The organism is Methanoregula sp. (assembly GCF_049686655.1).
Classification (GTDB): Archaea; Halobacteriota; Methanomicrobia; order Methanomicrobiales; family Methanospirillaceae; genus Methanoregula.
This window is the reverse complement of sequence record NZ_JBAVIG010000065.1, coordinates 1-56,582: the sequence shown is the minus strand read 5'-3', so window position 1 is coordinate 56,582 and position 56,582 is coordinate 1. Positions and strand designations below refer to the sequence as shown.

General features: G+C 57.6%; 56 protein-coding genes, 3 tRNA genes, 1 other RNA gene and 1 pseudogene (1 of these 61 running past the window's edge). 33 read left to right on the top strand and 28 right to left on the bottom strand.

Features of this window, described 5'->3' with window-relative positions; translation table 11 throughout:
• From WBL42_RS08755 to WBL42_RS08725, 7 genes are all read left to right on the top strand, one after another.
• Window positions 1-55, top strand: the 3' portion of a protein-coding gene (locus WBL42_RS08755) for a hypothetical protein (RefSeq protein ID WP_424720893.1). The gene continues 569 nt to the left of window position 1, outside the view; 55 of the gene's 624 nt are visible here — the last part of the coding sequence; its start codon lies beyond the left edge, outside the window; its stop codon occupies window positions 53-55.
• Between the two features lie 767 nt (window positions 56-822).
• Entirely contained in the window at window positions 823-1,326 is a 504-nt protein-coding gene (locus tag WBL42_RS08750; protein WP_424720892.1) for a hypothetical protein, read from the top strand.
• Between the two features lie 249 nt (window positions 1,327-1,575).
• A complete protein-coding gene (locus WBL42_RS08745) occupies window positions 1,576-1,740 on the top strand; it encodes a hypothetical protein (protein WP_424720891.1) in 165 nt (54 codons plus the stop codon).
• The gene (locus tag WBL42_RS08740; RefSeq protein WP_424720890.1) at window positions 1,730-2,200 is read left to right on the top strand and encodes a hypothetical protein; all 471 of its coding nucleotides are present in this window, start codon (window positions 1,730-1,732) and stop codon (window positions 2,198-2,200) included. The genes WBL42_RS08745 and WBL42_RS08740 overlap by 11 nt, the downstream gene beginning before the upstream one ends.
• Window positions 2,197-2,823 carry a hypothetical protein gene (locus WBL42_RS08735; protein WP_424720889.1) on the top strand — a complete coding sequence of 209 codons (627 nt, stop codon included), beginning with the start codon at window positions 2,197-2,199 and terminating at the stop codon, window positions 2,821-2,823. Before WBL42_RS08740 ends, WBL42_RS08735 begins: the two co-directional genes overlap by 4 nt.
• Before the next feature lie 1,271 nt (window positions 2,824-4,094).
• Window positions 4,095-5,474, top strand: coding sequence for a hypothetical protein (locus WBL42_RS08730; RefSeq protein WP_424720888.1), 1,380 nt, complete (start codon window positions 4,095-4,097; stop codon window positions 5,472-5,474).
• Window positions 5,475-5,733: 259 nt separating this feature from the next.
• Entirely contained in the window at window positions 5,734-6,954 is a 1,221-nt protein-coding gene (locus tag WBL42_RS08725; RefSeq protein WP_424720887.1) for an ABC transporter permease, read from the top strand.
• Window positions 6,955-7,242: 288 nt separating this feature from the next.
• Here WBL42_RS08725 and WBL42_RS08720 read toward each other — a convergent pair whose 3' ends face one another.
• A complete protein-coding gene (locus WBL42_RS08720) occupies window positions 7,243-8,127 on the bottom strand; it encodes a hypothetical protein (RefSeq protein ID WP_424720886.1) in 885 nt (294 codons plus the stop codon).
• 218 nt (window positions 8,128-8,345) lie between these two features.
• On the opposite strand from WBL42_RS08720, the gene WBL42_RS08715 reads away from it, so the two are divergent.
• The gene (locus WBL42_RS08715; RefSeq protein WP_424720885.1) at window positions 8,346-8,558 is read left to right on the top strand and encodes a hypothetical protein; all 213 of its coding nucleotides are present in this window, start codon (window positions 8,346-8,348) and stop codon (window positions 8,556-8,558) included.
• 42 nt (window positions 8,559-8,600) lie between these two features.
• Here WBL42_RS08715 and WBL42_RS08710 read toward each other — a convergent pair whose 3' ends face one another.
• Window positions 8,601-9,530, bottom strand: coding sequence for an MBL fold metallo-hydrolase (locus WBL42_RS08710; protein WP_424720884.1), 930 nt, complete (start codon window positions 9,528-9,530; stop codon window positions 8,601-8,603).
• A 15-nt stretch (window positions 9,531-9,545) separates the two neighbouring features.
• Window positions 9,546-10,184 carry a DUF2284 domain-containing protein gene (locus WBL42_RS08705; RefSeq protein WP_424720883.1) on the bottom strand — a complete coding sequence of 213 codons (639 nt, stop codon included), beginning with the start codon at window positions 10,182-10,184 and terminating at the stop codon, window positions 9,546-9,548.
• Window positions 10,185-10,550: 366 nt separating this feature from the next.
• On the opposite strand from WBL42_RS08705, the gene WBL42_RS08700 reads away from it, so the two are divergent.
• Window positions 10,551-12,044 carry an RNB domain-containing ribonuclease gene (locus tag WBL42_RS08700; RefSeq protein WP_424720882.1) on the top strand — a complete coding sequence of 498 codons (1,494 nt, stop codon included), beginning with the start codon at window positions 10,551-10,553 and terminating at the stop codon, window positions 12,042-12,044.
• A gap of 119 nt (window positions 12,045-12,163) precedes the next feature.
• Here the strand turns inward: WBL42_RS08700 and WBL42_RS08695 are convergent, their stop codons facing one another.
• The 6 genes and pseudogenes from WBL42_RS08695 to WBL42_RS08670 all read right to left on the bottom strand — a co-directional run.
• Window positions 12,164-14,191, bottom strand: coding sequence for a helix-hairpin-helix domain-containing protein (locus WBL42_RS08695; RefSeq protein WP_424720881.1), 2,028 nt, complete (start codon window positions 14,189-14,191; stop codon window positions 12,164-12,166).
• 2 nt (window positions 14,192-14,193) lie between these two features.
• Window positions 14,194-14,964, bottom strand: a complete 771-nt coding sequence (locus tag WBL42_RS08690) for a PP2C family serine/threonine-protein phosphatase (protein ID WP_424720880.1) — start codon at window positions 14,962-14,964, stop codon at window positions 14,194-14,196.
• A complete protein-coding gene (locus WBL42_RS08685) occupies window positions 14,961-15,635 on the bottom strand; it encodes a vWA domain-containing protein (RefSeq protein ID WP_424720879.1) in 675 nt (224 codons plus the stop codon). The genes WBL42_RS08690 and WBL42_RS08685 overlap by 4 nt, the downstream gene beginning before the upstream one ends.
• Before the next feature lie 279 nt (window positions 15,636-15,914).
• Complete coding sequence (locus WBL42_RS08680) at window positions 15,915-17,147, bottom strand: response regulator (RefSeq protein WP_424720878.1); 1,233 nt, start codon at window positions 17,145-17,147, stop codon at window positions 15,915-15,917.
• A gap of 422 nt (window positions 17,148-17,569) precedes the next feature.
• On the bottom strand, window positions 17,570-18,226 hold the full coding sequence (locus WBL42_RS08675) for an NAD(P)/FAD-dependent oxidoreductase (protein ID WP_424720877.1): 657 nt from the start codon (window positions 18,224-18,226) through the stop codon (window positions 17,570-17,572).
• A gap of 122 nt (window positions 18,227-18,348) precedes the next feature.
• Window positions 18,349-18,447: pseudogene (locus WBL42_RS08670) on the bottom strand (hypothetical protein); the annotation flags it as partial.
• Window positions 18,448-18,710: 263 nt separating this feature from the next.
• On the opposite strand from WBL42_RS08670, the gene cooS reads away from it, so the two are divergent.
• From cooS to WBL42_RS08655, 3 genes are all read left to right on the top strand, one after another.
• Window positions 18,711-20,669, top strand: coding sequence for an anaerobic carbon-monoxide dehydrogenase catalytic subunit (gene cooS / locus WBL42_RS08665; protein ID WP_424720876.1), 1,959 nt, complete (start codon window positions 18,711-18,713; stop codon window positions 20,667-20,669).
• A 269-nt stretch (window positions 20,670-20,938) separates the two neighbouring features.
• Window positions 20,939-22,201 carry an APC family permease gene (locus tag WBL42_RS08660; protein WP_424720875.1) on the top strand — a complete coding sequence of 421 codons (1,263 nt, stop codon included), beginning with the start codon at window positions 20,939-20,941 and terminating at the stop codon, window positions 22,199-22,201.
• Window positions 22,202-22,302: 101 nt separating this feature from the next.
• Complete coding sequence (locus tag WBL42_RS08655) at window positions 22,303-24,471, top strand: PAS domain S-box protein (RefSeq protein ID WP_424720874.1); 2,169 nt, start codon at window positions 22,303-22,305, stop codon at window positions 24,469-24,471.
• Between the two features lie 293 nt (window positions 24,472-24,764).
• Here WBL42_RS08655 and frhB read toward each other — a convergent pair whose 3' ends face one another.
• The 5 genes from frhB to mptA all read right to left on the bottom strand — a co-directional run bounded on the left by frhB (window position 24,765) and on the right by mptA (window position 29,685).
• The gene (gene frhB, locus WBL42_RS08650; protein ID WP_424720873.1) at window positions 24,765-25,691 is read right to left on the bottom strand and encodes a coenzyme F420 hydrogenase subunit beta; all 927 of its coding nucleotides are present in this window, start codon (window positions 25,689-25,691) and stop codon (window positions 24,765-24,767) included.
• Between the two features lie 11 nt (window positions 25,692-25,702).
• Window positions 25,703-26,479, bottom strand: a complete 777-nt coding sequence (frhG, locus tag WBL42_RS08645) for a coenzyme F420 hydrogenase subunit gamma (protein ID WP_424720872.1) — start codon at window positions 26,477-26,479, stop codon at window positions 25,703-25,705.
• Between the two features lie 43 nt (window positions 26,480-26,522).
• Window positions 26,523-27,062, bottom strand: a complete 540-nt coding sequence (frhD, locus tag WBL42_RS08640; protein ID WP_424720871.1) for a coenzyme F420-reducing hydrogenase, FrhD protein — start codon at window positions 27,060-27,062, stop codon at window positions 26,523-26,525.
• A gap of 10 nt (window positions 27,063-27,072) precedes the next feature.
• Entirely contained in the window at window positions 27,073-28,440 is a 1,368-nt protein-coding gene (frhA, locus tag WBL42_RS08635) for a coenzyme F420 hydrogenase subunit alpha (RefSeq protein ID WP_424720870.1), read from the bottom strand.
• A 300-nt stretch (window positions 28,441-28,740) separates the two neighbouring features.
• The gene (mptA, locus tag WBL42_RS08630) at window positions 28,741-29,685 is read right to left on the bottom strand and encodes a GTP cyclohydrolase MptA (RefSeq protein WP_424721003.1); all 945 of its coding nucleotides are present in this window, start codon (window positions 29,683-29,685) and stop codon (window positions 28,741-28,743) included.
• A gap of 143 nt (window positions 29,686-29,828) precedes the next feature.
• On the opposite strand from mptA, the gene ilvC reads away from it, so the two are divergent.
• The 3 genes from ilvC (at window position 29,829) to WBL42_RS08615 (ending at window position 32,319) form a co-directional block, all read left to right on the top strand.
• The gene (gene ilvC / locus WBL42_RS08625; protein ID WP_424720869.1) at window positions 29,829-30,818 is read left to right on the top strand and encodes a ketol-acid reductoisomerase; all 990 of its coding nucleotides are present in this window, start codon (window positions 29,829-29,831) and stop codon (window positions 30,816-30,818) included.
• 171 nt (window positions 30,819-30,989) lie between these two features.
• The gene (locus WBL42_RS08620; protein ID WP_424720868.1) at window positions 30,990-31,475 is read left to right on the top strand and encodes a flavodoxin family protein; all 486 of its coding nucleotides are present in this window, start codon (window positions 30,990-30,992) and stop codon (window positions 31,473-31,475) included.
• A 226-nt stretch (window positions 31,476-31,701) separates the two neighbouring features.
• Window positions 31,702-32,319 (top strand): translation initiation factor IF-2 subunit beta, encoded by a 618-nt coding sequence (locus WBL42_RS08615; protein WP_424720867.1) that lies wholly within the window; start codon window positions 31,702-31,704, stop codon window positions 32,317-32,319.
• Window positions 32,320-32,937: 618 nt separating this feature from the next.
• On the opposite strand, the gene WBL42_RS08610 is transcribed toward WBL42_RS08615, so the two are convergent.
• The 5 genes from WBL42_RS08610 to WBL42_RS08590 form a co-directional block, all read right to left on the bottom strand.
• Window positions 32,938-33,213: a DNA-directed RNA polymerase subunit L gene (locus WBL42_RS08610; RefSeq protein ID WP_424720866.1), complete on the bottom strand. Its 276-nt coding sequence runs from the start codon at window positions 33,211-33,213 to the stop codon at window positions 32,938-32,940.
• An 86-nt stretch (window positions 33,214-33,299) separates the two neighbouring features.
• Window positions 33,300-34,022 carry an MBL fold metallo-hydrolase gene (locus WBL42_RS08605; RefSeq protein ID WP_424720865.1) on the bottom strand — a complete coding sequence of 241 codons (723 nt, stop codon included), beginning with the start codon at window positions 34,020-34,022 and terminating at the stop codon, window positions 33,300-33,302.
• A 1-nt stretch (window position 34,023) separates the two neighbouring features.
• Window positions 34,024-35,295 carry an ATP-binding protein gene (locus WBL42_RS08600; protein WP_424720864.1) on the bottom strand — a complete coding sequence of 424 codons (1,272 nt, stop codon included), beginning with the start codon at window positions 35,293-35,295 and terminating at the stop codon, window positions 34,024-34,026.
• Between the two features lie 44 nt (window positions 35,296-35,339).
• Complete coding sequence (gene map / locus WBL42_RS08595) at window positions 35,340-36,215, bottom strand: type II methionyl aminopeptidase (RefSeq protein ID WP_424720863.1); 876 nt, start codon at window positions 36,213-36,215, stop codon at window positions 35,340-35,342.
• Entirely contained in the window at window positions 36,212-37,339 is a 1,128-nt protein-coding gene (locus WBL42_RS08590) for a M24 family metallopeptidase (RefSeq protein WP_424720862.1), read from the bottom strand. The genes map and WBL42_RS08590 overlap by 4 nt, the downstream gene beginning before the upstream one ends.
• 62 nt (window positions 37,340-37,401) lie before the next feature.
• Between WBL42_RS08590 and WBL42_RS08585 the strand changes: the two genes are divergently transcribed.
• From WBL42_RS08585 to WBL42_RS08555, 7 genes are all read left to right on the top strand, one after another.
• Window positions 37,402-37,653 (top strand): hypothetical protein, encoded by a 252-nt coding sequence (locus WBL42_RS08585; protein ID WP_424720861.1) that lies wholly within the window; start codon window positions 37,402-37,404, stop codon window positions 37,651-37,653.
• A 34-nt stretch (window positions 37,654-37,687) separates the two neighbouring features.
• The gene (locus WBL42_RS08580) at window positions 37,688-37,975 is read left to right on the top strand and encodes a hypothetical protein (RefSeq protein ID WP_424720860.1); all 288 of its coding nucleotides are present in this window, start codon (window positions 37,688-37,690) and stop codon (window positions 37,973-37,975) included.
• Between the two features lie 98 nt (window positions 37,976-38,073).
• Window positions 38,074-38,146, top strand: a tRNA-Asn gene (locus tag WBL42_RS08575).
• A 5-nt stretch (window positions 38,147-38,151) separates the two neighbouring features.
• Window positions 38,152-38,226 (top strand) — tRNA-Ile (locus WBL42_RS08570).
• Window positions 38,227-38,330: 104 nt separating this feature from the next.
• Window positions 38,331-39,362 (top strand): hypothetical protein, encoded by a 1,032-nt coding sequence (locus tag WBL42_RS08565; protein WP_424720859.1) that lies wholly within the window; start codon window positions 38,331-38,333, stop codon window positions 39,360-39,362.
• 60 nt (window positions 39,363-39,422) lie between these two features.
• Window positions 39,423-39,733: signal recognition particle sRNA (gene ffs / locus WBL42_RS08560), an RNA gene on the top strand.
• 11 nt (window positions 39,734-39,744) lie between these two features.
• Window positions 39,745-40,704, top strand: coding sequence for a malate dehydrogenase (locus WBL42_RS08555; RefSeq protein ID WP_424720858.1), 960 nt, complete (start codon window positions 39,745-39,747; stop codon window positions 40,702-40,704).
• A gap of 41 nt (window positions 40,705-40,745) precedes the next feature.
• Here WBL42_RS08555 and WBL42_RS08550 read toward each other — a convergent pair whose 3' ends face one another.
• Genes WBL42_RS08550 through WBL42_RS08540 form a run of 3 tightly spaced genes read right to left on the bottom strand, consistent with a single transcriptional unit; the run spans window position 40,746 to window position 41,835 of the window.
• On the bottom strand, window positions 40,746-41,003 hold the full coding sequence (locus WBL42_RS08550; protein WP_424720857.1) for an elongation factor 1-beta: 258 nt from the start codon (window positions 41,001-41,003) through the stop codon (window positions 40,746-40,748).
• A 3-nt stretch (window positions 41,004-41,006) separates the two neighbouring features.
• The gene (locus tag WBL42_RS08545; protein WP_424720856.1) at window positions 41,007-41,168 is read right to left on the bottom strand and encodes a zinc finger domain-containing protein; all 162 of its coding nucleotides are present in this window, start codon (window positions 41,166-41,168) and stop codon (window positions 41,007-41,009) included.
• Between the two features lie 43 nt (window positions 41,169-41,211).
• The gene (locus tag WBL42_RS08540) at window positions 41,212-41,835 is read right to left on the bottom strand and encodes a uridylate kinase (RefSeq protein WP_424720855.1); all 624 of its coding nucleotides are present in this window, start codon (window positions 41,833-41,835) and stop codon (window positions 41,212-41,214) included.
• A gap of 56 nt (window positions 41,836-41,891) precedes the next feature.
• On the opposite strand from WBL42_RS08540, the gene WBL42_RS08535 reads away from it, so the two are divergent.
• Entirely contained in the window at window positions 41,892-43,556 is a 1,665-nt protein-coding gene (locus tag WBL42_RS08535) for a phospholipase D-like domain-containing protein (RefSeq protein WP_424720854.1), read from the top strand.
• 61 nt (window positions 43,557-43,617) lie between these two features.
• Here the strand turns inward: WBL42_RS08535 and WBL42_RS08530 are convergent, their stop codons facing one another.
• The gene (locus WBL42_RS08530; protein WP_424720853.1) at window positions 43,618-43,926 is read right to left on the bottom strand and encodes a transcriptional regulator; all 309 of its coding nucleotides are present in this window, start codon (window positions 43,924-43,926) and stop codon (window positions 43,618-43,620) included.
• Window positions 43,923-44,168, bottom strand: coding sequence for a MarR family transcriptional regulator (locus tag WBL42_RS08525; protein WP_424028436.1), 246 nt, complete (start codon window positions 44,166-44,168; stop codon window positions 43,923-43,925). The genes WBL42_RS08530 and WBL42_RS08525 overlap by 4 nt, the downstream gene beginning before the upstream one ends.
• A gap of 70 nt (window positions 44,169-44,238) precedes the next feature.
• Between WBL42_RS08525 and WBL42_RS08520 the strand changes: the two genes are divergently transcribed.
• Window positions 44,239-44,610, top strand: coding sequence for a hypothetical protein (locus WBL42_RS08520; protein ID WP_424720852.1), 372 nt, complete (start codon window positions 44,239-44,241; stop codon window positions 44,608-44,610).
• A gap of 72 nt (window positions 44,611-44,682) precedes the next feature.
• On the opposite strand, the gene WBL42_RS08515 is transcribed toward WBL42_RS08520, so the two are convergent.
• The 3 genes from WBL42_RS08515 to nadX all read right to left on the bottom strand — a co-directional run bounded on the left by WBL42_RS08515 (window position 44,683) and on the right by nadX (window position 47,039).
• A complete protein-coding gene (locus WBL42_RS08515; RefSeq protein ID WP_424720851.1) occupies window positions 44,683-45,276 on the bottom strand; it encodes a HEAT repeat domain-containing protein in 594 nt (197 codons plus the stop codon).
• 147 nt (window positions 45,277-45,423) lie between these two features.
• The gene (nadC, locus tag WBL42_RS08510; protein ID WP_424720850.1) at window positions 45,424-46,266 is read right to left on the bottom strand and encodes a carboxylating nicotinate-nucleotide diphosphorylase; all 843 of its coding nucleotides are present in this window, start codon (window positions 46,264-46,266) and stop codon (window positions 45,424-45,426) included.
• A 14-nt stretch (window positions 46,267-46,280) separates the two neighbouring features.
• Complete coding sequence (gene nadX / locus WBL42_RS08505; RefSeq protein WP_424720849.1) at window positions 46,281-47,039, bottom strand: aspartate dehydrogenase; 759 nt, start codon at window positions 47,037-47,039, stop codon at window positions 46,281-46,283.
• Between the two features lie 104 nt (window positions 47,040-47,143).
• Here nadX and WBL42_RS08500 point away from each other — a divergent pair, with 104 nt between their 5' ends.
• From WBL42_RS08500 to WBL42_RS08475, 6 genes are all read left to right on the top strand, one after another.
• A complete protein-coding gene (locus tag WBL42_RS08500; RefSeq protein WP_424720848.1) occupies window positions 47,144-48,424 on the top strand; it encodes a MiaB/RimO family radical SAM methylthiotransferase in 1,281 nt (426 codons plus the stop codon).
• 38 nt (window positions 48,425-48,462) lie between these two features.
• Window positions 48,463-49,071, top strand: a complete 609-nt coding sequence (locus tag WBL42_RS08495) for a hypothetical protein (RefSeq protein WP_424720847.1) — start codon at window positions 48,463-48,465, stop codon at window positions 49,069-49,071.
• A 286-nt stretch (window positions 49,072-49,357) separates the two neighbouring features.
• Complete coding sequence (locus tag WBL42_RS08490) at window positions 49,358-49,783, top strand: metal-dependent transcriptional regulator (protein WP_424720846.1); 426 nt, start codon at window positions 49,358-49,360, stop codon at window positions 49,781-49,783.
• A gap of 234 nt (window positions 49,784-50,017) precedes the next feature.
• A complete protein-coding gene (locus WBL42_RS08485) occupies window positions 50,018-51,037 on the top strand; it encodes a metal ABC transporter substrate-binding protein (RefSeq protein ID WP_424720845.1) in 1,020 nt (339 codons plus the stop codon).
• A complete protein-coding gene (locus WBL42_RS08480; RefSeq protein ID WP_424720844.1) occupies window positions 51,028-51,792 on the top strand; it encodes a metal ABC transporter ATP-binding protein in 765 nt (254 codons plus the stop codon). The genes WBL42_RS08485 and WBL42_RS08480 overlap by 10 nt, the downstream gene beginning before the upstream one ends.
• A gap of 9 nt (window positions 51,793-51,801) precedes the next feature.
• Complete coding sequence (locus WBL42_RS08475) at window positions 51,802-52,674, top strand: metal ABC transporter permease (RefSeq protein WP_424720843.1); 873 nt, start codon at window positions 51,802-51,804, stop codon at window positions 52,672-52,674.
• 192 nt (window positions 52,675-52,866) lie between these two features.
• Here WBL42_RS08475 and WBL42_RS08470 read toward each other — a convergent pair.
• Window positions 52,867-52,940, bottom strand: a tRNA-Ile gene (locus tag WBL42_RS08470).
• A gap of 153 nt (window positions 52,941-53,093) precedes the next feature.
• Between WBL42_RS08470 and iorA the strand changes: the two genes are divergently transcribed.
• Genes iorA through WBL42_RS08455 form a run of 3 tightly spaced genes read left to right on the top strand, consistent with a single transcriptional unit; the run spans window position 53,094 to window position 56,161 of the window.
• Window positions 53,094-54,863 carry an indolepyruvate ferredoxin oxidoreductase subunit alpha gene (gene iorA / locus WBL42_RS08465; protein WP_424720842.1) on the top strand — a complete coding sequence of 590 codons (1,770 nt, stop codon included), beginning with the start codon at window positions 53,094-53,096 and terminating at the stop codon, window positions 54,861-54,863.
• Window positions 54,860-55,444, top strand: coding sequence for an indolepyruvate oxidoreductase subunit beta (locus tag WBL42_RS08460; RefSeq protein ID WP_424720841.1), 585 nt, complete (start codon window positions 54,860-54,862; stop codon window positions 55,442-55,444). The genes iorA and WBL42_RS08460 overlap by 4 nt, the downstream gene beginning before the upstream one ends.
• Window positions 55,445-56,161, top strand: coding sequence for a DNA-methyltransferase (locus WBL42_RS08455; protein ID WP_424720840.1), 717 nt, complete (start codon window positions 55,445-55,447; stop codon window positions 56,159-56,161).
• Window positions 56,162-56,582 lie beyond the last annotated feature (421 nt).

Sequence of the window (56,582 nt, the reverse complement as noted above, 5' to 3'; positions counted from 1 at the left end):
ACGGGAGAAGGGCCAGGCGGGAAATCCGGCCGGCGGAACGGGACCGACAGCCTGAAGGGAGTAAAGTTCCCCCGGGGATATCCCTGGCGGGAGGAATAATCCCGTTGGTACCGGCGGTGCCCGGAGGGGTATGGCCATCGGAGGCTATTTCAGCCTCCGATTACCTCTCCCGGTACACGTTTTCGGCCGATGTGGCAAAAATATCGGTCGCTGATTTTGAGGGAGGCTGTTTTGGGCTTGTATTGGTGTAATTCGTCAGATATCCCTGCCGAAAATCTGCCGCTGTAGATCGCTGTCAGGTGGAAAAACGGGGGTGGGACGTGGTTTGGGACGGGTGTCCGGGGGAAGGGGGATTTAGGGGACCGGGGTTTTTTGCGAGAATGTACGCCGGAAATATTGCCGGACTTTTTGCCAGGATCTTTCAGACCTTTTTCGAAATGAACCATAAAAACTCCAGGAGAGCCGGCTGCTCAACGGGCTTCGCCCACGCGGCTGATCTGGAGCTCCAGTGAATGCCAGACCCCCGCGGATTTCCTGCACGCAAATCTCACCCCGGAGGAACCTCCCAGGTACCTTCCATCCGGCAAAATAAATCGCACTTCAACCCGATCCGGCTGCGTATCCCCGCCCGTTCCTCCGGAAAATCTGCCAATAATCAAAGCCCATCTCCCTTCCCGTCCTATACTGGTATGTCAAAGGGGCCCCGGCGACAGGGGAAAAATCTCTCCTCCGGGAAAGTCTGCGCAGGCCTTCCCGGAAAAACCCGCAGGAGATCCGCGGAGCGGATCCCCGGCAAAACAAAAAACAAGGAGGAAACCAAACATGGCAGATTTCGTACAGAAAACCAATGTAAAGACCGCGGTCCGCACCCTTGCGAACCCGATTGCAGACGTGACGGCGTTCAACACGATCGTCGAGTCGGTCCTGGCCGGCAACCCGTTTGCCTGCGTATCGTATGTGAGCGCCGGGAAGACCCACCAGCCCGTGGAGAAGACCCGGGAAGACTATGTGGCAAAGCTCGTCTACCAGGACACTGACGCGAAGAAGACCGGCACGGCTTCGCACTCGTTCGATTCAATGGCCGGTTACACCGCCGGCATCCCGGCCCTTGCCGGTCTTGCCACGCTGAACACCGCCCACAACGGCACCCCGGTCCACGATGCGGCGAATGATACGTTCTCGGCAACCGTGAAGTGCCACGACCCGAACGGGGAGATCTACAATGTCACGTTCGGCCGTGACCGCGTGAGCCTCACCTCGTACTCGGACGACAACATCCGGACAAAGGTCGATACCTGGGCCGACACCGTACCGGCTCTGGCCTGAGGAGGAAAAAAGATCTGAAAAAATCCGGGGGATTATTTGATTGCCCCCATTGCGCCACCAGTCCCCACAGGGGGACGGGGCGCTTTTTAGCGATGAGGACGCATACCGGATTCCCGTGAACGGGAAATCCAAAATTTTTCCCGTACCGGTAATACGTCGTCATCGTTATATGGGGGTGCCCACGCGGCGGGGCGAAGCCCCGGGAGCGTCAGATCTCCTCCGGACTATTCTCACAGGAGGCACTACACAATGGAAACAGAAGTTTTGGGAATCCTGCTCGGGACCGTCCTCCCGCTCTACCCCATCCTCTTCGCGATCTACCGGAAGACCGGCAGGTACGACGAGATCGTCAGGGAGTTCCGCAGGCTCCGGCACGAGCACGAACAGATGAAGGGAGCATACCATGGCAGCTGATCCCGGGCCGGTCGCGACCGTCACCGGCCTGTACCGGGGCACCTTCTCCGGCCTCGAACCGCTGACAAAGGACACCCCGCTCACGCCGGACGAAGTCCGGCGGAACCCGGTCTTCTATGAGCTGGAACTGCAGCCCGGGCAGGAAGATGCGAACCTGATCATCGATGTGATCTATGACAACCTCGCGCCCACCCGGCTCCAGGACCTCATGCGGGGCACCGACATCCCGCGTGGCATCCGGTTCTGGCCGGACTGGTTCGAGATTCCGCCGTACCGGGAGATACGGGACACAGACGGCCTACGGGTGTACCCTCGCTCGCCGGGGATCCATACTGTCAGGATCCGTACCGCGAGGAGGAACCGGACCGGCCTTGGCCTGCCCCGGGACTTCAGCCCGGCAAACGGCGGCTCCACGAGCCCGGTCTTCGAACTGTCAATCGCCCCGGAGGAGCCGCGATGACAGGGAATGATGAGGGTCATGAGACCCGGGTCACGGGAAGAACCCGCGGAGGATACTTCGCTGCAGCGATCGCGGGGATGGCAGGCAATGCCCTACCTGAGGTTTCAGGCTCCGGGGCCGGGCTCCCGCCTGCCCCCGGTCTTTCCCCGGGACTACCCATGGCAGCCGAAATCCCCGGTCCGGTACAGGGGGCCCTCACCGCATTCCGGTGCGGGCTGCTCCATGCCACCGGCGCTTTCGATCCCGCCGACCTCTCCGGCGAGGAGCGGGCCGGCGTTGCAGACCGGAAGAGCTGGTTCTGGCTCGGGGAGTCGGTCATGTCCGCGTTCCTCGCCGGGATCCTCGCGGTCCCGGCCGGCGCATGGTTTGCGACACGGACCGAGCTCCCGCTCGCCGTGATCGGTGCAGCGGTCCTGTTCCTGCCGCTCTTTGTCTTCCTGCCAAAACTCATCCGGTGGATGATGCAGGTCGACACAGCGGCTGCGATCGATGCGTTCGGCAAAAACGAGCATGTCCGGAAGCTCTTCTGGACGCTCTTCCTTGCGCTCGCCGGCCTCGTGCTGGCCCGGATCGTGGACCCGGCAACGGCACGGAATGTGCTCGGTGTATTGACCGGGAGCTGAACGAAGCAGGGGAGACCATCCCCTGGGATTTTTTTATGAATTAAAGAAAAAAAGCGATTCCTGAATATCCACGGGATTCGTGTGAGATCGGGTGTGTCAAGACACACCGGTGTGGTAATGGCCTTAATAGCTGTTTGTTCCGGCCGGTTGAGAAGGAATTATGTGGGGGCAATCCTCCGGATCACCCCCTGACATTAAAAGCGTGATGGTGCAATGTGTGATGAAGCGATTGTAGATTTTTTCCACACGTTCAATTTAGCGGTGTGAACATGCCGTCATACTCTGGTAATCTTAATCTGGTTAAGTATCTTCGTCCAGTTTGCATTTTTTATTTCGAAGAAAAATAGGTCCCCGGAACCGCAGAAATAGTGAGAATGAACGAAGTTTTTTTAGTTTTATCGGTTTTTTAACATACCGTACTGCTGAGGGTGAAGAAATAAAAATCTACATGAATCCCGGACCAGGTGCGGTATCATAAAACTCCGAATCGTAGAGTAATAATTTACAGGGATCGGGGGCTTCACGGTGATTATACGTACCTGTCGTACTATGCGTATCACAATTGGCCTGATAAGAACACAGTGCACAATCCAGGACGGTTTTTCGGGTCATGATCTCACGGGATATTCAAAAATGGGGCGCAATTTACTTAAACTGTTTAACACGTTGCAATTTTTGAAAAAATTTCCTGACAATTATCCTGCAGCTGGTATCACCCGGGAAGAAAAAGACCCGGGCGTAATCTTTTTGCCAAGGCAGAATCCCGTGGCAGCGCCGGGGATCAGGGACCTCCGGAATGGCGGAGACCCTTCCCGGTAATTGTCCACGAGGTCACGGAAGCTCAATCTTACCGTACCGCTCCGGGTACTGGCCCGTAAGATCGGGGAAGATCTCGCCAGTACCCGGTCCACCATTTAACCGGATACTGCAATTCATACTGTTTTTGACCCTGCCCGTTATTCCCGGGACTTCAGCATTTTTTTGAGCACGGTATACTTTAAATGACAATAAGTAAAATATATGTTACATCTCTACCCGGTAAGAGAATTACCGTCGGGGACCACGGATGGCAGATTGTAACCGCGAAACGGGACGATGGGGTCGGATCTGAACGTGGGAACCCGGTGAACCGGTCCCGTGTCTGCCAGGTGCGGGATTCCAGGCCCTGTGCCTCACTCAGCAGATCCCGTTGCTCCACCAGGGCCCGGGTCGTTCAATGTACCGTTGAACCGCTGCACTGCCGGCATAGTACTAAAAAAACAGGGGATTTCATGAAGAGACGTGTTGGAATTTTCAGTATAATCCTGCTGTTGCTCATCGTAGCAACAGCCTGTGCCGCCACAGGCTCAAGCAGTTCAACCACAAGCAGCAGCTCCAGTTCAACCACAAGCAGTACCGATACGTCAACCAGCACGGGAGTTGATAATTCGGCTCTTGTCACGGTGTCAAATGTCACCATGGACCCGGGAGTGTTCTTCCCGTACGAATCGGGCACGATCACGGTGACCCTGGCAAACGCGGGGACCTCCGCAATCGGGTTGTCGGAGCCGGCGATCCTGAGTAATAAGATCCATGTTGCACAGGAAGAGGACTGGGGGACAACAACCTATATCGGTGCCGGCTCAACGGTGACCTACTCGTTTGAAGTTACCGCAGATCCCCCGGACGGGACCGATTACGCATTGTTTACTGTCGGCGCACTCGGAGGCAACCCCATCCATTACCCGATCCCGGTAAAAGTGAGTTCGGTCCCCCTCAAGGCCGTGATAACGGATAAGCCCACGTCATTTTCCCTTTCAACACCGGCTAACGTGACGCTGAGTCTCGAAAACTGCCGCGGCGCCGAGGTAAAAAACATCGTGGTTTCTGCTGACGGGACCGGCGTGGATGTGAGCCCCCAGCAGGTCCTCCTCGGATCGCTTGACGGCAGTGATACATCGGGTAGTACTGATTCATCGGATGTTGACTTCGTGATCATCCCCCACCAGGAATCAAATGTCACGTTCTCCATCACGTACCAGAATGGCGACAATGACCATGCCGTCAACGTCACGCTGCCGATAACTCTTAGCGCGGACAAAACGGCAGCAGTGCCCATTCTCAACAACGTGGTCCTCACGACCTCAGGCCCCAATTACGATATTACCGGTGACATCACCAATGCCGGGATTTCCAATGCAGAGGGAGTCGTTGTTACCGTTGGATCTCCTGCGCAGGGCGCAGGGATCTACCCGGAATATGCCATTGGCAGTATCGCTTCCGACGATTCCGGTACGTTCGAGGTGACCTTTACCAGCAACGATCTCACCGCGGTCCCGGTGATCATCAGCTGGAAGGACTCTGAAGGTGACGACTTAAGTCTCACAAAGACACTCGATCTTTCACCATCCGGGTCCGGCAATGCAACCGGCAGCAGTACACGGCCTTCACCCGGTTCATCGGCGAACGGCGGCACAGGGGGAACGGGTCGGGGCGGCTATGGTGGCGGAGGACGCAGCAGCAGCACCAGCATGTTCGGGGGGCTCACCAGCGGCAGGGGCGGCGGCATCAGTTCATTCTACCCCCTTATCGCAGGCAGTATCATCATCGTTATCGGCATTGTCCTGTGGACAAAGCGGAAATGGCTCATGGGAAAGCTGAAGAAGCAGTAAGGGGGTCGGATATGTCCGGTATCCTTCATGTCCAGCGTGGTAACGTGACAACCTCATACCATCCGGGAAGCGGGGACTTTACCGCGCCCGGTCCTGTTTCATGCTACTTCCGTGAACATGATCCCGCCACGATGGGGGAAATCCCGGGTACCCCGCACAAAGACAGAAAAGCCCCGGTCCCCGTGACCTGTAGTCCCGGGACCGCTGCATATGCCCGCAGTACCTTCTGGCCTGACGTCGGGATTACCGCGGAGGGATCATGAGGGATATTTTCTTTGACCTCTCGGTCAGGAGCGTCCGGCTGAATTTCCTGCGCTCCATGCTTGCTGCCATCGGCATCGTGATCGGTGTCGTTGCCATCGCATCCATGGGAATGCTCGGCACCAACATGCAGCTGGAAGTAAAAGACCAGCTCTCCTCCAGCGCAAATACCGTTGTCATATCAGCAGATTCTGTCAGGATGGGCCCGGTCGGGACCAGGCCCCCCTCATCGGCAGCTACCGGGGTGACCAAGAGCGAACTCACGAAGATCAGCTCGGTCGTGGGATCGAACGGCACCGTGATCCCCATTTATTCGACAAACACGCAGTTCACGATCAATTCAGTCCCCGGCAGGGGTTCGGTCTATGGAATCGACCCCATGGATATCTCCAGGTTCCTCTCCCTCAACCAGTCGTATGGCAACGGGACGACCCGTATCGGGGTCAACGAGGTCCTGGTCGGGGCAGATATTGCAGAGAATTTCAACCTCAAGGTCGGGGACCGCATCAGGATTGGATCGTTCTCATCATCATCCCAGCCCGAGCTCCGGATTGCCGGGGTCCTCAATGCACGGGGGACCGTTGCTGACGGTGTCTCAACGGACAACGGGATCGTTGTGCACAGCCAGTGGTATACCAACCAGTACGGCGGGGAAGACGAGTGGTCACAAGTGAATGTCATAGTGAACGATGTCGACAACATAGGCGATATAGAAGAGGCCATTAACGCAAAGATCAACACCAATCCGAAAACCCCGGCAATCCGGATCAGGGATGCCACGTCACAGCTTGCGACCGAGACGTCAGCCCTGGGCACCGTGACCACGTTCATCATGGCAATTGGCGCGATCTCCCTGCTCGTTGCAGCCGTGAGTATCTTCAACGTGATGATGATGTCCGTGAGCGAACGGATAGAGGAGATCGGTATCCTGGTCTCGATCGGTACGGAACGCGGGGAGGTGCGCCGGATGTTCCTCTATGAAGCATTCATCCTCGGGCTCCTCGGCGCCGGTATCGGCGGGATCTGCAGTATAGCTATAGGGTACACGGTAGTGGAGGCGATGATGGGGACAACGGCATATTTCTTCCAGCCGGCAAGTATCCTGTACGTCCCGGCCGCCATGGGTATCGGTGTAGCGGTCTGCGTCATCTCCGGGGTGTACCCGGCCTGGAGGGCGTCCAACATGGACCCCATTGACGCCCTCAGGAACAGCGAGTGACCTGCCTTTTGAGGCCAAGGCTCTCTTCGTTTTCCCTTCTCCCCCCTGTCGGGGACCTGGCGTGGCGGGGCAATTATGCACGAGCTGCCTGCATACTTCCCAAAAATCCCAAAAAAAGTGCTCTGTAGAAATCATTTTTTTCAAAGAGACGATGCCCCGGGTCAAATGGCAGGTAATACAATAGTCATCGCAACCGGGGGATGCCATAGCGGCGGAGGCAAAGCCCAAAAGAGCGTCAGCGATTATGAGGTTTTCTCCAGAGAGTAAAAAAAAGAAATTCCTTCCCGCTCAGTATCCCCCGCCACCGTAGGAGATGGGGGTTTTGACGGCTGTCGGTAGCATGGTCGGCACGGCCGTCACTACCGGCACTATACCGGACACGTTCGCCGCATACCACAGGTTGTTGAACCCCTGCCCGTTCACGTCGCCCGGCTTCATATCGCCGGAATAGTAATAGAGCGGCATGCCCTTGTATGCCGTCTGGTTCACGCCGTCTGCCCGGGATACGGTGCTGAAGTCTGCCGGACTCAGGGCAGACGGGGCGGATACCGCGGCAGCACTGAAGGCCGGCCATTTCGCAAGGCAGGCACCGGTACAGGCGCTGGTCCCGCTGGTATCCTTCGTGAAGTAGTAGAGCGTAGTCCCGGAAGCATCCGTGAGGTACAGGCCGAGGGCCGGGGTATGGGCGATCAGGACGTTCTCGCCGGGTTTGGCCACAAACCAGGTCTTGAGCACGTTCTCGCCGTTCACATCGCCCGGCTTGGTGTCTGCCTGGTAATAATAGAGCGGCCAGCCATGCCAGGTGGTCTGGTTTGTGCCGTCGGCCCGCGTGATGGACCCGAAGTCCGCCGGGTTAAGCGGGGATGATACCTGTATGGTACCGGCTGAGAAGACCGGCCAGACCCCCGCACAGGCCCCCGTGCAGGAGCTTGCACCGCTTGCAGGCACATCGTTTGCAAAGTAATAGAGGGTCTTTCCCTGGCCATCAGTGAGGATGGTGCCAAGCGTGCTGCTGCCGGCCACGATGGTATCCGCAGGCTGCATGGTTGTCGGTGCCGGCGCTGCCGGGGCAGCCGTCGGTGTCTGTACCTGCTGTTGCTGTTGCGTACATCCGGCAATGAGCAGCATCACGGCCACTGCCAGCACAAGGAAAAAGAGGGTTATGGTTTTCACGAGCATCACCTTGATGGGATGCCGGGAATTCCTCCTGCGGGCAAGATAATGCTTTGGATCATTTTCATTTTTTGAAAAACAACGGGGACAGGCGCGATGCACCGGGCCGCCTCATACCCGCCGGGACTGCAGCACCGGACCGTTGCCGGGATCAACCGCCCTGCCCCGTCCCGGCAAAACCTTTTCCCCCTCCCCGTCCTACTCCCGATCGGATATTCATGGACACTGCGCAACTGTACAACACCTTTACGAACCCGAAAGTCGTCACGAGTATGCTCCTCATCGGGATCGCCCTCGGGATCGTCCTCTCGCTCCTGCTGCGGTACCTTGCGGGACGGTGGTACATGCCGGCGGCATTTGTCGCCATCTGCACGGTCACAGCGGTCCTGTACATGTACTGGCTCGACCGGCAGGACTGGCGGGAAGAGTAAGCGGGGCCCGGGGTGTTTCTTAAAAAAAATATCCGGATCCTTTCATAAAACGTACGTAGTCCCCACGGTATTCAGGATAGACCGGCCCGGCATCTCTGCCATGAACCGGTTGATCGCCTCCCAGCCCGTGCAGTGCATCGGGACGACATACGCGGGGTCGATCGTCTTCATCGCATCGATGGTGGGCCGGATCACCGGGGCAAAGATCGGCCCGGTGAGGTGGAACCCGCCCATCACTGCATACACGTTCTCAACCCCGGTGATCTTCCGGGCATACTCCACGGTGTTGATGATCCCGGCATGGGCGCAGCCGCTGATCACGACAAGGCCTTTGCCCTGCACGTTGACCACGAGCGCCTGGTCGTCGTTGATCGGGTCGGGCGACCAGCAGTCACCGGCATACGCCTCCATGTCCGGGAACCCTTTCTCGAACCCGGTCGTCCGCTCCACAACACCTGTCACGAGCAGGTGGCCGCGAGCGAGGGCCGAGGGTTCCCTGCGCAGGAGGATGTCTGCCCCGGCCTTTTTCAGCGCAACTGCGTCCAGCTGCGGGAGTTCGACCGTGCCTTTTGGGTTGTTAAGCCTCCGCCTGAGGAAAGCGTCCGGGTGGGCGATGAGCGGCACCTGCCGTCCCGCCCCGGAGAAGAGTTCTGCAAGCCCGCCGGTGTGGTCGAAGTGCCCGTGGCTCAGGACAACGGCTTCTATCCCGGCAAGGGAGATGCCCAGCTGCCGGGCATTCCAGGCCATGCACTCCCGGGAAAGCCCGGCATCAAGCAGCACAGCGTGCTCTTTCCTGCCGGCAAATACCCGGACCAGGCACGAGAGGCCGTGCTCGGCAAGGAGCTGGCGGGCCGGGTCGAACGGCAGCCGGCGGTCCACGGGAGTCGACTGCGGTACAAAGAGATCGATATAGTTGTCGACGAGCACGGTCACTTCCACCCGGTCGGCCGGTTTCAGCAGGTTTCCCGTCATGGTTCCATCCTCATGTCAGTCAATCAGCAGGAGCGCCATCGGCTCCGGGTGCCCGGTGACCGGGAACCGGATCGGCATCCCTGCCTTCTCCGCAGTCTTCTTCATGTTGACGCCCACGGCGTGCTCGGGGATCCGTGCCTGTGTCGGGTGGATGCAGATCCCTGCCTTCACGTTGCAGCTCTCGCAGAGCCGGCACGAGCCGTTGACGAACGCAAGGGCAAGCGTATAGCCCGCGTTGAATGCAGTCTTCTCGAGTTCCAGCATCACCGGGGCGCAGTCTTTGCTGCCGGTGAAATAGTCCTGCCAGAACTGTGTTGCCTGCTCCTTCTTATCGGCCGGTGCCTCCGGGTCGAGCCAGTACCTGTAGATTGAGCAGATTACATCGGGTTCGGCGGTTGCCGGTGAAGTGAACTTCACGAGCAGGGCGTACCGGTACTCCGCAAGGATCTTCCGGAACTCGTCCGGCGTCGGGACATACGGTGGGCAGGTCAGCTTCTTCCCGTAGCCTATGCAGCCGGCCCGGCACTTGAGGGGGACCCGGTTCTCTACGATCACGTCAGATGCGGGGATCACTTTTGCAACGGTCGCGCCGAGCGAGCGGGCGGCCTGTTCGAGAAATGCGAACTCACGGGGAGTGCTGGTTGCAGGTGTCATGCAGTATCAGTACCATTGTATCATGCTTCTGGATAATCATGATCGATCGCATCCCCGGGTGTCCGGCCGGGCAGTCTTTTGAGCAGTCCCATCTCCCGGGGCGGGCTGGCGGACTGCAGAGCTGGAGGAAGACCTGCAAAAAGCCGGGCCGGGATTCCTGATCCTCCCGGCCAAACCGCTCCAGACAGCGCCTGATATTGGCGTGTGCGGAAAGCAGATCTAATCCTGCCTTTCCATAAACCTGCCGGAGGTTTATTTGAAAATTACGAAGCGAAATTCCGCAGTTTCCCGTCCAAGTGCGGATAGCTGCGAACAGGCCGAACAGGAGATATGGGAGAACGACAGACAGAATGGTGATCACCAGCCATGAGCAGAAGACCCCCGCAACGAGACGGCAGCCCCTCCATCAACATGGAAGCCATTGCCTGGGATGCCATGAAGAAGTACGGTTTCCGGGCGAATTTCGGGAATGCCGTCCTCCAGGAAGCAGACGCGATAGAAGCCCGGGACAAAAAACAGTCCTGGCACGATGCACAGGACCTGCGTGAGGTTCTCTGGTCCTCGATCGACAACATCGATTCCCGGGACCTCGACCAGATGGAGTACTGCGAGCAGGAGAAGAACGGCGAGATCCACGTGCAGGTCGCGATCGCGGATGTCGACAGCCGGGTCCCGAAGAACTCCCGGATCGATAAGTATGCTGCCTATAACGGGGCTTCCATCTATCTCGATGTCCATACTTTCCCCATGCTGCCTGACAAGCTCTCGGCCGGCATCACCTCCCTCCTCCCCGGCAAGGACTGTCCCGCGATGATCGTGGACTACTGGGTGCTTATGGACGGCACGATCCGGTACGGCACCGTGTACCGGGCGGTCGTAGCCAACAAGGCCAAGCTGGTCTACGAGCAGGTGGGCAGCTGGCTCGAAGGGACCGGGCCCATGCCGGAGAACGTGGAGGCAGTTCCCGGCCTTGAAGCGCAGCTCCGGCTCCAGAACGAGGCGGCGGTCCGGCTCCGGCAGCAGCGGACCGGCCAGGGCGCGCTCGATCTCGAAACGATCGAGGCACAGGCAGTCTACGAGCAGGGCCGGGTCAAGGAGCTCGTAGTCATCGAGGCAAACCCGGCCCGGTCCCTTATCGAGGAGTTCATGGTCGCGGCAAACCGCACGATGATGGCCTTCCTCTCCGCGGCCGGCATCCCCCGGATCGAGCGGATCGTCCGGACACCGAAAGACTGGGAAGGCATCGTAGTGACTGCTGCTGCACTGGGGGTGACCCTGCCGGCGCAGCCCGATGTGCAGGCCCTCTCGAAATTCCTCACTGCCCGGCGGACTGCCGATCCCGAACGGTTCCCCGACCTCTCGCTCACGGTCGTCAAACTGATGGGCCCCGGGGAGTACGCCCTCCTCGAGCCCGGCACCGCCCCTATCGGGCACTTTGCCCTCGCGGTGACCGATTACACCCACGGCACCGCCCCGAACCGGCGCTACGTGGACCTGGTCATCCAGCGGCTCTTAAAGTCCGTGATCGACAAGAGGCCCAGCCCCTACAGCGTGCAGGAGCTCGAGGAGCTCTGCGCCTGGCTGACGGATAAGGAGAAGGCCTCCAAGAAGGCCGAGCGGTTCATGCGGAAGGCGGCGGCAGCAGTCCTCTTAAAAGACCAGATCGGCAAGACGTTTACCGGCCTCGTCACCGGTGCCTCCGCGAAGGGCAGTTACGTCCGCCTCTCCACCCCGCCTGCCGAGGGCCGGGTTATCGAAGGCGAGCGGGGCCTCCGGGTGGGCCAGAAGATCCGGGTGAAACTGCTCGGCACGGACCCGTTCAGGGGATACATCGACTTTGCCTTCGCGGGCAATGCCTGACGCTCCTTTTTTTTCAGGATAATCCTGTCTTACAGCACGGCTGACCTGTGGCACCGCCAGGGTCGCCCGGTTCCCGGAGGAAAGCACTCCGGCGTTAAGGACGGTTATGGACCTGCTCCTTACCGGGCAAAGACCCGGGTGAGGACCGCATCGATATCCCGCCAGGCTGCATCCACCACACCGCCGGCAAAGGCCCGGTAGTCCGCCCGGGCCTTTGCAAGTTCCTGCGCCCGCTTCTCTACGGACGGACGGAGCATCACCCGTTTCTTAAGGACATCCTGCTGGATCCGCGACAGCCTGCCGATACCCTGCACCAGCTCCCGCTCCACCGGCTTCATAAGCGGCTGGTACTTATGGACGAGCTCCTGGAGGTCAGCACTGTCCACGCCCCGCCCGGGATCGAACAGGAACGCCTTCTCCAATCCCTCCCGCCAGGCGACCAGCTCGCCGGCCTGCGTGTTGTCCAGCCGGGGGATGCGCCGCAACCGGGCGAGCGATACGTCCGCCGCAGACAGGATACCGGCGGACTGCAGGACCGCCAGCTGGGCGGCCCCGGTATGGGGCGGGGTACCGGCGGCAATCCGGTGCCGGGCAAGGAACTGCTGCCGCTGCATCTCCCGCATCGAACTCTCCAGGCCGGCAAGCCCGCTCCGGTACTGGCGGTCGATCTCCTCATACTTCTGCCGGAGTTCCCGCAACCGGCGCAGCTGGGCCTGGAACGCCTCCTCCCCGGCCTCTTCGGTCCATTTCCTGTTCCACAACTTCCACATGTACTCGGCTGTTTCGAGGCCGGCCCTGCGCCGTTTCCTCTCCCGGGCCTCCTTCCCGGGGAATGCGAAGACAGCGATTGCAGCGATCACGAGGGACAGGATCTCCAGCGATGCCGTGAGATCGGGATCAAACCCGCTGAGTGCGAGCAGCAGGAGGCCACCGGCCGCAAGCGCAGCCCCTGCGATATGGCGGACCTTCCGGAACCCGAGCGACCGTTCGAGATCGCGGGTCAGCTGGGACGGGCGGGGGCTGTAAATATCCGGGGTGATGACCGGTATCGGGCCCGGGGGCCGGACCGCGTCCATCTTCTGCTCCTCCCGTTTCAGGTCGATCTTCGTGATGCTGTCGGCACTGAGGAAGAGCAGGACACCGCTCTGCTCCTCCAGCCTGCACCACGGGCAGGAGGAGAGGCCGGCATAGTAGTGGTGGACCGAGTCGGCGCTGCACCGGCGGAGCTTGTTCTCGAGGGGGTCCAGCAGGTCCCACCAGTCCCCGGCACTGGGCCTGCCGACGGGGCTTGTCCCCCTCTCGGCAAAGGCCCGCTCGAAGAGATCGGCAAGCTCGCCTGGGACGATCGCGAGGCCCACGGAGTTTGGCGGCGGTGCAATCGCTTTGGTGTGGGCATGTTTGCTGTACGCGAACCGGAACCCGGCGATCGCCTTCTCGATGGGCATATCCTCTTTCCCCGAGTAGACACCGGCATAGGGGTGGCGGCCGAGGAAGAGGAGCTGGAAGATCAGGATCGCGAGCCCGAAGTTGTCGTGGTTTGCGGTCCGTTCGAGCCGGAAATTCCCGGACTTCTGGATCTCCGGCGGCGTGAACTGCGCCACCCCGACCTCGCAGCAGTAGGTCTGCTCTTTTGACCTGACCTGGAACGAGTCGCAGTCGATCAGGCGTACGCAGGCCCGGTCGTTCACCAGGATATTGCCCTCGTTGACGTCACCGATCACGTACCCGTACTGGTGGATCACGTAGAACGCGGCCGCGAGGTTCTTTGCCGCACGGACCAGGAACCGCCAGTCCGCGTGGGGGAAGGTCTCTTTCCGGTGCGTGGGGCCGTACACCTTGTGGATCGGCTCGGCGTCGGCAATCTTCGGCATCACGAAGCCTACGACCGGCCCGCCCGGGCGGGTACTGAGCACGTCGGTAGGCCAGGCCGAGATGCCTTTTAAGTCCTCGTTGCACCCCCGGGCCATCAGCCGCAGTTTCTCCTGCTTCTTCTCATCGAGCGGCTTCCTGTAGATCTTGGCAACGGTCGTTTTCGGCGACAGGAGGAGCTCGTACACGTCCCCTTCGCCGCCGCTCCCGATCTTCTTCCCGAGGCGGACGACTGTGCCGTGACTGTCGTAGAACGGGGTGACGGGTACCGGGTCCATGGTCAGTCCTGTGTGACGACTGCGAGCACGAGTGTCTTGTCGTCGTCGCTCCGGGCCGAGACGTCGTCCCGGGTGAGAAAACCGCTGAGCTGGCCGGAGAAGTCCAGGAAGCCGCCGTCCGGGTGCTGCCGGAGCGCATCGAAAAGCGGCCGGAAGAACCCCGGGTGGGCCTTCTTCTGCGCAAAGGAGAGGGCAAGGGTCTGCAGGCCGTCCGTGAAGATGGCGATCTCACAGGGCGTGGAATCCCGGTGACAGATACCCAGGTGTTCGAGAAACTGCTCGTCCGAAACAAAGGAGGTTGTATTGGCATACTCGCCCTGCTCGGGCCAGAAGATCGTATCATACTCCCCGCCATCGGCGCTCACAACGATCGCCCCGTCCCCGATCTGGAAGAAGAGGGTATGGCCCTGGCCTGACACGGCCCCGAGCAGCGTGCAGGCGTAATCCTTCAGCCGTTTTCCGGTTGCCTCCGCCTCTGCCGAGATCGCGTCACGCGATGCAGTGACAAAGCCCCGGATCTCCTTGTCGGCAATACGGGAGATATCCCCGTCCACTCTAAGGGCGTTGGTGATGCGGTCGTACATGCACCCGCACGCGAGTTCCGCTCCCTGTCCCCCGTGGGTCGTGCTCCCCGCGCCATCGGCGACAAGCCCGATGAAATATTCGTTATCCCCTATACGGATGCAGCCGGCCCGGTGGCAGTCCTGGCCGGTCTCACCGCGGTCCGCATGCGATCTTCCCGTGACAGATGATCCCGTGATCTTCCATCTCATATCTCACTCCAGCCAAGGGGTGGAGCGAGGAGGATCCGGTCGCCGGGATTGGACCGGGACGCAGACTTCATGGAGTTGGAGAGCCACTGGAAGAACTCCCGGAACTTCAGGCCCTGGAGTTTCACCGGCTCGCGGACAGAGAGCTGCCTGAGGATCTTCATATCCGCCTTGTTGACACCGATCGCGAAAAACGCAAAGGATTTCGACTGTTCGCCTTCCCGGATCATGGCGGCTGCACTCTTCCATTCATCGGTCGGCTCCCCGTCGGTGATCAGGAAAATCCAGGGCCGGTAGAACGAGATGCCGTTTGCCCGGTACTGCTCTTTCCGGCTTTTTATCAGTTCGATTCCTTTCCGGATCGCCTCTCCCATGGGGGTGTCGCCTACAGCTTCGAGCTGGGGGTCGAAGAAACACTCGGCCGTGGTGAAGTCGCTGATGATCCGGACCGGGCCAAACGAGAGGAGCGCGACTTCGACCCGTTTGATCGCCAGGGAGTCCGTCTGCAGTTCGTTATAGAACGTTTTCAGGCCCGTATTCAGCTCGGCGATCGGCTCTCCTGCCATCGAACCCGAAGTATCGAGCAGCAGCAGGCAGGGGCACCGGGGCTCCGGGTTCTCTGCAAAGGTCACTGCCCCCAGGGGCTCCTGGTCGGGATAGGTATTGTCGCTCATATTGTCGCTCCAAAAAATCCTGGTGGTATCATTATATGCGTAGCTCTCTTTTGGCGTTCTTTGGTATTTTGCCTTTTTGTTAAAAGACCAAAAAGGCCAAAATCACGGGAAAAAGCCGCCGGATTTCTTCGTCCTCGCCAAAATCCCGAAGGGGTGAGGCACACAAGGATTCATCAGGGTCATCGCAGTTTTTTTGGGTCATCAGGCCCGGGCCTTCGTATGCACCACTATTTTCCCGGGTTCCAAAGGTCCGGGATCCGGAGGATTTTTTCCGGAAGATCATTTCAGCAGTGCCAGTGCGATCCGGATATCCGCTTCCGTGAAGGGTTTGAGGATATATCCCGAGGGGCGGATCTCCTTTGCCCGGTCGATGAGTTCCGGATCGCTGTGCCCTGTGATAAAGATGATCCGCGAGTTCATCTCTGACGTGATCTCCCGTGCCGCCGCGATCCCGTCCATTTTTCCGGGCATGCTGATATCCATGAAGATGATGTCGGGTTTTGTCTCCCGGGCAAGTCTCACCGCCTCATCGCCGTCTTCTGCCATGAGGCAGGTGTCATGGCCAAGGATCTTCAGCCGGACCTGCAGAATATCCCGGATGATCTGGTCGTCATCGACGATCATGATCTTCATCGTCCTGCCGGCTCCATCCGGGGCGGAGGGTATCACGCTCGTATGCTGCACCGGTGTACCTGTGGTGCTGCGGTTACCGGTCCCGCTCGTTTTCCTGGCTTCTGCCATTACCTCCGGACCTGTACCTCCCTCGATCCTGACATGGGGGTCGACCTGCCTGGCCCCATCCATATCCGCGTCCCTTACGGCACGGGCCGTGAAGAACGTGTTCCGGTCCTGGGACGAAGTGCCCTCAAGCATTGCGGAAACCTCGGTAAATACCTCGAGGGCGCTTCTTCCCATCCTGTTCCTGCACATGACCTTCCGGAGTTCGTCCTTTGGGAACACCCTTGCTATGGCGTCAAGGTCGGAAGTGCAGAGATCGCCAAGGCCGAAGATCGACAACAGGACCGGCATGCCATTGCGATCATACACGCCGGAGAGCAGACTGCTGCCCGCTCGTGTGATCAGCACGGGCCGCACCCGCCTGTCGCATGCGCCCATGAGCAGGTGAATCGCCGTTGTGCCGTCATGTTCTACGCTCGCGAGGTCCGCAAGGTCCGCGATCATGATCAATGCCGACCTGTCGATCATTCCGCCCTTTTTGATGACGCTCAGGACGAAAGCGCCCCCGCCCGCACAGTCTGCTTTGATGAACTCCCGGAGCATGCGCGCGCTCTCCCCGTCAAGCCTGTGCTCCCCGCCCTGCATCTCGTCCACCAGCTCCACCGGGGACATGTACAGCCGTGAGAAGAGTATCCCCCACACATCCGGGAGCCTGCCGTACTTCGTCCGCCTGGATCCCGTCTTCAGGCAGAGCTCGAATATTCCGAGAAGCTGGTGGGAATCACACTTCTCCAGCCTGGAGATCCTGGTATTCGGAACCGGCGGCCGCAGCATCTTAACGAAAACCGTATTCTCTTTTTACCATATAAAATGAATTTATTTACCCCGGAACCCTGGTTCCGGCATGACAGGAAACACCGTGGGGAGTCCGTCGGGTACTGGGATGGCGCTGTGAACAATCGATAAAATACCGGGATTATCGCCCGCCTCCGGGCCTGATGACCCTCCCCGTGGCAAAGAACTCCGTTCTTCGTTACCTCATCTTTCGGGAAGTCGGGGATCTATGGGGAGACTCATGCACACCAAGCCTGTATCTCCCTGAACCGGGTATGCAGGCGAACTTCCCGTCTTTTACAAAGGGCCCGGTATCCGGCACCCGTCTCGCCGGACTCCGCACGCTGCAGAGCGGAAGATCCGGGCCATCTCCGGTTTGAATAGTCCCCTGCCCCTGGTGCAGCGCAGGAAACGGATGGGATTTATCCGGGTGTGCAGGGTTCCAGCCAATCCGTTCCCACCCGGTCCAGGAACCGGGAGGTCCGCTCTTTTGGCTGCGCATGGCTCTCGTAATAGGCAAGGAGTGTCCGGACCCGGGCTTTTACCTCATCGGAAGTCAGGCAGGTCGCGACCTGCACCCCCTGATGGACATTAAAGCCGCTGTGCCCGCCGAAGAACACGGTCCAGCCCTTTGCGGTGCCCATGATCCCGATATCCCGGACCCGGCTCTCCCCGCAGCACCGCGGGCAGCCGGAGATACCGATCTTGATCTTTGCCGGGAATTCTTTTCCGGCATATTCATCGGAGATCTCCCGGGCGAGGTTGAGGGAATCCTGAGTACCGTTCCTGCAGTACGAAATTCCCGGGCAGGACTGGACATACCGTACGCCGGGCGTGATGGATGCAGACCCGAGCTTCCCCAGTGCCTCCCGCACGGCTGCGATGTCCTGCTCCTGCACGCCGACGAGCAGGAACCGCTGCCCCGATGTAATTTTGATGAGGGGGATCCGGAATTTTTTTGCAACCCGGGCGATTGTTTCCAGGTCTTCCGGCGATACGACACCGGCCGGGATACGGGTCTGGATCGCGTAGGTCCTGCCATCCCGCTGGAGTTTTGCACCAAACGTAGTATCGGTCATGTTCTGGTCAGGTATACTTGATTGTCATACCCATGAACCCTTTGGGTCTGCCTTGTATTCGCTTTTCTGCTATAAACACGCCGGGAAAGCAGGCGTAAAAACGCTGGGATCAGGCAAAGAGCCTATGCACGGGCGAGGGCTCTTCCAACCGGATGCTCACGCGTACTGTGCCTAAAGTCCGTATCGAACTTCTTCTTGCAGCCCGGGGCGCAGAAGTAGTATTCCTTTCCCTTGTATTCGCTTGTGAACTTTGCCGTCTTCTCATCCCACGGTCATCGTGCAGATCGGGTCGATCGCCATACCACACCTCAGCTCTTCTCCTTTCTCCATCAAAAGTATAGAACATTCCGGCCGTGACAACGGTATGGTGCCCTCATGAACACATCCGCCACGGCGGTACCCTGAACAGGGATCCCGTTCGAGGCAAGTGATATATATCGCGATAGTGGATTACCAGTTATCCGGAAAGGATGGTGTGAGTGAGATGGCCGAAGAACCAAAACCCCAACTGATCCGCGGGCGGATCGATGTCTGCGAACTGGACCGTGCACGGATGTCCCTGCTGAACCCGCAGCTGATCGAACAGAAGAGAGAGTCACGGACAATTGACGAGAATGCAAAACCCCTTCTTGAGCTGACCATGCGGGAGGGGATCGAGACCGTGTGGGACCGGTTCGAGATGCAGCAGCCCCCGTGTAAGTATTGTGAATCGGGCCTGTCCTGTGCACGCTGTGCAATGGGCCCGTGCCGGATCATCCCGCCCCACCGCATCAGGGGCGTCTGTGGCGCCGATGCCGACCTGATCGTGGCCCGCAACCTCCTTGACATGATCGCGACCGGCGCCGCGGCCCACTCGGACCATGGCCGGGATATCGCGGAAACCCTGTACCTGTTTGGGCAGGGAAAAGCGGAGGACTACGGGATCGCCGACCCGGAGAAACTGGAGATACTCTGCACCGAGTACGGGATTGCCGTTACGGGAAAGACGCCAAAACAGCTCGCCGCGGAGCTTGGCCTTGCGATGCTGGAGGAGTACGGGATGGTAAAGAACACCCTGGCCTTCCTCAACCGAGCCCCCAAAGCGACCCGCGAGATGTGGGATCAGGCCGGGATCACGCCCCGCGGCATAGACCGAGAAGTTGTGGACTCCATGCACCGGGTGCAGATGGGGGTTGGTGCCGATTATACCAACATGCTGCTGCAGGGGCTCCGGTGCGGCCTCTCGGACGGGTGGGGCGGGTCGATGATCGGGACGGAAGTCTCCGACGTACTCTTCGGCACCCCCACCATAAACAAATCGAAAGTAAATCTCGCGGTCCTGAAAGCCGACGAGGTAAACATCTCGGTCCACGGCCACAACCCCATGCTCTCGGAGATGGTGGTAAAAGCAATCCGTGACCCGGAGATGCAGGCGCTTGCACAGAAGAACGGGGCAAAGGGGATCAACCTTGTCGGCCTCTGCTGCACGGGCAACGAACTCCTCATGCGTAAGGGCATCCCGATGTCCGGCAACCACCTCAACCAGGAACTGGTGATAGCGACCGGCGCCCTCGAGGCGATGATCGTCGATTACCAGTGCATCTTCCCCTCGCTGCCGAGGACTGCCAGCTGTTACCACACCCTCGTCATCTCCACAAGCTCCAAGGCTACGATCCCCGGTTCGTACTTCTTCGACTTCAAGGCTGAGAATGCCTACCTGACGGCAAAGGCGATCGTCCGGATGGCCGTGGAGAACTACAAAAACCGGAACCCGCAGCGCGTCCTGATCCCCGGCGCACCGGTCGAAGTGATGGCCGGGTTCTCGAACGAAGCGATCAAGAAGGCGCTTGGGGGATCGTTCAAGCCGCTCATCGACCTGATCGCTGCCGGGAAGATCCGGGGGGCTGTCGGCATTGTCGGGTGCAACAATCCGAAGATCAGGCATGATTTCGGCCACGTGACGCTTGCACAGGAGCTGATTAAGAAAAATATCCTCTGCGTGGAAACGGGCTGTGCAGCAATTGCGTCCGGGAAGGCCGGGCTCCTCCAGCCGGAGGCAGCAAGCCTTGCGGGGGATGACCTTCGGGCGGTCTGCGAATCGCTCGGTATCCCGCCGGTGCTCCACATGGGCTCCTGCGTGGACAATTCACGCATCCTCGTGCTTGCTGCCGGGCTTGCCAATGCGCTCAACGTCCCGATCCACAAGCTGCCGATTGCCGGCGCAGCACCGGAATGGTACTCGCAGAAGGCGGTCTCCATCGGTGGGTATTTCGTTGCATCCGGAGTCTTCACCGTGCTTGGCGTGATGCCCAAGATTGGCGGGAGCCCTGCGGTCGTCTCGCTCCTCACCGAGGGGCTGAAGGGTGCCGTGAACGCCAGCTTCGCAGTCGAGCCGGACCCGGCCAGGGCCGCGGGCCTCATTGTGAACCATATCGAGCAGAAGCGGACCGGGCTCGGGATATAAACCGGCGCGGGGGTGCGGGCGGTCCCGCCTGCCGGAATTTATGTGAATTACCCGGGATATCGTTCCCCGGCCCCCCCCTCCGGGATATTTTTTTCAACCTTATGAGGGACTGTTGCATGGGGATGCCCGGGCGGCGGGGGCGGAACCACGATTGAGCTGGAGCCCCCGGGAGCGTCCGGCAAAGTAACGGAGCAACGTCGGTTAATAAAAACAGTCGCTACACGGTGACTATACCCCTTTTTAATAATCAGCAGGAATAACGGTACGTTATGCCAGGTACCGGGGCCCGGCCCCCTGTTTTAAAACGGGAGATCGGTCTCTTTGGTGCCACGGCACTCGGCATCGGGGCAATCATCGGCTCCGGTATCTTCATTGTCACCGGTATTGTTGCCGGCATTGCAGGCCCCGCACTGATCGTTTCCGTTCTCATCGCCGGCGCCATCGCCGTCTTCTCGGCGATGAGCGTGGCCGAGCTGGGGGTATATCTCCCGGCTGAGGGCGGGACATATGCGTATGCCCGGAAACTCATCTCCCCCTTTGCCGGGTTCATTGCCGGCTGGATCTGGATCTTCTCCAACATCTTTGTCGGGGCGGCAGTCTCGCTCGGCTTCGCCCATTATTTTGTCACCCTTTTCCCGGCGGTCCCGGTAAAAATCATCGCCCTCGTTATCTGCCTTGTTTTCATAGGCATCAATTACCTGGGGCTCAAAGAGTCCGTGCTGTTCAACAATATCCTCGTCACGGCAAAAGTCCTGATCCTCCTGTTCTTCGTGGCGTTCGGGCTGGGATTTTTACGGCCGGGAAACTTCACCCCGCTTGCCCCGGACGGATCGCTTGGGGTACTCGGCGGGGCGGCCCTCATCTTCTTTGCCTATACCGGTTTTGCCCGGGTCACCATCATGGCGGAAGAGGTACATGATCCCGGGAAGACCATACCCCGTTCCATCTATCTTGCCCTCGGCATTTCGACGGGTATCTACCTGCTCGTGAGTATTGTCGCCGTCGGGCTGGCCGGTGCCCCGGCCCTTGCACACTCCGGTTCTCCCCTCGCCGATGCAATCGGCATCACCGGGAGTTCCGGGGCAGTCCTCGTGATCTCGCTTGGGGCGATGATAGCAACGGCAAGCGTGCTCCTGACCACGATCATGGGGATATCCCGCATTGTCTTCTCCATGGCCCGCAGCCAGGACCTTCCCCCGCTGCTTGGCAGGATACACCCCCGGTTCTGTACACCCCATTATGCGATCGCGATCACCGGCGCCTGCATGATCGCAGCCCTCCTGCTTGCCGATCTTGCGCTCGTCGTGGCAGTCAGCACGTTTGCCATGCTGCTCTACTACCTCATCGCCAATATCGCTGCACTCCGGCTGCCCCGGGAACACCGGCGGTATCCCGCATGGGTCCCGGGCATCGGGGCGCTGAGCTGCATCGGCCTTATCGTATTTCTCAGCCCGGTGTCGTGGGTGATAGGGTGTATCGGGCTTGCGATTGGCGGGGCGTGGTTCTTCTTCCGGAAGAATGTTGCCTCGTGAACGGCAGGGACTCGCCGGCCAATCAGGAACATTAATACCAACACGGACTATTTACTCTCCAAAAACAACTTGTCAGTATCTGGCATGGGGAGCCTGCCCGCATGGACCATTCATTCATTCATCATCCGGAAAAATGGGAGCAGATGCTTGCCGTCCTTATTGCTGCCATTACCGTCATAATCGTGATTCTGAACGGGTACGGCCTGATGTTCGGGATAACGAATGTCCTCCCCCACCTTTTTTATATACCGATTATTCTTACCGCGTACTTCTTTCCCCGGCGTGGAACCCTGTTCGCCATCGCCGTCTCGGCAATCTACTGCGGCATGACCTACGTTTTCAATCCCATCATTCCCGGGGACCTGTTGTCAGCAGGAGGCAGGGTCATTATTTTTATCCTGATCGCGGTCGTGGTATCGTTCCTGACAACCCGGCTGCGGGAGAGCGAAGAGAAATACCGCCTGCTTGCCGATTACACGTATGACTGGGAGTACTGGATCGGTTCTGATGAATCGATCCTGTATACAACACCGTCCTGCGAACGCATCACCGGTTATACAGCAGGCGAGTTCTATGCAGACCGGAATCTGATAAATACCATCATCCATCCTGACGACAAGGACGCTCTCGGGCATCATATGTCCCACTTTTTTGTACCGCGGAACGCGGAATCGCTCGATTTCCGAATTATCTGCCGCGACGGGAGCGTCCGGTGGATCGGGCATATCTGCCTGCCTCTCCACAATGCGAAGGGAGAATTCATCGGGAGACGCGTCAGCAACCGGGATATCACCGGACGAAAACAGGCCGAGGATGAGTACCGGGAGACCAGCCGGCGTCTTGCAGAGATGATTGATTTCCTCCCGGACCCGACGATGATCATAGATCGGTCGGGTGTCGTTGTCTCATGGAACCGTGCCATGGAGCAGATGAGCGGAATACCCGCATCGGTAATTCTCGGCAGGGGAAAACCGTCATACACGACGTGGATCTCCAACCATACCGGTCCGATCCTCATTGATTATGTCCTGTGCGGGGATACCGAAGGGATCAAAACTGCGTATTCCAATGTCCACTTCGACGGGAATACGGTCAGGACCGAGGCAGACATTACCCACGTGAACGGCACGCGTCTCTCGCTCTGGATCAGTGCCACACCGCTGATTGACGAGAGCGGGGAAGTCAGCGGTGCGATCGAGTCGGTCCGGGACGTCAGTGACATAAAAAGGATCCAGCGGGCATTGCGGGAATCAAATGCCTACCTTGATACGGTGATAAATACCCTGGCAGACCCCCTCTTTATCAAGGATCGCAGTCACTGCTTTGTCAAGCTGAACAACGCTTTCTGCCATTTTTCCGGGCACACACGTGAAGACCTGCTGGGAAAATCCGATTATGATTTCTTCAAAAAAGAAGAGGCTGATATCTTCTGGGAGAAAGACGAGGAGGTATTCCGGACCCGCCGGGAAAATGAAAATGAGGAGTGCTTCACCGACTCGCAGGGAAACACCCATACGATCAGCACCAAAAAGAGTCTCTATATCAATACGGCCGGCGAGGAATTCATCGTCGGTATTATCAGGGATATCACGGGGCGTAAACTTGCAGAGGAGGCCCTCCGGCTGGCAAACCGGAAACTGAACCTGCTCTCGGGCATCACCCGGCACGATATCAGGAACCAGCTCCTTGCGCTCGAAGCATATCTGGAGATCTCGAAAGAGTCGCTTGAGGATCCGGTCCAGACCGCGAAATTCGTAGCCAGGGAAGAGAAGATCGCAGAGACCATCGCCCACCAGATCACATTCACCAAGGATTACGAGGACCTGGGGGTGAACACGCCCCAGTGGCAGAACGTGAACACGGTGATCCGGAGAGTTGTTGCACGCCTTCCGATGCGTACTATCCGTATCGACGAAGCTGCACCCGATCTGGAGATGTATGCCGATCCTCTCCTTGAAAAGGTGTTCTATAACCTGATCGATAATGCGCTGCGGTACGGGGGAGAGAAGATGAGTGCCCTCCGCATGACATCCCGTGAAGAGAACGGGGCGCTCGTCATTGCTCTCGAAGATGACGGCAATGGCATCTCCGCAGAGGATAAAAAACAGTTGTTTAACAAAGGTTTTGGCAAACATACCGGCCTTGGCCTCTACCTGTCCCGGGAGATCCTTGCAATCACCGGCATCACGATCACCGAGACCGGTATACCGGGTACGGGTGCCCGGTTCGAGATCATGGTTCCAAAAGGGGTGTACCGTTTTACCGGATGAAAAAAAAATTGCCCGGCAATGCCTCCAGCTGATGTTGGTATCTGTACTCGACCCAGCTCCGTCAAACCGTTTTTGTGGATTCATTGCTCCGTTCGGGAAGTGGAAGGGAAACTCAGGAATTATCCCATTAATTCAAAAATCTGACGAATTCATCGCGTTTTTCAGATGATGCCAGGTTTTTTCAAAGACCATGTGTCCACTCCATAGCAAGGAAGTAACTGCAAACTTTCTATAAAAACTCGAAGAAACCTGGTGGTTTCCCCTTGTTTCGCGGGTTGATATCCCAAAAAAATTTAGATGTAAGGGCTGCGGAGAGCCTTGCCTACACCGAAGGTCTTGCGGGCCTCAACGGTTGCCTTGTTCTTCGTGATCTTCTCGTTTGCGAGCTTGGACACGAGTTCAAGACCGGGCTTGACCTTTTCCATGGGCTGTGTCTCGAAGACACCTGCTGCCATTGCCTTTGCCCAGACGGAATCTCCGATCTTGGACCTGACAAAGACGGTGCTCCATCCATCGGGGCTGCCTACGGAGCCGGTGGAGATGTCACCGAGGTTGGCAACGTAGTCGAGGCAGACCTTGCAGCCTGGCTGTTCGTACTTGTGGGTAACCTTGAGCGGCAGCTGGACTACCTGTCCGCGCTTGCCGTATACCCAGAACTTGCCCTTGCCGATCTCCATCTTCTTGACGGACTCAAGCTTCATAGCAGCGTGGTCTTCCACGAGCTGGAGAATGCTCTGGTACGGGAAGTTCTCCATGCAGAAGATACCTACTGCAAGTGCAATGCTGTCGCCAACATCGCGGAGACCGATCGGGTAGAGCTGGCCCTTGCGGATTGCCTGCATCTGGCAGGGGGTACCGACGATACCAACCTTGTCGAGACCGAACGAGCGGGTAGCTTCCTTGATCATGGAGACGTTGGGGCTGATGTTGTACTTGGTGCCTGCCGCTGCGATCAGTTCAGCCTTGGTGTTGACGATCGCCGGGATGGGCCTCCAGGGCTCGATCATATCCCAGTTCGAGTTGTCTCTCATTACCTTTGACGGGAACTTTGCTGCGAATTCCTTGGACGCCGCAACAATTGCTCCGTCGATGATACCTTCGTCGAGCGCATATGCAAACAGCGAGGTGACGATACCGCCATCCTGGGCGTGCTTGAGAAGCTCCTTGTCGGTGCTCCGGGCTGAGACGACTGATTTGTATTTACCGAGTTCTGCTCCCATTTCAACCACCTTCACTGGAGTGCCGCCATTATGGCCTCGTTAATCGCCTCATAGTTCTCGACCACATCAAAGCTGAACCAGCTCCGCGGGCACTGGTTGTAGCAGGCTCCGCACTTGATGCACAGGTCGCGCTCGCCCTGGGGCTTGCCGTACTCGTGGGTAATTGCATTGACCGGGCAGGCTGCTGCACAGGCACCACAGCCCATGCAGAGACCCTGGTCGATGACATTGGTCATCAGGTCGCAGAAGCAGGCTGTCGATGCGCCGCAGGCAGTTCCCTGGACCGGGAGGGCCATGAGGGGCTTGAGGAATGCAGTCGCGAGGTCCTTCTGTTCCTTGGTTCCCTTGAGGAGCAGGTATGCCATGACCGCAACGTTCCTGATCATCTGCGGGGTCGGTGCGCATCCGGGGATGAACACGTCCACCTTGATCAGTTCGTTGATCGGCAGGAATGCCTCTTGTGCCGGCTGGTTCTGCTGACCACCGCGGCAGAAACGGGTGATGTTGCCGTAACATGCGCAGCCGCCGAGAGCGACTACGATTGTTGACTTTTCACGGGTTTCCTTGATCTCTTCCACTGCGAGTTTGTCGTTAATACAGACTGAACCCTCAACGAATGAAACGTCCACCTTCTGGATGTGCCTTGCGTCTGCAAGTGTTGGCATGTACTTCAGGTCGACGTACTTGTCGAGGAGTGTTAACAATCCGGCATAGTTGTCTGCTAATGCCACAGTACAACCGGTACACCCACTCACGTGCGTGTAGCCTAATGTGATTTTATCTGCCACAGGCTTAACCTCCTTTTTAGTTGATTCCGTTTTTACAGATACGTCAGCGGCTTTCTGGGGAGCTGCAGGTTTCTGCGGTTCCACGCTGGCGTCTTTCTTCTTGAAGATTGATAGTAGTCCCATAATCCACCCCTATTGTTTCCAGTATTACCCGAATTGTTTTCGGAATTGCCTTCTGAAGTTCATCAGAAAGACCCTCTTCAAACTCAGGGGCTGTAACCCTTGCTGGCTGGACTCCGATGATCGTAATGTCAACCCGGTCCTTGATCCGCTGGAGCGGCTCGGCAAGATCCCACGAATGGGCATCCCGGTACGCACCCGGCGGCAGGTCCTCGACACGGAGTTTGGTAATGGACCCCGGCTCTGCCCCGTAATCGGCAATATCGACGATGATGAGTTTCTTCGTCACTTCCGGGTCGAGCAGGGTAAAAATAAAGTGCGGGCCGCCAAGGCCTGCATCGATTATCATTACATTGTCGGGAAGCGAGAGGTTGTGCATCTCCTCGATTACTGCCGGGCCAAAGCCGTCATCGGCAAACAGGGGGTTTCCACACCCTGCTATAACGATCTCCGGAAACAGCATCAGGTTACACTCACTGGATGAGCTTCTGAGCCACTACCTTGTTGTCCTCGTCCACTACGATCATGTGGGTTGCACATGAGACGCAGGGGTCGTATCCGCGCATGATAACTTCGGCGAGCTGCCAGGGTGCACCGGTGAGTGCAGCGCTGCAGGTGGCGAAGTTCCAGGTGGTCGGGACGAGCATGCTGAAGTACTGGACCTTCCAGTCCTTGACACGTGCAATGTGCACATCGGTTCCACGGGGGGCTTCGTTGGATGCCCAGCCGAGGGCGCCGTCGCCGTCGGGGATGTAGTCTGCAACTATCTTGCCATTCGGGTTCAGGGCGTCGATGCAGTCGATCATCTCGTACAGGCAGTCCGTGTATTCCATCTCACGGGCAATGTTCTGGCCAACCGTTCCCTTCTCGTCGTAGCCCTTGTAGACTGCGAGACGGGCACGGGGACCGACTTCAACGGGCTGGCCGTCGTACATCGGGATGCCGGTGCAGGCTTCCATCTGGGGGTTGGTCTTGGTGCCGATCTTGGTGGTCCCGCCGATCGGGTACCGGGGCTCTTCGAGTGAGACTTCCATCTCACCCATGTACCAGTCCCATGGCCTGACTTCCTTGAACCGCTCGATGTCCCAGCTGGGGCATTCCTCAAGGCTTGAGCTGCCGTAGAATGCGTGGGTTGCAAGGTAGCCCTGGTTGTGGTAACCGAGGGTCTTCGGAAGTGCGACCTTCATGCCGCCGACGTCCACAGATTCGCGTGCCTGGTAGTTCCGGAGGATCGCGATCATGAGGTCCATCTGGGCCTTTGCAAGGGGCAGTGCCTCCTTGGCGAGGTCGTACATCTTGATCTTGGCCTGGTCGGAGCAGTTGCGGTACATACCGCCGACGCGGGTGTTCCGCGGGTGGATGCAGTCGCCGCCGGCGATCTGGCCGATGGTCTGGCCGATCTCACGGAGACGCTGGATCCGCTTTGCAACGGTCCGGACGGGCTCTTCTGCCGTGAACGGGTTGATCTTGACCTCAGTGCCCGGTAAATACAGGTCAGGGAGAATCAGGATATCGTGCAGTGCAATGCTGTGCAGCCGGTTCGCGAGCTGAAGGATGTGACGGAGCATGAGTGCGTCCTTTGGGATCTCGCACTTGATCGATGCTTCCATTGCTTCAGTGGCCGCGAGGTTGTGGGCAATCGGACAGATACCACAGACACGGGATGCGATCTTTGGCACCTGTTCGGGGGTCTTACCGACGGCGAGTTTTTCAACTCCCCTCACCGGGGTAATGGAACACCAGTTACCCGTCTCGATGATGCCCTGGTCGTTAACCTTCAAGACCATCTTGGAATGTCCCTCATGTCTTGTGGTTGGGGAAATCTCTACAACTTTCGACAATATTATCGCCTCATTTTATGTTGAGTTGTTCGTATTGCGGTACAAAATTACTCTATACTCTCTCTCATCTCTAGAGATAATTGACCGTACAAAGTACGTTCAACTCTATCTTGTACTAACGATTTTATAACCTTTATGACTTGATTGCAGGAGAAAACAACGCACAAAATGAGGATATTTTACATTCCCCGTCCCAAAATCCGGTAGTTTGGATTATTTCACGCAAAAGTATGTACGGGACAAAAAATAAAAAGGGAATTTTTTAACAGGTTATGTATTTTAAAAAATTTTAAAAAATATTCAGCCGTTCATTGGCTTGTCGCCGTTCAGTTCATCGACTAATTCGGCAATCGTGGCCTTGCGCTCGGCATAGGCATCGTGCTGGTGGATACTCTCCTCGTTGGTCTGCTTGATCGTGACTACGGAATCCCCGCTAAGGTACTCGAATTCAGCCAGCACTTTCTTGGCCATCTCGCGGACGCAGTCTTCAACAAACCGGGGATTCTTGTGCGCGGCAAGCACCACGGCACCTTCATCCCCGCGTTTCAGGAGCTCGTAGATGCCGCTGCTCATCGAGTCCTTGAGGATACAGATCACCTTTTCGAGGTCCACGTGCTGGTCATCGTCGGTCTCGATGCAGAGGAACCCCCTGCCCCGCTGGTTGTGGGTGGCCATGGGAACCGCCGAGAAGAACTCGTCGATCTTTTCCTGGTCTACATCGAGGTCCTGCAGGACCCGGTTGGCACGTTCCTTCATGATGTTCTGGGCGCAGGGGCAGGCGGTCATGCCGGTTACTTCCGCGCCTATGCTCTTGCGGACTATGGGTGTGCGGAAGGTACGCCGGGCTACGGCCCGGGCATGCACCTTGACAACCTCGTGGCAGGTGGTATGGCTGACAGGAGTCTCGCGCTTGACCATGAACTCGCTGCGCATCAGCACCTCGGTCCGGTCCGCGTATTCGTGCCGGTCAAGGAGTTTCCTTGCAACAACGCTGCAGAGCTTCTCGATCTCGCTTACTTCACCGTCAATTGCCTGCTGGAGCACCTCGTCGATCACTTCAAAATTCCGCGAGAGGTTGGCGCCCTTGAGGCTGCCGGGCAGGTCGACGTAGACATCGAATATTGATATGAATATTACCGGCCGCTTTCCGCTGCGGTGCACTTCGACAAGTTTCTTGACGTTCTTTACTCCGACCCGGGTGAGGTTGATCCGGACATCGGGAGATGTAGCCTGCACATCCGGCAGTTCCTTGCCAAAGGATTTTTCCGGTGAGTGATCAGAAGGTGGATTTTTAATAGGTCATCGCATCCAGATGGTATTTCGTGTGACACTTTGGCTTTTTCATATAATATTTATGTGGTTTGTAGCTGATATGAAAGGGATCAGCTATGTTAAAGAAGTACTATGAGGCAGATGCGGATCTCGGCGTGCTGAAAGGCAGGAAGATCGCCGTGATCGGCTATGGATCACAGGGCAGGGGCCAGTCGCTGAACTTACGGGACAGCGGGCTCGATGTCGTGATCGGGCTGCGCCCCGGGAAGAGCTGGGACGCGGCAGTCAAAGATGGCATGAACGTGATGAAGGTCGGAGATGCAGTCAGGAGTGCCGACATCGTCCAGATCCTGCTGCCCGATGAGCACCAGGGCACCGTGTACAAGAGCGAGATCCTCCCCCACCTCACCGGGAACAAGTGCCTCATGTTCTCCCACGGGTTCAACATCCACTTCGGGCAGATTGTCCCCCCGGCGAATGTGGATGTCATCATGGTGGCGCCCAAGGGCCCCGGGTTCATGGTCCGCAGGCAGTACGAGGAAGGCAAGGGTGTTCCGGCTCTCATCGCCGTCCATCAGGACGCGAGCGGCAACGCCCATAAGATCGCACTCGCTTACGCAAAGGGTATCGGCGCCACCCGGGCCGTGGTCCTTGAGACCTCGTTCCGCGAGGAGACCGAGACGGACCTCTTCGGTGAGCAGGCAGTGCTCTGCGGGGGCTGCACATCGCTCGTCAAGGCCGGGTTCGAGACCCTTGTCGATGCCGGCTACGAGCCCGAGATGGCGTATCTCGAAGTGCTCCACGAGCTGAAACTGATCGTCGACCTCATCTACGAGGGCGGCCTCACCAACATGCGCCAGTATATCAGCAACACGGCCCAGTATGGCGACCTCACCCGCGGCCCACGGGTCATCGGGCCTGAGTCCTATGAGGCGATGGCAGAGATCCTCGAGGAGATCCAGAGCGGCAAGTTTGCCCGGGAATGGATGCTCGAGAACATGGTGAACCGCCCGATGTTCACTGCCCTCACCAAAGCCGATGAGGACCACCTCATCGAGGAAGTGGGCAGGGAAGTCCGCGGCATGATGCCGCAGTTCCGTAAGTAAAACGTACGTCACCACCCGGGGAACAACGGAACGCTCCCCGGGTTACAAAAAAATATTTTTCCGCTCATTTCCCTCATCATTTTTGTGATTATTGCGGAGATCTCCCGGGATATTGCTGGTATTTCCGGTTTTTGCCACATCTTTTAAAGCGTGGTTTCCCAATTATATCTGATGAAGATCTGCATCATTTACCACAGCGAGACCGGCAACACCCGCCATGTTGCCCAGCACCTTGCCGCAGCCTGCGACGGGAAGCTGGTCGAGGTCAACGATACGGCGGAATACTCCCGCCTTACCCGGTTCCTTGTCTGGTGCAAGCGGGCCCGGGGAGAGGAGAAAACATCGGTGGAACCGGCTTTGATCGATGTAGAAGGTTTCGACCTCGTGATATTCGGGTCGCCGGTCTGGGCCTTCAAGCCGACACCGGCGATCCATGCTGCCATCGATGCGCTGAAGGGGTGCGAGGGTAAGACTGCGGCCGCGTTCTGCACGCACGGTGGCAGGCCCGGGCAGACGGACGGGATCTTACGGAAATGGATCGAGGCACGGGGGATGAAGGTTTCCGCGGTTGCCGATATCAACATGAAGGACATCGAGAACGAGAAGAAGACAAAAGAGCTTGTCTCGCTCTTAATCAAAAATAATAATCACGCATAGTTTTTTGCTGTTTTTTCCCTTCAGGCCGGGCTTTTTCGGGGTGAATGGCGCAGGCCGGTGTACCGGCCTTGTCGCGATGCCCGGGACCGGCATGGTACGGCAGGCCTGTATGAAGGCAGTACGGCTTACAGAACCGGAACCGGGATGTATTCGTGAAGGGGCGCACGTCAGGAACCCGTACCGGGGAAAGCCTTTTTGTCCGCCGGCGCCTTTATAGTATACAATTATGACGGACGCGTATGAACAACTCCTCAAACAGGCTTATTCCAATATAACGGAAAAGACCGAGTCCTCGGAACGTTTTGTAGTTCCCGAGGTGAAAGCCTATGTCGAAGGTAAGACGACCGTCCTTGAAAACTTCACCGAGATCGTGGCCAAGGTCCGCCGTGAGCCGGATCATGTGATGAAATTCCTGCTGGGAGAACTTGGCACGAGCGGGAAGATCGACGGGAACCGTGCGATCTTCAACGGGAAGTTCGAGATCTCACTCATCAAGGCGATCATCAAGAGTTATGTCGACGACTATGTCATCTGCTCCGAGTGCGGCAAACCGGATACCCGGCTTGTGAAGGACGACCGGGTCATGATCCTCCGGTGCGATGCCTGCGGGAGCCACCGCCCGGTCCGCAAGCGGAAGGCCCGCACCGAACCGGTCTCGGAGAACCTTGAGGAAGGCCAGATAATGGATGTCGAGATCCAGTCCATCTCGAAACGGGGCGACGGGGTCGTCAAGATGGGCCGGTACATCATGTATGTCAATAATGCCAAGCCCGGCCAGAAAGTGAAGATCAAGATCTCCCGCATATCGGGATCGATCGTCTTCACCGAACGGGCAGTAGAATAACTTTTGGTGATTGCTTAATTTAAGCCACCAGAAATCAGTACTATTATGGAAAAAATTCAAAGAATCTCATTTGTTTTCCAATATGGAGACGTTCTTGGGGGCTTCGCCCCCGCCACTGTGGCATCCCCCATTGTGGGATAACGCCGAATTACCCAATCACATGAAATAATCAGAATTTTCTTGATCTAACGCTAATTTCATGCTGAATATCAAGCACATGAAAATTTTTAGTGGCGTCAAATGATGAATCACCTAACTTTTTTTTGGTGCTCTGTAGAAATCATTACAAAGAGAAACGCTATTCAGGTGTTTCACCTCAGCCGCTGTGGCAACCGCTCAACAGGTAATTCCTGCAGCATCGCAATGCGCCCCGTCCCACCCGGGGACTGGTGGCGCAAGAGGGGGGACAATCATGACGCCCGAAAATGGTTTTCTGCCGTCAAAAAAATATGCGATAATCGTTGCATCGGGGGCTGATTATTGATAATCACTTTTTTTTAATTTTGTTTAAACAGTGTGCAGCAGGCTCTCCCGTCTGGAAATACAATCCTTGTGCAAACGGACCAGTTCTGGACGAACAGAAAAAAATATTGGAACCCGGGTATTCCGGATAAAAAATCAGGCTTTGGATTTCTTGATGCCTTTGATGAGCTCGTCGCAGTGGCCGGTGATCCGCTTGCAGGCCTTCTTGATGATCGGCAGGGGATTTTTCTTGCCTTTCGTAGTGACGAGGAGTTCGGGGTCCGAAAACTGGAACTCGATCATGTACCGGGCTACATCAACGTCGTTATCGGTTAAGATCTCCTCGACGAGGGCGTTCATGAACGTGTGGCCTTCCCCCTGGATGATAAGCCGCACCTTGTCCTTTTCGAGATCGAGCACTTTTACAATCATGCACCTATGTTTGGGCACCTGAAAACTATTAAGGTATGGGTAGTGCTGCCCCCGGAACGCGGGGAGGTACCAGGGCCCGGGAACGATCAGGGAAATTCGAAGATGTCCCCGTCTTTTCCGGTGTGGGGCAGGTCCCACGGGAGCATGTGGCTCATGTGGACACACCGGAAATCCTTTGGGGCAAGGCGGCCCGCGAGCGTGCAGGCGTCGAGGTAATTCATGTGCTTGTGGATCGAGATATCCGAAGGCACCAGAGCGTCCAGCAGGAGAAGGTCGAGACCGGTCAGGAGACCGAGGCTCTGTTCCGGGATGTCGATGTTGGTATCTGCGGTGTAGGCGACCCGCGATTCCCCGGTCTCGAAGAGCATGCCGCAGGTGAATGCGGGCGGGTGTTTGACCATGAACGGCGTTATCGTGATGCCGAAGATGTCAAAGGGTTCGTATGGCTGGATCGCGCCCTTGTCGAACGTGAGGAACCGGAAGATCTCCGCGCAGTAGTTGAGGACCTGCGGAGCGGCAAAGACCGGCGGGATCGGCTGGATGCGGTAGAACTCGCCAAACCCGATGAAGTGATCGTAATGCCCGTGGGTCCAGATGACCGCATCGATATGGGGAGAACCTGCCTTCAGGAGCTGCTGGCGCAGGTCCGGGGACGAATCGATGAGCAGGTGCCTGCCCTGATTCTCGATGAGGAGCGAGGTCCTCAGGCGCATGGTGCCCGTGGCATTGGCGCGGGCGCACTGGGGACAGCTGCACCCGACTTTCGGTGTGCCGATCGCATCGCCTGTCCCGAGGAGGGTGATCTTCATGTTACAACCAGTTCAGGTGGCGGATCGCGTCCCGGTTCCTGACCATGCGGATGCCTTTCTCGATATCCTCCCGGGTCAGGGACTGGCGGTTGTCCATGAGCGCCGAGAGGATCGCCTCCTTGATCATCATGCGGAGGTCGGAACCCGAGAACCCTTCGGTCCTGGCTGCCAGTTCCTGGTAGTCGAGGTTGCACTGGAGTGAAGCAGTCACTTTCTTTAAGATGTTCTTGCGCATCTCCTCGTCAGGAAGTGCGAACTCGACAACCTCATCGAACCGCCGCCAGGCAGCCTCATCGAGCAGCTGCGGGTGGTTTGTGGCACCGATCAGGAGGATACCGTTCCTGATCAGGTTGACCCGGTCGATGTTCTTTAAGAGCGAGTTGACTGCACGCTTCATCGCCCCGTGGTCGTCTGCGGTCCGGCTCTTGGCAACGAAATCGAACTCATCGATGAAGAGTATGGAAGGCGAGAGCTGTTTTGCAAGATCGAAGATCCGATCGATATTCTTGGACGTTTCGCCAAGGTACTGGGAGGTGACCATGGAGAGCCTGACCTCGAGGACCGGCATGTGCATATGGCGGGACATCGCAAGGGCAAGTGACGTCTTCCCGGTGCCCGGCGGGCCTACGAAGAGAAGTTTGCCGATCTCGTAGATCCGGTGCTGGTGCAGGAACTCGCGGTGAGTGATGGCATGGTTGATCTTCTCCATGATCGCAAGCTGGTCCTTTGTGCAGACCAGGTCGTCAATGTGCTGCTCGATCTCCTCGGGTGCACTGACGATGACCAGGTCCAGCGCACCCCGGAGTTTCTCGTCCTCGCTTACCAGTTTTGAGATCCGTGCGTCGAGGTGCGCCTTGGTGTCCTCGTATGGGGGGTTGGCCTTGCGGATCGCTTTGTAGGATACGCCAGTCGAGTCCAGGTTCTCGAAGAAGAACGCGAGTGCAGGGTTCTTCTCGATAAGGGGCTTGCCTCCCTGTTTGAGGAACCACTGGGCTGCCGGCTCCAGGGCGGTGATCCGGAGGCGCTGCCCGAATTCCTCGTAGGCGATGAACGGGTTTGCGGCGAGTTTCACGTGGGCGTCTGCCACCGCAAGGGTGCGCTTGATCAGCCCGTCGCTCACATAGACCGGCCGCTTGACCTCGGCAGCGCCGGCCCCGAAGATCTCCCTACAGGCCGGTGTCAGGTCATTGACATCGAGTCCGGGGTTCTGGTTGAAAATCTCGGCGGTCAGAACGACTTCCATGATGCTCAGGGTTTCAGGATCTCCAGACATGGGTGTAACCTTAATTATTCTTCTCCGTCAGGCATAAGACTATCTCACCGGGTTGTCACTATGCAGCCGTCGCCGGTCACGATGACCGTGTGCTCGTGCTGGGAAACAAGAGAGCCCGGTACATCGGACAGGACCGGGTAGGCATGGAGGATGTTCGACCTTACGAGCGCGGGAAGCGCGAGGTCCAGTTTCTTTTCCAAAAGCCAGCGCCGGGAGAACGGCAGGCCGTGCCGGTCCCGGATCCTCTCCATAATCGTGCGGGCTGCCGGGATGCGGACGGGTTTTACCATGAGCTGGGAATAGATCTCCACGCGCTTCTTCTCGCTTACATGGCCGCTGCCGGTAGTGGCGAAGGGTTCGATGGCAAAGACCATCCCTTCCTCGAGCACCACGCCCCCGGTAATACCGATATTCGGGATCGTGGGGGACCGGTGCAGCACGTAGCGGTCGAGGCCATGGCCGGTAAGGTTCGAGATGGGCCGGTACCCCCTGTTCTCGATCTCGTGCTGGATCGCCCTGCCGAGGTCCCCGGCTGTTGCGCCGGGATGAATGGCACTGATCGCCGCTTCGAGTGCCTCGCGCGATGCATCGACAAGAAGGGAGTTGTTCCCAAGGTCCACGGTGGTCGCCGTGTCCGCGATGTATCCCTCGACCTGGACGCCGAGGTCCAGCTTGGCCACGTCGCCCCGGGCAAAGACCCGGGCATCGCTGTAGGACGCGGTATCATGCGCTGCATCCTCGTTGAGGGACAGGTTGAGCGGGAACGCGAGGGCAGCCCCCTCTTCCGTGACCCGTGCCTCGATCGATTCGACGATCTCAAGGTAGGATGCACCGACCCGGATCTGCTGTGCGCCTTCCTGCAGGATCCCTGCCGCAATACTGCCGGCGCTCCGGTAGTACTCGAAGACTTCGTCCTTCACAGCACCAGCTCCTCGGGGAACTGCGTGAAGTTGTCAAAGCCTTTTGCCGTGACCGCCCCGATATCTTCGAGCCGGACACCGCCCGTCCCGGGATAGTAGAGGCCCGGTTCGATGGTGATCACGTTGCCGGAAACGAGTTTCTTCCCGGCCGGGCCGACCGTCGGGAGCTCGTGCACCTGCAGTCCCACACCGTGCCCGAGGTTATGGATAAAGCCCCGGGTATTGCTCTCGTACCCCCGCTCCGCGAAAAAGTCGACCACGGCTTGGTGTACATCCGTGGCCGGCACGCCGGATTTTACCTTCGAGATCCCGATCCGCTTAGCCTCGCGGAGGGCACCGTACATCTCGCTGATCTCGCGGGACGGCTCACCTTTGACCACGGTACGGGTCATATCGGCATAATAGCCGGACTTCTCGTCCACCGGGAAGAGATCGATCACGATCGGCTCGTCCGCTTTCAGCGGGCCGGTGCCGGTCATGTGCGGGATCGCGGTCTCCTTGCCACACGAGACGATGGTATCAACGGCGTTGCAGCCATGCTCCAGCAGCTGGCAGTGCATGGCGTATTTTACGTGCTCCGCCGTCAGGGGTTTCCCGTCGTGGTACAGGATCCCCTTCTTCGGTTTTGAGGCCCTGATGAGCGCGACTGCCTTTCCCATGGCCCCTTCGGTTACTTTCTGGACCTGTTTCATCAATGCGATCTCGGGTTGTGTCTTCTTTGCACGCAGGGACGGGACCGTCCCCTTGTCTACGGACACCGTGCACTGCTTCCCGAGGGCCTGTGCAAGCCCGACCGGGAACTGGGGGGGCACAAGGAGTCTGGTTCCTGCCTGCCGTGCGATCATCGTCGCAGTTGCCTCAAGGATGTTCTTTTCCTTCTTGAGGATGTCCGGGAGCCCCGCTTCGGCCCGGGTCATGATCGCTGCCGGTGACTCGCGGGATGCGCGCCCGGTCTCCATCTGGGAGATGATGATCACCCCGTTCTCCCCCGGTTTCCTGAAATAGACAAACGGGTCGCTTGTCGTAAACTTTGTCAGGTACCGCATATCTGCGTCGCGCGAGGAGGCGTACATGACAAAGGAGTCTGCCCCGCTCTTCCTGATCGCATCGGAAAGTGGATCCATCTGATCCACTCTATATGCAGTGAAACGTCAAGTACTTTTATTCCGGAGCTGACGTACAAGCAATGGAACAGAACGCAAAAGACCAGTTCAGGATGAAATTCTACCGCCTTGCCGTACAACTGAATATAATCATCCTCCTTGTCGTTGTGCCGATTCTCTTCCTGTTCATCTTTCCGCAACGGTTCGCGGGGATTCGCTATCCTCTTATTGCGGTCATGCTTATTGCGGCCCTGATCCTCGCCATCAATTTCCGGACTGCATACTTGGAGACCAGGGCATGGCTTCATGAGCAACCGGATGAAAAGGAAGCTTAAGTGAGACCGGCCAAGGGCCGGTGACCGGGACGTTATGCTCGAGAAGATGAAGGACGAGATCGAACTGGTAAGCCGCCACCTCGAAGTAGCCCGGGCCGTGGCAGATCACCAGCCGATCGGGATCATGAAACTCTCCGAGCTCCTCGACCTCCCCTCCCATCGCATCCGCTATTCGCTGCACGTGCTGGAACAGCTGGGCTACATCCGCGCATCTCCTGATGGTGCCGTTGTCACCGCGAGGACCGTGGAGCTGTTTGCCCACCTCAACGATGACCTCGACGAACTGGTCCGGCTCCTTGAGGGTATGAAGCGGACCGGGTGAAGGGGCGGGCCGGCAGTATTCCTAAAAGCCGGCCTGAGACCTCCTTATCGTTACCTTTAAACGTACTCAAAAAGAATCTAGTAGGACGCATTGAGCGTGCCTCCCTAACTCAGTTGGTAGAGTGTCGGACTGTTAATCCGAATGTCACAGGTTCGAGCCCTGTGGGGGGCGCTTAAGGGCCCGTAGCTCAGTCCGGTTAGAGCGCCCGGCTCATAACCGGGCGGTCATGGGTTCGAATCCCTTCGGGCCCACTGCCCCGGCGTTCATCATCCTGCTATCGTTTTTCCTGCAGAGCATTGCGGCCGCGAGCTGCGTTTGACAACCTTTGTATCATGGGACTTGTATAATCAGCAGCATGAAGTGTCCCGTGTGCGGGCAAGACTGCGCCAGGTCTGCAAAGGACCTCCTTGCCACGCTGCCGACAGTTTTTCTGCCCTGTGCAGACTGCAGCATGCGGGCACTGGACAAGCGCCTGCCGCCCCCGGACCTTGAATTTTCTGAGCCATGTTCCTGCGGGAAACGGTTCATCGATGAAATATTCGTTCACATCTACAGCATCATGGTGGAGGAAGGAGTTCTCAAAAGGACAGACCCGCTGATCGCAGCCGGGTCCCCGCTCGTCCACCCGGGGTTTGCGATGGACCGTCCGCCGTTCCTTCCCGCAAATTCCCTTGTCCTGCTCTCACCCGTTATCACAAAAAAAACTGCACTGCGCCTGGTTGACCAGGTCCCTGAAGTGCGGGGTGTTGTCAAGACCGGTGCCTTTGTCCCGGGCCTTGCCGCTGCCGATCTGCATTCTGTCCCGCGGGTCTACGAACTCATGGCCGGCTGTGATGTCAGGGCGGATGTCTTCCCCCTTGCAACCGGCCCTCTCGTGATGTACAAGCAGCAGTCCCTGGTCCATATCGAGTTCCCCCGGGCAGGGTACCCGAAGATCCGGTCAGTGGAGCAGCACGTGGGAAAACCGCCGGCCCGGTTTTTTATTGACGCGTGTTCGGGCGTCGGCACCCTGGGCCTTACGGCAGCATGTCTCGGTGTGCCCCACGTGGTCCTGAACGATGCCTGGTATGCCTCGGCATTCTGGTCCGCGTTCAACCTGGAAGTCAACCGGGAGTACCTGGACATACGGCGCGTACGGGTTTTCGAGCAGATCGAGGATATGGCAAAACATCCGGTTGTTAAGGAGCCGGTGAAGATCGCAGAGACCGAAGGCGATCAGGTAATCGAAGTGTACCAGGGAGATTTCCGGGAACTGCCCGCGATCCTGCCCAGGGGGGCGTCTCCTGTCACGGCTCTCGACCTGTTCGATAAGAAGGACCGGGCAGCCACGGAGAGGATCCGGCATGACTGGCTGGAACGGGTGGGCGGGGAGATCTTTACACCGTAATACCGGTGAGGGCCGGCCCTTTCCGATAAAAAGCATTTATTGGCCTGTGCACAAAGGTATATGGGGACTAGCCCGGGTGGCTCGGCGTCACTTGTAACCCGAAACCGTCGGTACGCGGGGGGCGAAGTTTGACTGAGGCTGCAACGGCCTGCTGGATCCTGTGCGTTCTGACTGAGAAACCTCGTCCCATGAGGTCGATGGCCAGGTATCAAAATTCCGGAGGGAATGGCGACCTGTCGCTGCGGGGACCGGTTCAGGCCCGGAAGGGAGCAGACTTACCGTAGACATCCGGCGCCCATGGGGTAACGGGGCGGAGGATGAATGCGCTGGTGAATGTTGTAACGTACAGTCGACCGATAACACGTCCCCGTTTACGATTACCATGGCGAAAGTGACTATCATCGGTGCAACGGGCAACGTCGGCACGTTTGCCGCACACGCCATTTCAGCAATCCCGCATGCGAACCAGATCCTTCTCTATGGCAGGGAAGGCAGGGAATCTCTTCTTAAGGGCATCACCCAGGACCTCGGGGACTCGTTTGCTGCCCGGGGGACCGACGTCCGCGTCACCTGGACTACCAGTCTTGATGACGTGGCCGGGTCCGATGTAGTAGTAATCACTGCAGGCACGCCACGCACGGTGGGACAGGACCGTCTCGATCTTGCAATGGGCAATGCACGGGTTATTGCGCCCATGGCAGAGAAGATTGGCCAGGTAGCCCCGGAAACGAAGATCCTCGTGGTCACCAATCCCGTGGATGTCATGACCAGCGTGGCCCTGAAATACTCGAAGCTGAAAACCAGCCAGGTCTTCGGCCTTGGGACACATCTTGACTCGATGCGGCTCAAGTCGCTCATTGCCGCGTACTTCCATGTCCACGTGAGCGAGGTCCACACCCGCGTCATCGGCGAACATGGCAACAGCCTTGTCCCGCTCTGGTCTGCAACAACCATCGGCGGCATCAAGATCTCCAACCTGCCGGAGTTTTCGCACCTGCCCGTCCAGGAGATTATCAATGCGGTTAAAACCAGCGGCCAGCTTATCATCCAGAACAAAGGCTCCACCGTATACGGGCCGGGTGAAGCGATCGCATCGCTCGTAAGGACCGTACTTTCTGACGAGAACCGGATCCTCACGGTATCTGCATATATCAAGAGCGAAGTACACGGCATCGGCGATGTCTGCATCGGTGTTCCTGCGCGCATCAACCGCAAAGGAGTTTTTCCTATCGCGATCCGGATCGATGAGTCGGAAGTTATCGCCTTCCGGGAATCGGTTGAAAAAATCCGGGCCAGCACAAAAGAAGTGCTTGAAGCACTGGAACAGAATACTGAACCGTAGTACTGGTGCGAAGAATAAGAAAAAATGTGATAATCTGTTTTTCAGGTTAGTGTAACTTCAATGATCTCTGCCCGCTCGACACCCGGGAGGGTGCCGATGGTCTTTTCGAGCGCGTCGGTTTCTCCACCCGCATCATTGACAATAGCAACGAACTTGATTGCCTTGAGCCCGAAACCGATGGGCTCTTCCTTGATGTCCTGGATGCCGGGGAGTTTCTCCTTGAGGGCTTTTTTCAGCTGTTCAAGGTCGACTTCCGGCGACTCGGGCATGACCCGCATGATCACTGCGACACTACCCATGGATCACGGTCCCCCGAATCCGCACTTCGGGCAGGTGTAGGGAATGCTCTGTTCCCTGCACCGGTAGCACCGGTTGATCTTAACACCGCACGCGGGACATCCGAATTCCGTTGCCCCCTCTTCTGCAAGCGGAGCGCTGCAGGATGTACACTTCTTATCGGACATTATTGCTCCTCCAAGGATTCCTATAGTATCTCTCTTAGAACCTTTAAAAGGTTGTACCGGTCCGCGTGCCCGGGACCCGGTGCCCGGCAAGGAACTTCCGTATTCGTTCCGGGTCTGTACCGTTGATAATGGATGTTGCAATCGTTTTCTCAAGGACAAACGGGAGAAATGCCGGGTCCACCACGTTCGTCTCCAGGGGTGTGCTGACGGTTTCCAGAAGTATGCCCCCCGCCGAAATACCGTCCACCGATTTGAGGAGCAGGAGATCCAGCCCGAGCGTGCCTGCCACCCATGCCGCGATCGTATCCGATGTAACGTCCCACGAATGGGGGAACGGGTCATGCTCCCGCAGGCAGCGGTACGGGAGAAGAACGGTGGGCCGGTCCGGGATTCTAAGCAAATCCGTTGCCGTGATCCCGTGCGATGCAACGTACCAGCCGTACTGCTCCATGGCAGCGATGGCCATCCAGTGGGCTGTATCGTTATCTGCGCGGACTTCCCGTACGGCATTGGCAAAGGGTCCGCCACCGGGCACGATAACGAGGGGGCGCTCCGCGGTACGGAGGACAGAAACAATCCCGGGAACCCTCGCGTACAGGCTGCCCCCTAGTTTCACTACGAGTGGTGCCTGCGCTGGTTCCGGGGAATTATAGCGGCACGTGGTCATGTCATCTTAAGAATACTTAGTATAATATATATGGAATATGTGCACACGCTGACTGTATGCGCCGGTTGCTTGTGCTGATCCTGCTGCTCTGCTGTACCGGGTATGCCGGAGCACAGGTACGGATCACTGGTTTCTGTCCTGATCCGTACCTTCATGATGATGCGGATGAGTATATTGTCCTTTCCGGGAACGGGTCCCTGGATATGATCAGCATAACTGACGGAAATGGGGGATTCCGGTTCCCGTGCGGTACCGTGATCAACGGCGATCTCACCATCGCGAGGAACGGCAAGGCCTACCGGCAGAGCCACGGGACGGCCCCGGACTTTGAATGGCTGGATTCATCGCCGGATATCCCGGATGTGATCGGCGGCAGGCCTCTCTGTATGGCCAATGCCAACGATTCCCTGATCTTGTATGATGGCACTGACCTTGTCCAGTCCGTTGCCTGGCCCCGCGATGTGAAGCCGCGTGAAGGCCAGGTGCATTACCTGGAAGACGGCGTGTGGGATCGGCGCACCCTCATGCTCGGGCAATCGCGTTTTGCTCCGGCAGAGTTCCGGAACGTTACCGTGACCACGTTTGTCTCGCCGGACTGCTCCGATGAACTGTTCTCTGGAGTCGTCAGTACCGCGTCAAAAGAGATCCTCCTGAACGTGTACGAGTTCTCCAGCCCCTCCATGGGAGCATCGCTTGCCGGGGCGAACGGGCGTGGCGTCAATATAACGATGCTGGTCGAGGGAGGCCCCGTAGGAGGCATCGGAAAGGAAGAGCGTGCAGCTCTCTTCCAACTCAACCGGAGCGGTATCCCGGTATACGCGATGGTGTCCACGAAGGATGTTCACGCGCCGTACCGTTATGATCACGCGAAGTACCTGGTCATCGACCGGCGCGCTGTCCTGCTCGCGAGCGAGAACTTCAAGTACAGCGGATTTGCATCAACGGGGACGACCGGTAACCGGGGGTGGGGGGTGATGCTGGAAGACCCGGGGCTTGCCGGTTATTTCTCAACGGTGTTTACCATGGATCTCGCCGCTCCATCCACGGTGCCCTATAACGGGTCATACGGGCCCCTCGAATCACCGTCTTCTGAAAAACGCCCTGCTGAGTTTTCTCCCATGAAATTTGAGGGGGCAACGGTGAAACCGGTGCTTGCGCCGGATACCAGCGACCAGATCACCCGTCTGATCGCGTCTGCCGACAGGACTGTCGAGATCGAGGAAATGTATATCAAGAACGAGACACCGCTCACGCTCAACCCGTACCTTGCGGAGGCGATCAATGCCTCACAGCGGGGTGTCCGTGTGCGGGTTCTCCTGGACTCCTCCTGGTACGACACGGAAGGACCCAACGACAACGACGAGATGGTCGCGCTCATCAACCGGATCGGCGCGACTGAGCATGTCCCTCTTGAAGCGCGGTGTGCAAATCTCCGGGTAAGCCGGATCACGACGATCCATAACAAGGGTGTTATCGTCGATGACCAAAAGGTGCTTGTCAGCAGCATCAACTGGAACAGCAACTCCCCGCAGTTCAACCGCGAGGCAGGCGTCATCATCGAACATCCCGGGGTGGCCCGGTATTTCCGTGCTGCATTCGAGGATGACTGGAACCCGGCCGTAGCCACATCGGAACAGAAAACCGATTACGTCAAGCTCATCGCCGCCGGCGTACTGATCGTGCTGCTGCTCGTAGTGTGGTATCGCCGTCACCGGACATGAGAAAAGCGGTCTTTTCTGCAGCAGTGCAGAGTGTGGGAATGATGAAAAGGATCAGGTTTTTCTAAAATTTTTTGAGTGCACACTGGCAGACGTCACATAAATTGATGTCGCTCTCACCGGTGACAACGGCAAGCGCCCAGCGGTCAATTAACAGATCCAGTTCTGTGGAGATCGCGACTTCGCCTGCACCCCGCTTCCTGCTTATGTACTGGGAGACTGCTGCCCTCGTGACACCCAGCTTCCTGGCTGCATCACTCTGGCTCAGGCCCTGCTTTTGTACCAGCCGGACCACCATCTCCGCCCGCATGGGTGGAAGGAGATTCCGGACCATAGTATCGCAGTGCATCAGGGTACAGGTATGCTTAGTCATGCAAAGGCCTGCTGCGGCTTAGCTGACTGGGCAGTCCTGAACTGGTAGATGATCTGGCGTGCATCGCGGAAGTTGAACTTCTCGATGATCAGTTCGCGTTCCTTGAGTTTCTTTAATGCATAGCGGACGGTCCGCGGCGCGAGGTGGCTCTTCTGGACAATGTCCTTGTGGGTCATCGCCCCGCCTGTTCCAAGTATTTCAAGCACCGTCTTCGAGGAGGGTGGTAAGGTTGTAGGATACATGATGATAATGTTAACACTGTTAACATATCAACCTGTCGGTAATATATGCCGCCATTCTCCATATTCGATCATGTTCATGCGCCAGGAACGCGTGGCCCTGCTCCTTCTTGCAGGTGTGGCGGTTGCCGTACTTGCCGCCCATGTGGTCCTCAGTACGATCGGCAAACAGCCGTTTGCCCACTCGTTTTCCAGCACAACTGCTGACGGGGAACTGGTGATCGTTGAGGGTACGGTTGATCAGGCGAGTGTACTTGCGAACGGGGGGCATCTCATCCTCCAGGTAAATAACATCTCGATATTTATTCCATCGGAAGCTGCCCGGAACCTGACCCTGCACGAAGGGGATGTGATATCGGCATATGGGACCGTCCAGACGTATCGCGGGAAAAAAGAGATCGTGGTGAACTCCCGGGACGATATCCACGTTGCCGCACCCTCCTGATACAACAATCCGGTGCATCATCCTCTGCTGTTTCTTCCGCGGAAAAAGATCCCGCCTGGTTTCTTGTGCTGGTTATGCGGGTTTTGGCCCGGCACTTACGTTCGTCTGGCCGCGCCTGATATTTATGTCAGAGAGGGCTTTCCGCGCCGCATCCCGGACACTTTCATCCATATCATTCAGTGCTTCGGTAAGACCGGGAACTGCCCGTTCATCCGCGATGCTGCCAAGTGCCCATGCAGCGTCCTTCCGCACCCGTGTTTTCTTGTCCTTCAGGAGGATGATCAGCCGGTCTACGGCCCGTGAATCCCTGAGTTTCCCGAGCCCCCACGCAGCGCCGGCACGGAGCCATTTATCTTCCGAGGTTGTTGCAGCAAGGAGCGGCTCCAGCGCCCGCAGGTCACCGATCTGCCCGAGCGATTTCGCCGCAAGCCACTGGACATCCACATACGGATCATGCAGCGCAGCAATCAGCGGTTCGACCGCATCCGTGTCATGCTCTGCACCAAGCGCCTCGGCTGCATGCCAGCGGAAGTTGAGATTGGAATCTTTGAGGAGCGCAATAAGTCTCTGAACCCGTTGCTTCTTCTTCGCTGCCTCTGCCGCCATCTCTTCCGGTGTCAGTTCACGGGAACCGGCACCGGCAGCAGTTATCTCTGCATCCGCCATCCAGCATCTCAGTAGCCACCCATGCGTTACTACTCCCCATTAACCTTTTCCTTTTTCCGATCCTTTCGGAAACGGGCACAGAAAAGAGAGCGGGCATCGCATGTTTCACAAGAAACAACTGTCGTTTGCCAGGTCAGGATGATCGATCTACGCGGGCAGGATTTCCAGGCTGAATGAAAAATTCTTCACCGTATGAGTCAGGGCGCCCATGCTGATGATGTCGACCCCGCATGCGGCATAGTCCCGGACCGTGGCCTCATTAATCCCGCCGGAGATCTCGAGGATGACCTTGTCCCGGAGCCCGTGTTTCTCCAGCGCAGATACGGTCTCCTTTGCCTGTCCCGGTGTCATGTTATCGAGCATGATGATATCGGCACCTGTTTCCGCTGCACGTATTGCATCGGCAGATGACTCCACTTCGACCTCGATCTTCTTGTACGTCGAGTGCTGTCGGGCGGCCCTGATTGCCTTTTCGAGAGGCACCACGGCAAGGTGGTTATCCTTGATCAGGATCCCGTCGCTCAGGTTCATCCGGTGAGGGTCCCCGCCACCGACGAGTACCGCTTTTTTATCGAATCTCCGGAACCCGGGACAGGTCTTGCGGGTCCCAGCCACACGGCATCCGGGGCTGACCGACCGGACAACACCCGCTTGTGTATGGGTTGCTGTGGCAATCCCGCTCATCCTCCCCATGATGTTGAGGGCGGTACGTTCCACGAGGAGGATCGCTTTTGCCTTCCCGGAAAGCCGGAGGATCACGTCCCCGGCCATAGCGGGAACTCCGTCCTTTTTTTCGGATGTCACTGCTACGCCGAAATGGGAGAAGAGCGCTGCCGCTTCCGCCATGCCGGCAATGATCCCGTCGTGCTCTGCCCGGATGATGGCCGTGCAGGAAACATCCGGTATGACCGCGTCCGAGGTTATATCCCCGGCCGGCACATCCTCTTTGAGGAACTCCAGCAGTTCATCGAGATGCAGCCCGTCAGTCATGCGTGGTGGCTCCTTCATGTCCCGACAACGATCGGGTCGTCAATCTTTTCCAGGAGCGACAGTATTGACAGGGCGGCAAGGTAACTGGTCGCCGGGTTGTCCGGGCTAGGGAAGTTCGTGACCCTGATGTAGGTTTCGCCAAAGTCCCCTTCTATGAACAGCTCGTGCACGTTACGATCTACGGCCGGGTCCACAAAGAGCTCGACATCGGTGTCCATACCGGCGGCAAGGCTCATCGCAACCGAGACGTTGACGTTCTTGGGAAATGCCTTGATGCACTCGTTTGCCTTTCCCGAGAATATCCGCCGCCGCTCCTGTGTATTGATGCCAAGCGAAGCGGGACTCTTCGTGGTCCTCAGGAGCAGCCTCCTGATCGTCGAGATCCTGCCGATCTTGAGGTTATCAAGGCCGAAGATCGCCCCGCTCGGGATATAGACTTTCTTCCCGTGTTCGCGTGCCCTGCTGCGGAGGGTCTCCCGGAACGCGGTGTCGGTGAGGGCGCCGACGCTCATGATCACCACATCTTTGTTATGCGTAAGGATATCTTCTGCAAATAGTCTCGCTGCGCTGACGGAAGCCGCCTCCACAACGATATCGAAATCGGCGGCAACGAACCCGGAAAAATCCCGGTAGGCGGTTGCACCGGAGATCGCAGCGATCTCAGAAGCCCTGGCGTACACTTCATCGTATACGGCTGCGATCGTGAAGCCGCCGGAGTGCCGGGCGATGATGTGCCCGATATTTCCACAGCCAAGCAGCCCGATTTTCATCATAATAAACAGATTATGGGTGCAATTGGTTAAGGGTTGTGATTTAACAAACACATATACCGCCGGCATGGCAATATTCTCCACTATTCGCCCTGAGGAACCGGATCATGATCTCCCGGCATACCCCCGACCCCCGCAAGCGGCCAAAAGGCTTAGCCTCCGGCCCGGATGAGCTGGACCGCCTCCGCTCCCGCCGCGTCTTCATCGAGACTTATGGGTGCCGGTACAACTTCGGGGATACGGCAAAACTGGTCGAGATCCTGAGGGATCAGGGCTGCACCATCGCCTGTTGCCCGGAGGATGCGGATGCGGTGATCGTCAATACCTGCACGGTAGTGGGCTCTACAGAAAGGCGTATGCTGCGCAGGCTTTCTGCCCTCCGGGACCACGAACTCTGGGTTGCCGGCTGCATGCCTGCTGTCCAGCGTGACGCGATCTTCACTGTCTGCACTCCTTCCATCATCTCTCCGGAGGCCATTTACGAACGGTACCGGCAGATCGGTACCATGGCCCCGGGCAGTATCGGGATTGTCCAGCTGTCGCAGGGCTGCACTGGTACCTGCACGTACTGCCTCACCCGCTTTGCCCGGGGCCCGATACGGAGTTTTTCCGCGGAGGAGATCTGCGGACAGGTGAGGGCCAGTGTACAGGCTGGTGCTGCGGAGATCCAGCTCACGGCCCAGGACGTCAGCGCGTGGGGATCTGACACCAACAACTCGCTTCCCGCCCTCCTTGCGGCCATCGATGCCGTGCCGGGCCGGCACCGGGTCCGCGTGGGGATGATGAACCCGGCGACCGTACTCCCCGTTCTCGACGAGCTCGTGGACGCGTTTGCCGGTGACCATATCTTCAGATTCATCCATCTCCCGGTCCAGTCGGGCTCCGATGCGGTCCTTGGGTGGATGGGGAGGAGGTACACGGTTGCAGAGTTCGAAGAGATTGTTGCTGCGTTCCGGAAACGATTCACGGAGATCACTATCGCGACTGACATGATCGTCGGATTTCCCGGTGAGACCGAAGAGGATTTCTCTGCCTCGCTGGCTCTTCTCCGGCGCGTACAGCCAGGTAAAGTGAACGTGACCCGGTATTCCCGCCGCCCTTTCACCCCCATCGCCAGCGAAAAAGACTTCCCGGATTCTGTCAAAAAAGACCGTTCGCGCCATATGGAAGACTGTGCCGGGGAGATCTATGCAAAGGTTAATGCAAAGTATCTCGGGACGGAAGTCCCGTTTCTTGTTACGGAAACGGTCCGGGAGGGATCAGTTATGGCCAGATCCCCGGGATACCTCGGGATCGTGATCAACGAGGACCTGCCGGTCGGCTCCGAAGGACGGGTAATCCTGAAAAAAGACCGGAAATATTTTTTTATTGGTAAACGTGTTGCCTGATCCCGGAATGGAGCGTTGATCGGTACCGGGGGGTTTTATTGCTACTGCAGGAACATCTCTTATCCTTAAAGAACGTGAACGTAGCATACGTGATCGCGCAGAATACGGTGAATACCATGGATGAGATCGAGACCGGGTTTGATAGGCTGATGCAGAAGATCGATGAGCTGCACACCAAAGAGAAGTCCCTGACTGCCACTGTGAAGGAGAACGATGCCAGGCTCCTGAAGAAGATGTCGAAGTCAGCAGTTCCTGTAGTGAATGTGGTAGGGCTCAATATGCTCAGGATGGGCAAGCAGGACACCAAGGGCGAGATTTATGATCCCGCATACTATCCCCAGAAGATGATCATTCTCGGGAAGGCGGACCCTGCGGGGTTCCGTCCGGACAACCCGACAAAGGAGATCACCGACCAGTTCTGCGTGCTCTCTGAGGACGGCGACTTCTTTGAACTGATGTACAGTTTCGACGGGTTCCTTACGGACTCCTTCCTCAACCCAATCGATGCCCGCAAGGCGATAGAAGTGTACGGGTACGATGTCATGTTCATGCTCTACCGGGCAATGCATGACTATCTCGAGGGCGAAGAGAAACTGGTCGGTGCGCTGGAAACAGTCCTTGACTATATCTTTGCGCGGGTAAAGTAATTTTTTTTAATCATCTTTGACCGGGAGAAATTCCGGATAGAGATCGTGGAATTTTTTTTTATTTTTTTACTGTTCTGACTTTTTTATTTGTTGTGGGTGGAGATTCTGACAGGATAGCAGTTGGTGGCCGCTTTCTTACGTTATAACAACTCCCCCGTCGATGGTCAAAATACAAGAAACGGAAGCGGAAATCGATGGAGGATTATGGCATCCAGATCATCCGGTGCACCGGAGATCTTTGGAGCAACCGCAAACATTTTCTGGTTTACCCGATAACCTCGTCACCATGAGCAGGGATACCGGGCTTGAACTTTCGCCAAAGAAAGTAGAATATATCAAATTCGTGAACGGGAAAAATGGCCCTGTGAAGACGAATGACCTGGCTGCCGGGTTTGGTGTAGACCCTTCAACTATTACAAAAACAATTGTTGAACTTGCCGATGACGGACTCCTGGTTTACACGCCCTATCATGGGGTATCTCTTTCGGCAAAAGGAACAATCATGGCAGAATTCCTGGTAAAAAGACACAGGATACTCGCGCTGGCGCTGACGCATTTTGGCCTTTCGCATGATCAGGCTTGTCTTGAGGTCGCAAGGTTTGAGAGTTTCGTATCAAAAGATGCAATCGATCAGATGTGCAGGGCCATGGGGCATCCCAACAAGGGTATATGCGGGGACATCACGCATGATGATGGTTGTCTCCGGGCATGAGGCCGGGAAAAGGAACGGTCGTCACGTACATCTTACCTGATCAGTCTGGGCATTTTCGACATTATCCCGAAGATACGGCTGAACAGTATTTTCAGCAGGAACTGATATTGAAATTTGGGTGATGTCCAAAATTCTCACAACTATTATATGCACAACCCGCGAAGCAGATTTGCAGAAAGGGCACACAAGTGCATGCGAAGGATTGTGATCCGGATGGTGCAAAGACCATATAAATTGATTCTGCCGATCGCGGCTCTGGTAATCATCATTGTACTCGTTGCAGCAACCGGCTGCACGAGCAGTTCACAGGGATCTCATCAACCGGGTGCGGTATCCGCAGATAATACCACAGGAGGCTTATCCAATACCGGCGTCTCAGGATCAGCATCAGCTGCAGGTACTGGTTCCCGTGGTGGATTACTGGTAATCACGTCATTTCGCCCGTTCACGCTTCTCGTTGCCCCCGTTGGCGGAGATCATATAACAATTACCCAGATACTTCCTCCCGGGGCCGATCCCCATGATTATGAGCCGACACCGGACGATGCCGTGGCTCTCAAAAACGGGAAGATTTTCTTCTATGACGGGCCGTTCCTCGAACCTTGGGCAGCAGATCTTGCCGCCTCGACAAACCCTGATATACAACTCGTGACCTTTGCCGATGCCATCCCGGGACCTGTATATGACCAGATGAAAAGCCAGTACGCGGACTTCCCGAACCTGACAGAGGACCCGCATCTCTGGTTATCGCCGCAGCTCGCAGAGTATTATGTACCCTACGTAGCCCAGCAGTTATCAAAAGCAGACCCGGAAAATGCGACCGATTACCAGAATAATGCTGCAGCATTTGAAAAACGACTGGAACACCTTGATTCCGACTATAAGGCAGGGTTTTCAAACTGCTCCACCAGAACGTTCCTGAGCTCTCATGCCTTCCTTGACTATACTGCGGCGGCGTATAACCTGACACCGATCTCCATTGCGGGGATGAACCCCGATGCTGAACCTTCCCTGCAGCAGATGTCGGCTATCATCGGCGAGGCAAAGTCAGATAATGTCCGGGGAGTACTCGCGGAGCCGGATGAGGCAGAAGACCTGAGTAAATCCGTATCTGCCGAACTCAATCTTCCCGTGTACCCGTTCACCACAATGGAGGTACTCCCGGCGGGTCCCCTGACGGCTGAGGATACCGATTACGTGGCGATCATGGAGAACAACCTGCAGGAAATGAAGAAAGCGATGGTGTGCCAGTGATACGTTCCGGGAGTGAACAGGTCTGTCTCAACCTGGACAATGTCTGGTTTGCTTACGGGGCCAATACTGTCCTCGAAGATATCTCTCTCTCGATCCGCCAGGAGGAGCTCGTGGGAATTGCCGGGCCGAACGGTTCGGGAAAATCCACCCTCATGAAGATCATGGTCGGCCTCATGAAGCCTGACAAGGGGACCGTTTCATTCACCTGCCATATCGATGAATGTGAGGGTATGACCCCCTGCAGGCCCTGTATCGGCTATGTACCCCAGAACCCGATAATCCGGCAGGAACGATTTCCGGTTACTGCCCGTGAGGTCGTTGAAATGGGGACCTTTGGCCAGATCGGACTATTCAGGCGCATGAACTCCGACAGTAAGCAGGCAGTCGATAATGCAATCGCAGAAGCAGGTCTTGAAAATGTGCAGGATGAGTTGTTTTCCGACCTCTCCGGCGGCCAGCAGCAGAGGACCCTGATCGCCCGGGCACTTGTCGGCAGGCCACATATCATCGCTCTTGATGAACCGACCAACGGTGTGGATGCACAGAGCAAACAGGAATTCTATAAACTGGTCACTCACCTGAACAAAGTGCACCGGATCACCGTCCTGATGATCCTGCACGACCTGCCTGACCTGGCAGCGCATGTTGAACGGGTCATATTCCTGCAAAGGAAGGTGATCTACGATGGTCCCTCTGCGAACCTGAATGCAGAAGGCCTGTGGAACCTGATGATAGAGGCAGGCAGAAGCACCTGAGAAGAGATCATGGTCCTTGAATTTTTATCCTACCAGTTCGGAGTCCGCGCCTTGATAGGCGGGTTGATCGTCGCAGTCACCTGTTCGAGCATCGGGGTGTTTCTCGTCCTCCGGAGGCTCTCTCTCGTTGCAGACGGGTTAAGTCATGTAGCCTTCGGCGGTATTGCTTTTGGTTTATTCGCGGGAATTTATCCGTTATACACTGCGGTGGTCGGTGTGGTTCTCGGGGCATTGGGTATACACGCCCTTGGGAAATTACGGGTGGCCTCGGATGCGGCAATAGCGATCATGTTTGCAGCAGGGCTTGCAATTGGTATTATTCTTATAAGTATCACGCAAAATGTGGCTGTTGACGTCCTGTCGTTTCTTTTCGGGACAATCCTTGGTATAAACCAGACCGATCTCTACCTCGCCGCAGGTCTTGGAGTAATTGTCATCGGTATTTTATTGTTGTTCTGGAAGGAATGGGTGGGGATCACGATTGATGCGGAGTTCGCACGGGTTTCAGGGCTGCCGGTGCCGGCACTGGAACTTGTTTTCACGATATTGACCGGTTTAACCGTAGTAGTCGCAATGCGGCTTGTCGGTGTACTCCTGGTATCAAGCCTGATCGTGATCCCGGCATCTGCGATGATACAACTGAAGATGCCGTTCAGGCAGACTGTGCTCTCTGCATGCGGTGTAGCAGTTTTCTCGGTTGTTGCAGGACTGCAGTTGTCATTCATGTATAACCTCGCCCCGGGCGGGTCAATTGTCCTTGTTACCATCGGTTTCTTTATCCTTGCCGCGATCATGGCACGGGTGTTCCCGAAAATCCCAAAAAAACCAACGGGAGGCAGCTGGCATCATCAGTGCAACCGATTGCCCGGAGAGATCCGGTAAGGGAATGGTTGGTGACCAAATACATCATTAAAAATTCCCGCCCCACGGTCGTCCGGTCAGGACCTGCCTGGATACTATTTTCTGGAAAGTCGCTTTTTACCGTGAGAGTAAAAATACGGGCATGCCGGGCCGTATCCAGCCACTCCGTGCGCAGAGAGGAACCTCTCTGATATAAAAACGTGAAAAGAATGATGGGCCCGATGTGATTCGAACACATGACCTCCCGGTTATCAGCCGGGCGCACCACCGGGCTATGCTACGGGCCCAAAAGTTTGCCTTGAATTTACCCTAATAACTACTCCATCAGAGTTTTTATAGGTTGTGAATACGGGGCCGGGATCCTGTGTTCCCCGGACAGGGACCGTGTACAGATAGGGATATGTGTAAAAAAACCACGGTACTAATACGGAACTGGGATCATGGTACGAAAATATCTCCTCGGGAATGAAGCGATTGCGCATGCGTGCGTCGAGTCCGGAGTCGATTTTGTCTGCGGCTACCCGGGCACACCGTCTTCTGAAGTGATCGACACCCTGCGCATGCAGCAGGACCGGCCGTATTATCTCGAATGGTCGGTGAACGAGAAGGTCGCGCTGGAGAATGCCCTGGCAGCCGCATGGTGCGGCATCCGCGCCCTCTGCACCATGAAGCACGTGGGGCTGAACGTGGCAGCCGATCCTCTGATGACGAGCGCCTATACCGGTGTGACCGGCGGCCTCGTGATCCTGAGCGCGGACGACCCGTTCGCCCACAGTTCCCAGAACGAGCAGGACACCCGGTGCTATTCCCACTTCGCCCGCATCCCCTGCCTTGACCCCGCCAGCGTGCAGGAAGCGCATGACATGATCCCCGCCGCGTTCGAACTCTCCGAGGAGTTCGGCCTGCCCGTGCTCTTCCGGCCCACCACGCGTATCTGCCACTCAAAGGGCGATGTCGCGCTCCAGCCTGCCGCTGCCAGCACACGCACGGGCGAATTCCACAAGGACCCCCGGCAGTACGTGGTGATCCCGGCCCATACCCGCGTGCTCCACAAGAAACTCAACGAGAAGCAGCCGGAGGTACGGAAGCGGCTGGTAGAGAAAGGGTTCAACCGGTACGAGATCCGGGGGAAGACGGCGATCATCGCGAGCGGGATCGGGGCGACCTATGTGCAGGAGTTCCTCCCTGAAGATATCTCCTTCATGAAGATCGGCGCTTACCCGATCGATGAGGAATGGCTCGGGGATTTCGTCCGGAAACACGAGAAAGTGCTCGTTATCGAGGAACTCGCTCCTGAAGTCGAGGAGACCGTGCGGCAGGTTGCAGGTTGTGTACCTGTTTTCGGGAAGAAGAACGGCTACGCACCCTATGAGGGTGAGTTGTCCCCGGCTGCCGTGGCTGCGATCATGATAAAGGCGGGATTCCTGAGGGCAAGCCCGTTCGTCCCCTCGGAACCGTTCCCGAACCTGCCCCCCCGGCCCCCGATACTCTGTGCCGGCTGCCTGCACCGCGGGGCGTTCTATGCGATCAAGAAGGTGTTCAAAGATGCGATCTACCCGAGCGACATCGGGTGCTACACCCTCGGGCTCCAGCTCGGGGTGGTTGACACCACCATCTGCATGGGCGCATCCATCACGGTCGGGAGCGGCATCGCGCATTCCGGCGAGAAGCGCGACGTGGTCTGCACGATTGGTGATTCGACGTTCCTGCATACCGGCATCCAGGGGCTCCTCAACGCGGTCTACAACGGCGCAAACATGACCGTTGTAATCCTCGACAACCGGATCACGGCAATGACCGGCCACCAGCCGAACCCGAACTCCGGCCAGACTGCCTGTGGTGTTGAAACGCCGCCCGTATCGCTCGACGCCCTCTGCCGGGCCTGCGGGGTTACATTTGTCGAGACGGTCGATCCCTATGACATGACCGGCATGGTGAACGCGCTGCAGGAGGCAAAGAAGCGGAACGGTGTGAAAGTGATCATCGCCAAGCAGCTTTGTGTCATCACGGCCCGCCGCGCCGGAGTGAAACGCGGGCGATACACGGTTGATCCGGAGGCCTGCACGGGATGCGGTACCTGCGTGCGGTTCGGCTGCCCCGCGATCGAGTTTGCCGATGAGAAGGCACAGATCAACGAGTTGTGCAGCGGGTGCGCGGTCTGCGTCCAGCTCTGTCCTGTGGGAGCAATCGTGCGGGAGAGCAAGAAATGACCGGCAGTTACGATATCCTGATCGTCGGGATTGGGGGACAGGGCACGATCCTTGCCTCCAATATCCTCGGCGAAGCCTGCCTGATCGAGTGCCGGCACGTAAAGGGTGCGGAGACCCACGGCATGGCCCAGCGCGGCGGCTCGGTCGAGAGCCACATCCGGATCGACGGGCAGTTCGGCCCCCTGATCGCGCCCGGGCAGGCAGACCTGCTCATCTCGTTCGACCTGCTCGAAGCGCTCCGGTACTCCCACTTCCTTAAAAAAGACGGCAAAATTGTTGTGAACAGTCATATGGTCCTCCCCACCTCTGTCTATACGCAGAAACTTGCAGCCCCTTCGGAGGATGAGATCATTTCCGGGCTGAAGAAGTACGAGCTCTGCCTGCTCGATGCGGACAGGATTGCATCTGATGCGGGCAGCCCCCTCTCGCAGAACGTAGTGATGCTCGGTGCGGCATCCGCGTGGATGCCCCTCAGACCGGCCACGCTTCTCGAATCCGTCCGGCGGCTCGTGCCGAAGAAAACGGTCGAGATCAACACGAAGGCGTTCGAGATGGGAAGGGACGCCTTCGGGAAGCACTGAATGCGACGCGGGACGGGTGGGCCGGAGCCTGACAGGATTCATGAAGGAGATGCACTGGACCTCCTTCCGCAGGTCCCCGATGGGACCGTGGACCTGATCATCACCGACCCCCCGTTCGCGATCGACTTCCGGGCACAGCGGCTCAACTATAACCGGAAGGGGGCGAATGTCCTCGAAGGGTACCGCGAGATCCCGGAAGCAGAGTATGGGACGTTCACCCGACTGTGGATGGCGGAGGCGGCCAGGGTTCTTGCACCGACCGGGAGCATGTATGTCTTCTCGGGCTGGAACCGGCTCCGTGACATCCTTGAAGGGCTGGATGCCGCTGGACTGACTACGGTCAACCACCTGATCTGGAAGTACCAGTTCGGCGTCTTCACGAAGAAAAAGTACGTGACCAGCCATTACCACATTCTCTTCGTGGTAAAAGACCCGAAGAAGTACACCTTCAACAAGCTCGATCATTACCCCGAGGATGTCTGGACCATCCAGCGGGAGTACTGGAAGGGCAAGATGAAGACCCCGACAAAACTCCCACGGGAGATCGTCCGGAAGATCCTGCTCTATTCCAGCAACCCCGGCGACCTCGTGCTCGACCCGTTCCTGGGATCGGGGACGGTGGCGGTCGTGGCACAGCAGGAAAACCGGCATTTCCTTGGTTTTGAGGTCGTTCCGGAGTACTGCGCCTTTGCGAACGAATGCCTGAAGAACCGCTGAATGCACCGGATCTCATCCAGCTGGTGGTTCCGATGAGGGATCAGATCCCGGTGTAACTCCCGTGGGGGGGTACCCACCCCTCTCCGGTTCCCGGGCCGGATCCGGGGCTGGGAACCCCCTCTCCCCGTTTTTCCGGAAGTACTGAAAATGTGCTCCACCGTCTGTACTTCCACGCGAACTATCACGGTTGTTCATGCAGACGAGGGGGGTGGGTACCCCTCCGGTGCACGGAGGGGTGGGTAGGGGGCCCCCCGCCGGATTTTAAAGAGGGGGGAGGGGGCTGGCACGATTTTTTCCGGAACTGTGGGGGGGGTATACCGGAGACCCCCCCTGTTCAAAACCATAAAAACAACAGGAACGCTGAGGGGGGGAATTGAACCCCCGAGGCACTTTCGCACCACAGGCTTTCCAGGCCTGCGCC

Coding starts and splice junctions, on each gene's coding strand:
- WBL42_RS08750 (WP_424720892.1), top strand. CDS start 823: ATGGCAGATTTCGTACAGAAAACCAATGTAAAGACCGCGGTCCGCACC.
- WBL42_RS08745 (WP_424720891.1), top strand. CDS start 1,576: ATGGAAACAGAAGTTTTGGGAATCCTGCTCGGGACCGTCCTCCCGCTC.
- WBL42_RS08740 (WP_424720890.1), top strand. CDS start 1,730: ATGGCAGCTGATCCCGGGCCGGTCGCGACCGTCACCGGCCTGTACCGG.
- WBL42_RS08735 (WP_424720889.1), top strand. CDS start 2,197: ATGACAGGGAATGATGAGGGTCATGAGACCCGGGTCACGGGAAGAACC.
- WBL42_RS08730 (WP_424720888.1), top strand. CDS start 4,095: ATGAAGAGACGTGTTGGAATTTTCAGTATAATCCTGCTGTTGCTCATC.
- WBL42_RS08725 (WP_424720887.1), top strand. CDS start 5,734: ATGAGGGATATTTTCTTTGACCTCTCGGTCAGGAGCGTCCGGCTGAAT.
- WBL42_RS08715 (WP_424720885.1), top strand. CDS start 8,346: ATGGACACTGCGCAACTGTACAACACCTTTACGAACCCGAAAGTCGTC.
- WBL42_RS08710 (WP_424720884.1), bottom strand. CDS start 9,530: ATGACGGGAAACCTGCTGAAACCGGCCGACCGGGTGGAAGTGACCGTG.
- WBL42_RS08705 (WP_424720883.1), bottom strand. CDS start 10,184: ATGACACCTGCAACCAGCACTCCCCGTGAGTTCGCATTTCTCGAACAG.
- WBL42_RS08700 (WP_424720882.1), top strand. CDS start 10,551: ATGAGCAGAAGACCCCCGCAACGAGACGGCAGCCCCTCCATCAACATG.
- WBL42_RS08695 (WP_424720881.1), bottom strand. CDS start 14,191: ATGGACCCGGTACCCGTCACCCCGTTCTACGACAGTCACGGCACAGTC.
- WBL42_RS08690 (WP_424720880.1), bottom strand. CDS start 14,964: ATGAGATGGAAGATCACGGGATCATCTGTCACGGGAAGATCGCATGCG.
- WBL42_RS08685 (WP_424720879.1), bottom strand. CDS start 15,635: ATGAGCGACAATACCTATCCCGACCAGGAGCCCCTGGGGGCAGTGACC.
- WBL42_RS08680 (WP_424720878.1), bottom strand. CDS start 17,147: ATGCTGCGGCCGCCGGTTCCGAATACCAGGATCTCCAGGCTGGAGAAG.
- WBL42_RS08675 (WP_424720877.1), bottom strand. CDS start 18,226: ATGACCGATACTACGTTTGGTGCAAAACTCCAGCGGGATGGCAGGACC.
- cooS (WP_424720876.1), top strand. CDS start 18,711: ATGGCCGAAGAACCAAAACCCCAACTGATCCGCGGGCGGATCGATGTC.
- WBL42_RS08660 (WP_424720875.1), top strand. CDS start 20,939: ATGCCAGGTACCGGGGCCCGGCCCCCTGTTTTAAAACGGGAGATCGGT.
- WBL42_RS08655 (WP_424720874.1), top strand. CDS start 22,303: ATGGACCATTCATTCATTCATCATCCGGAAAAATGGGAGCAGATGCTT.
- frhB (WP_424720873.1), bottom strand. CDS start 25,691: ATGGGAGCAGAACTCGGTAAATACAAATCAGTCGTCTCAGCCCGGAGC.
- frhD (WP_424720871.1), bottom strand. CDS start 27,062: ATGCTGTTTCCGGAGATCGTTATAGCAGGGTGTGGAAACCCCCTGTTT.
- ilvC (WP_424720869.1), top strand. CDS start 29,829: ATGTTAAAGAAGTACTATGAGGCAGATGCGGATCTCGGCGTGCTGAAA.
- WBL42_RS08620 (WP_424720868.1), top strand. CDS start 30,990: ATGAAGATCTGCATCATTTACCACAGCGAGACCGGCAACACCCGCCAT.
- WBL42_RS08615 (WP_424720867.1), top strand. CDS start 31,702: ATGACGGACGCGTATGAACAACTCCTCAAACAGGCTTATTCCAATATA.
- WBL42_RS08610 (WP_424720866.1), bottom strand. CDS start 33,213: ATGATTGTAAAAGTGCTCGATCTCGAAAAGGACAAGGTGCGGCTTATC.
- WBL42_RS08605 (WP_424720865.1), bottom strand. CDS start 34,022: ATGAAGATCACCCTCCTCGGGACAGGCGATGCGATCGGCACACCGAAA.
- WBL42_RS08600 (WP_424720864.1), bottom strand. CDS start 35,295: ATGTCTGGAGATCCTGAAACCCTGAGCATCATGGAAGTCGTTCTGACC.
- WBL42_RS08590 (WP_424720862.1), bottom strand. CDS start 37,339: ATGGATCCACTTTCCGATGCGATCAGGAAGAGCGGGGCAGACTCCTTT.
- WBL42_RS08585 (WP_424720861.1), top strand. CDS start 37,402: ATGGAACAGAACGCAAAAGACCAGTTCAGGATGAAATTCTACCGCCTT.
- WBL42_RS08580 (WP_424720860.1), top strand. CDS start 37,688: ATGCTCGAGAAGATGAAGGACGAGATCGAACTGGTAAGCCGCCACCTC.
- WBL42_RS08565 (WP_424720859.1), top strand. CDS start 38,331: ATGAAGTGTCCCGTGTGCGGGCAAGACTGCGCCAGGTCTGCAAAGGAC.
- WBL42_RS08555 (WP_424720858.1), top strand. CDS start 39,745: ATGGCGAAAGTGACTATCATCGGTGCAACGGGCAACGTCGGCACGTTT.
- WBL42_RS08550 (WP_424720857.1), bottom strand. CDS start 41,003: ATGGGTAGTGTCGCAGTGATCATGCGGGTCATGCCCGAGTCGCCGGAA.
- WBL42_RS08545 (WP_424720856.1), bottom strand. CDS start 41,168: ATGTCCGATAAGAAGTGTACATCCTGCAGCGCTCCGCTTGCAGAAGAG.
- WBL42_RS08540 (WP_424720855.1), bottom strand. CDS start 41,835: ATGACCACGTGCCGCTATAATTCCCCGGAACCAGCGCAGGCACCACTC.
- WBL42_RS08535 (WP_424720854.1), top strand. CDS start 41,892: ATGCGCCGGTTGCTTGTGCTGATCCTGCTGCTCTGCTGTACCGGGTAT.
- WBL42_RS08530 (WP_424720853.1), bottom strand. CDS start 43,926: ATGACTAAGCATACCTGTACCCTGATGCACTGCGATACTATGGTCCGG.
- WBL42_RS08525 (WP_424028436.1), bottom strand. CDS start 44,168: ATGTATCCTACAACCTTACCACCCTCCTCGAAGACGGTGCTTGAAATA.
- WBL42_RS08520 (WP_424720852.1), top strand. CDS start 44,239: ATGTTCATGCGCCAGGAACGCGTGGCCCTGCTCCTTCTTGCAGGTGTG.
- WBL42_RS08515 (WP_424720851.1), bottom strand. CDS start 45,276: ATGGCGGATGCAGAGATAACTGCTGCCGGTGCCGGTTCCCGTGAACTG.
- nadC (WP_424720850.1), bottom strand. CDS start 46,266: ATGACTGACGGGCTGCATCTCGATGAACTGCTGGAGTTCCTCAAAGAG.
- nadX (WP_424720849.1), bottom strand. CDS start 47,039: ATGATGAAAATCGGGCTGCTTGGCTGTGGAAATATCGGGCACATCATC.
- WBL42_RS08500 (WP_424720848.1), top strand. CDS start 47,144: ATGATCTCCCGGCATACCCCCGACCCCCGCAAGCGGCCAAAAGGCTTA.
- WBL42_RS08490 (WP_424720846.1), top strand. CDS start 49,358: ATGAGCAGGGATACCGGGCTTGAACTTTCGCCAAAGAAAGTAGAATAT.
- WBL42_RS08475 (WP_424720843.1), top strand. CDS start 51,802: ATGGTCCTTGAATTTTTATCCTACCAGTTCGGAGTCCGCGCCTTGATA.
- iorA (WP_424720842.1), top strand. CDS start 53,094: ATGGTACGAAAATATCTCCTCGGGAATGAAGCGATTGCGCATGCGTGC.
- WBL42_RS08460 (WP_424720841.1), top strand. CDS start 54,860: ATGACCGGCAGTTACGATATCCTGATCGTCGGGATTGGGGGACAGGGC.
- WBL42_RS08455 (WP_424720840.1), top strand. CDS start 55,445: ATGCGACGCGGGACGGGTGGGCCGGAGCCTGACAGGATTCATGAAGGA.